The 57671-nt window shown below is 54.6% G+C and carries 45 protein-coding genes and 3 tRNA genes (2 of these 48 cut by a window edge); 13 read left to right on the top strand and 35 right to left on the bottom strand.

Annotation, left to right across the window (positions count from 1 at the left end; translation table 11 throughout):
- A protein-coding gene (locus ACIGCM_RS01905) for an NAD-glutamate dehydrogenase (RefSeq protein WP_397500346.1) crosses the window boundary here: on the bottom strand, positions 1-749 show its beginning. 4102 nt of this gene lie to the left of the window's left edge; only the first 749 of its 4851 coding nucleotides appear in the window; it begins with the start codon at positions 747-749; its stop codon lies beyond the left edge, outside the window.
- Between the two features lie 699 nt (positions 750-1448).
- On the opposite strand from ACIGCM_RS01905, the gene ACIGCM_RS01910 reads away from it, so the two are divergent.
- The 7 genes from ACIGCM_RS01910 to ACIGCM_RS01940 all read left to right on the top strand — a co-directional run bounded on the left by ACIGCM_RS01910 (position 1449) and on the right by ACIGCM_RS01940 (position 8984).
- A complete protein-coding gene (locus ACIGCM_RS01910) occupies positions 1449-2435 on the top strand; it encodes an AAA family ATPase (protein WP_397500347.1) in 987 nt (328 codons plus the stop codon).
- A 5-nt stretch (positions 2436-2440) separates the two neighbouring features.
- Positions 2441-3382 (top strand): DUF58 domain-containing protein, encoded by a 942-nt coding sequence (locus tag ACIGCM_RS01915; RefSeq protein ID WP_397500348.1) that lies wholly within the window; start codon positions 2441-2443, stop codon positions 3380-3382.
- Positions 3379-3873, top strand: a complete 495-nt coding sequence (locus ACIGCM_RS01920; RefSeq protein WP_397500349.1) for a DUF4381 domain-containing protein — start codon at positions 3379-3381, stop codon at positions 3871-3873. Before ACIGCM_RS01915 ends, ACIGCM_RS01920 begins: the two co-directional genes overlap by 4 nt.
- Positions 3866-4897 carry a vWA domain-containing protein gene (locus ACIGCM_RS01925; RefSeq protein WP_397500350.1) on the top strand — a complete coding sequence of 344 codons (1032 nt, stop codon included), beginning with the start codon at positions 3866-3868 and terminating at the stop codon, positions 4895-4897. Before ACIGCM_RS01920 ends, ACIGCM_RS01925 begins: the two co-directional genes overlap by 8 nt.
- Positions 4894-6717: a tetratricopeptide repeat protein gene (locus tag ACIGCM_RS01930; RefSeq protein WP_397500351.1), complete on the top strand. Its 1824-nt coding sequence runs from the start codon at positions 4894-4896 to the stop codon at positions 6715-6717. Before ACIGCM_RS01925 ends, ACIGCM_RS01930 begins: the two co-directional genes overlap by 4 nt.
- Positions 6714-8357: a BatD family protein gene (locus ACIGCM_RS01935; RefSeq protein WP_397500352.1), complete on the top strand. Its 1644-nt coding sequence runs from the start codon at positions 6714-6716 to the stop codon at positions 8355-8357. Before ACIGCM_RS01930 ends, ACIGCM_RS01935 begins: the two co-directional genes overlap by 4 nt.
- Before the next feature lie 93 nt (positions 8358-8450).
- Positions 8451-8984, top strand: a complete 534-nt coding sequence (locus tag ACIGCM_RS01940; protein ID WP_397500353.1) for a DUF2780 domain-containing protein — start codon at positions 8451-8453, stop codon at positions 8982-8984.
- A gap of 105 nt (positions 8985-9089) precedes the next feature.
- On the opposite strand, the gene ACIGCM_RS01945 is transcribed toward ACIGCM_RS01940, so the two are convergent.
- From ACIGCM_RS01945 to ACIGCM_RS01990, 10 genes are all read right to left on the bottom strand, one after another.
- Positions 9090-11462, bottom strand: a complete 2373-nt coding sequence (locus ACIGCM_RS01945; RefSeq protein WP_397500354.1) for an RND family transporter — start codon at positions 11460-11462, stop codon at positions 9090-9092.
- 18 nt (positions 11463-11480) lie between these two features.
- The gene (locus ACIGCM_RS01950) at positions 11481-12569 is read right to left on the bottom strand and encodes a WD40/YVTN/BNR-like repeat-containing protein (protein ID WP_397500355.1); all 1089 of its coding nucleotides are present in this window, start codon (positions 12567-12569) and stop codon (positions 11481-11483) included.
- Between the two features lie 215 nt (positions 12570-12784).
- Positions 12785-14155 (bottom strand): DUF1329 domain-containing protein, encoded by a 1371-nt coding sequence (locus tag ACIGCM_RS01955; protein ID WP_397500356.1) that lies wholly within the window; start codon positions 14153-14155, stop codon positions 12785-12787.
- Positions 14156-14265: 110 nt separating this feature from the next.
- Positions 14266-16227, bottom strand: a complete 1962-nt coding sequence (locus tag ACIGCM_RS01960) for a DUF1302 domain-containing protein (protein ID WP_397500357.1) — start codon at positions 16225-16227, stop codon at positions 14266-14268.
- 520 nt (positions 16228-16747) lie between these two features.
- Complete coding sequence (gene pepN / locus ACIGCM_RS01965) at positions 16748-19408, bottom strand: aminopeptidase N (protein WP_397500358.1); 2661 nt, start codon at positions 19406-19408, stop codon at positions 16748-16750.
- Positions 19409-19503: 95 nt separating this feature from the next.
- Positions 19504-20334 carry a DUF2797 domain-containing protein gene (locus tag ACIGCM_RS01970; RefSeq protein WP_397500359.1) on the bottom strand — a complete coding sequence of 277 codons (831 nt, stop codon included), beginning with the start codon at positions 20332-20334 and terminating at the stop codon, positions 19504-19506.
- A gap of 20 nt (positions 20335-20354) precedes the next feature.
- Positions 20355-20618, bottom strand: coding sequence for a YeaC family protein (locus ACIGCM_RS01975; RefSeq protein ID WP_397500360.1), 264 nt, complete (start codon positions 20616-20618; stop codon positions 20355-20357).
- Positions 20619-20657: 39 nt separating this feature from the next.
- On the bottom strand, positions 20658-21524 hold the full coding sequence (locus tag ACIGCM_RS01980; protein ID WP_397500361.1) for a rhomboid family intramembrane serine protease: 867 nt from the start codon (positions 21522-21524) through the stop codon (positions 20658-20660).
- Positions 21521-22495, bottom strand: coding sequence for a metallophosphoesterase (locus ACIGCM_RS01985; RefSeq protein ID WP_397500362.1), 975 nt, complete (start codon positions 22493-22495; stop codon positions 21521-21523). Before ACIGCM_RS01985 ends, ACIGCM_RS01980 begins: the two co-directional genes overlap by 4 nt.
- Entirely contained in the window at positions 22496-23386 is an 891-nt protein-coding gene (locus tag ACIGCM_RS01990) for an NAD(+) kinase (protein ID WP_010483042.1), read from the bottom strand.
- 207 nt (positions 23387-23593) lie between these two features.
- Here ACIGCM_RS01990 and ACIGCM_RS01995 point away from each other — a divergent pair, with 207 nt between their 5' ends.
- Positions 23594-24553, top strand: coding sequence for a DUF1853 family protein (locus ACIGCM_RS01995; protein WP_397500363.1), 960 nt, complete (start codon positions 23594-23596; stop codon positions 24551-24553).
- A gap of 115 nt (positions 24554-24668) precedes the next feature.
- Here the strand turns inward: ACIGCM_RS01995 and ACIGCM_RS02000 are convergent, their stop codons facing one another.
- The 5 genes from ACIGCM_RS02000 to ACIGCM_RS02020 form a co-directional block, all read right to left on the bottom strand.
- Positions 24669-25865 carry a lytic murein transglycosylase gene (locus ACIGCM_RS02000; RefSeq protein ID WP_397500364.1) on the bottom strand — a complete coding sequence of 399 codons (1197 nt, stop codon included), beginning with the start codon at positions 25863-25865 and terminating at the stop codon, positions 24669-24671.
- A gap of 128 nt (positions 25866-25993) precedes the next feature.
- A complete protein-coding gene (locus ACIGCM_RS02005; RefSeq protein WP_397500365.1) occupies positions 25994-26917 on the bottom strand; it encodes a 1-aminocyclopropane-1-carboxylate deaminase/D-cysteine desulfhydrase in 924 nt (307 codons plus the stop codon).
- 6 nt (positions 26918-26923) lie between these two features.
- Entirely contained in the window at positions 26924-28294 is a 1371-nt protein-coding gene (locus ACIGCM_RS02010) for a chromosome partitioning protein ParA (protein WP_397500366.1), read from the bottom strand.
- 369 nt (positions 28295-28663) lie between these two features.
- Positions 28664-29077 (bottom strand): nuclear transport factor 2 family protein, encoded by a 414-nt coding sequence (locus ACIGCM_RS02015; protein ID WP_397500367.1) that lies wholly within the window; start codon positions 29075-29077, stop codon positions 28664-28666.
- Between the two features lie 27 nt (positions 29078-29104).
- The gene (locus ACIGCM_RS02020; RefSeq protein ID WP_397500368.1) at positions 29105-31138 is read right to left on the bottom strand and encodes an FAD-dependent oxidoreductase; all 2034 of its coding nucleotides are present in this window, start codon (positions 31136-31138) and stop codon (positions 29105-29107) included.
- A gap of 267 nt (positions 31139-31405) precedes the next feature.
- Between ACIGCM_RS02020 and ACIGCM_RS02025 the strand changes: the two genes are divergently transcribed.
- On the top strand, positions 31406-32539 hold the full coding sequence (locus ACIGCM_RS02025) for a carbon-nitrogen hydrolase family protein (RefSeq protein ID WP_397500369.1): 1134 nt from the start codon (positions 31406-31408) through the stop codon (positions 32537-32539).
- Positions 32530-33573, top strand: coding sequence for an AraC family transcriptional regulator (locus ACIGCM_RS02030; RefSeq protein ID WP_397500370.1), 1044 nt, complete (start codon positions 32530-32532; stop codon positions 33571-33573). Before ACIGCM_RS02025 ends, ACIGCM_RS02030 begins: the two co-directional genes overlap by 10 nt.
- Positions 33574-33821: 248 nt before the next feature.
- On the opposite strand, the gene ACIGCM_RS02035 is transcribed toward ACIGCM_RS02030, so the two are convergent.
- The 19 genes from ACIGCM_RS02035 to leuC all read right to left on the bottom strand — a co-directional run bounded on the left by ACIGCM_RS02035 (position 33822) and on the right by leuC (position 52850).
- Positions 33822-33898 (bottom strand) — tRNA-Asp (locus ACIGCM_RS02035).
- Positions 33899-34000: 102 nt separating this feature from the next.
- Positions 34001-34077 (bottom strand) — tRNA-Asp (locus ACIGCM_RS02040).
- Positions 34078-34110: 33 nt separating this feature from the next.
- Positions 34111-34186, bottom strand: a tRNA-Val gene (locus ACIGCM_RS02045).
- A 308-nt stretch (positions 34187-34494) separates the two neighbouring features.
- Positions 34495-35286 (bottom strand): SDR family oxidoreductase, encoded by a 792-nt coding sequence (locus ACIGCM_RS02050; protein ID WP_397500371.1) that lies wholly within the window; start codon positions 35284-35286, stop codon positions 34495-34497.
- Positions 35283-36494 carry an O-succinylhomoserine sulfhydrylase gene (locus ACIGCM_RS02055; protein WP_397500372.1) on the bottom strand — a complete coding sequence of 404 codons (1212 nt, stop codon included), beginning with the start codon at positions 36492-36494 and terminating at the stop codon, positions 35283-35285. Before ACIGCM_RS02055 ends, ACIGCM_RS02050 begins: the two co-directional genes overlap by 4 nt.
- A 69-nt stretch (positions 36495-36563) precedes the next feature.
- On the bottom strand, positions 36564-38069 hold the full coding sequence (gene purF, locus ACIGCM_RS02060) for an amidophosphoribosyltransferase (RefSeq protein ID WP_397500373.1): 1506 nt from the start codon (positions 38067-38069) through the stop codon (positions 36564-36566).
- Positions 38070-38129: 60 nt separating this feature from the next.
- The gene (locus ACIGCM_RS02065; RefSeq protein ID WP_339485765.1) at positions 38130-38675 is read right to left on the bottom strand and encodes a CvpA family protein; all 546 of its coding nucleotides are present in this window, start codon (positions 38673-38675) and stop codon (positions 38130-38132) included.
- A 67-nt stretch (positions 38676-38742) separates the two neighbouring features.
- Positions 38743-39387 carry an SPOR domain-containing protein gene (locus tag ACIGCM_RS02070; protein ID WP_397500374.1) on the bottom strand — a complete coding sequence of 215 codons (645 nt, stop codon included), beginning with the start codon at positions 39385-39387 and terminating at the stop codon, positions 38743-38745.
- Positions 39371-40678 (bottom strand): bifunctional tetrahydrofolate synthase/dihydrofolate synthase, encoded by a 1308-nt coding sequence (gene folC / locus ACIGCM_RS02075; RefSeq protein ID WP_397500375.1) that lies wholly within the window; start codon positions 40676-40678, stop codon positions 39371-39373. The genes ACIGCM_RS02070 and folC overlap by 17 nt, the downstream gene beginning before the upstream one ends.
- Positions 40675-41586: an acetyl-CoA carboxylase, carboxyltransferase subunit beta gene (accD, locus tag ACIGCM_RS02080; RefSeq protein ID WP_397500376.1), complete on the bottom strand. Its 912-nt coding sequence runs from the start codon at positions 41584-41586 to the stop codon at positions 40675-40677. Before accD ends, folC begins: the two co-directional genes overlap by 4 nt.
- Before the next feature lie 154 nt (positions 41587-41740).
- The gene (locus ACIGCM_RS02085; protein WP_397501091.1) at positions 41741-42361 is read right to left on the bottom strand and encodes a phosphoribosylanthranilate isomerase; all 621 of its coding nucleotides are present in this window, start codon (positions 42359-42361) and stop codon (positions 41741-41743) included.
- 141 nt (positions 42362-42502) lie between these two features.
- Complete coding sequence (gene truA, locus ACIGCM_RS02090; RefSeq protein WP_397500377.1) at positions 42503-43369, bottom strand: tRNA pseudouridine(38-40) synthase TruA; 867 nt, start codon at positions 43367-43369, stop codon at positions 42503-42505.
- A 3-nt stretch (positions 43370-43372) separates the two neighbouring features.
- A complete protein-coding gene (locus ACIGCM_RS02095) occupies positions 43373-46258 on the bottom strand; it encodes a FimV/HubP family polar landmark protein (RefSeq protein ID WP_397500378.1) in 2886 nt (961 codons plus the stop codon).
- Between the two features lie 154 nt (positions 46259-46412).
- Entirely contained in the window at positions 46413-47423 is a 1011-nt protein-coding gene (locus tag ACIGCM_RS02100) for an aspartate-semialdehyde dehydrogenase (protein ID WP_397500379.1), read from the bottom strand.
- A 166-nt stretch (positions 47424-47589) separates the two neighbouring features.
- On the bottom strand, positions 47590-48702 hold the full coding sequence (gene asd, locus ACIGCM_RS02105; RefSeq protein ID WP_397500380.1) for an aspartate-semialdehyde dehydrogenase: 1113 nt from the start codon (positions 48700-48702) through the stop codon (positions 47590-47592).
- A 52-nt stretch (positions 48703-48754) separates the two neighbouring features.
- Positions 48755-49837, bottom strand: coding sequence for a 3-isopropylmalate dehydrogenase (leuB, locus tag ACIGCM_RS02110; RefSeq protein ID WP_397500381.1), 1083 nt, complete (start codon positions 49835-49837; stop codon positions 48755-48757).
- Positions 49838-49939: 102 nt separating this feature from the next.
- Positions 49940-50698, bottom strand: a complete 759-nt coding sequence (locus ACIGCM_RS02115; protein WP_397500382.1) for a class I SAM-dependent methyltransferase — start codon at positions 50696-50698, stop codon at positions 49940-49942.
- 66 nt (positions 50699-50764) lie between these two features.
- The gene (gene leuD, locus ACIGCM_RS02120; protein WP_397500383.1) at positions 50765-51412 is read right to left on the bottom strand and encodes a 3-isopropylmalate dehydratase small subunit; all 648 of its coding nucleotides are present in this window, start codon (positions 51410-51412) and stop codon (positions 50765-50767) included.
- A gap of 10 nt (positions 51413-51422) precedes the next feature.
- Positions 51423-52850: a 3-isopropylmalate dehydratase large subunit gene (leuC, locus tag ACIGCM_RS02125; RefSeq protein WP_397500384.1), complete on the bottom strand. Its 1428-nt coding sequence runs from the start codon at positions 52848-52850 to the stop codon at positions 51423-51425.
- 132 nt (positions 52851-52982) lie between these two features.
- Here leuC and ACIGCM_RS02130 point away from each other — a divergent pair, with 132 nt between their 5' ends.
- The 3 genes from ACIGCM_RS02130 to ACIGCM_RS02140 form a co-directional block, all read left to right on the top strand.
- The gene (locus ACIGCM_RS02130) at positions 52983-53873 is read left to right on the top strand and encodes a LysR family transcriptional regulator (protein ID WP_397500385.1); all 891 of its coding nucleotides are present in this window, start codon (positions 52983-52985) and stop codon (positions 53871-53873) included.
- 83 nt (positions 53874-53956) lie between these two features.
- Positions 53957-57628: a PAS domain S-box protein gene (locus ACIGCM_RS02135; protein ID WP_397500386.1), complete on the top strand. Its 3672-nt coding sequence runs from the start codon at positions 53957-53959 to the stop codon at positions 57626-57628.
- Positions 57629-57650: 22 nt separating this feature from the next.
- On the top strand, positions 57651-57671 hold the 5' portion of the coding sequence (locus ACIGCM_RS02140; RefSeq protein ID WP_397500387.1) for an SDR family oxidoreductase. 726 nt of this gene lie beyond the right edge of the window; the window shows 21 of its 747 coding nt (coding positions 1-21); it begins with the start codon at positions 57651-57653; its stop codon lies off the right edge, out of view.

Genomic DNA, 57671 nt, shown 5'->3' on the forward strand with positions numbered 1-57671 from the left:
CCGCCGCCTGGTACATCGGCAACGGTGAATTCCTCATAGCCAAGGAAGGTGAAGTTATTATCGAGCAGCCAGCTCATGAAGACTTTGATTTCTTCCAGCTCAGTTGGCTCAACCTTCAACTTGGTTTTACTCAACCAACCTAGGAGTTCCTGCGCCTTGGCTTTCATCGGCAAGAAGTCATCAACGCTGGCGCGAACTTCGGCAAATACTTCATGCAGTGATTTAGCCAGAGCCTGCATTTCTGCAGTGTTGGCACAACGGTCAATCTCCAGGAACATCAGTGCTTCTTGGGTGATATCAGAGCCGGTCGTGCCTTTGGGTACAATTTCCAGCAGCTCGCCCTTTTTATTGCGACGCACGTTGAACACGCTGTTCTGCAGGGTATGGATGTTATAGCCACGGCGGTTAAATTCCATGCGCACTGAGTCGACCAAAAATGGGATATCAGCGTGCAGAATTTCTACGGCGGTGTGGGTGGATTGCCAGCCGTGCTTTTCGTAGTCAGGGTTAAAGACACGAACCTGCGGCTGGCTGGGGTCAAAACGTTCAAGCAATCGCCAGGACGACAATGTGCAGCCGACCAGGTCAGACAATCGACGCTGGTTCAACTCATCAAGTGCGATAATTCCGAAAAATTGCTCAGCGAACAAGGCCATTTGTGGTAGCCCCTGCTCACCAACGTGCTGAGCCAACGCCGCTTGCAGTTGATGCTGAAAGTCGGCTTTGCTGGCCGCCGTAAAGAACGCCATGGCTTTTATGCTCCGTTTGGCTTGTAAAGTGACTAAGGCAGTATCAATAAAATTAAGTGCCCCAACTTAGTAACGTTAGTCTACGAAGTGCCTGTTGCATTACGGTGGCACCCCTTTATATCTGGCGACTGACGAGACTGGCGGGTCACATTTGCCACACCAGCTTACCGATGGAGCACCGCCAAGCGCTTGCCACGCTGCGACATTTTCTTTCACTAAGCCTGCGTGTTTTCCCATACAACGGTCACAAACAGCCCAACTGCAGGCCTTTTACGTATATTTCACACCACCATTGCTAGGCTGAGTGTGGACGCGCCCGACTTTGTCACTGCATATGTACCGGCAGGTAAGCTGCAATCAGCTTGAAGGGCGCGAATGCGGCGAAATGTCACTACACGCAAACGCAACTAGGGAGTAAAACTTTGACGCCCGCCATGAGCCCACGCGTGCAGCGCTATGGGCACAGTAAATTCACCGCTGAGCCTCGGCTTATCGTCTGGCAATCTCATAGGCGCTCAAATAGGCAAAACTTACTTCCGGTAACCGCTCGAATCACTCAAAATCAGCCGCTGTCGGCGAGCACACTTGTGCGATTATGCAGCCAGGGAGCGACCGTACTTTTAGCGGCCTCTACCAACTCGTTTTACGTGCGGTACGTTGAGCAAGCAGTGACACCTCAATTGGTACAGGATTGGTATTTTGGAAAACTCAGAAACCCCGAAAGGCCCGAATCACAGAGCTGCACTGAATGAACTGCGGCACTTTCTTTCCAGCCAGATCCTCGGCCAGGAAAAACTCGTTGAGCGTCTGCTGATTGCCCTCCTCGCCGATGGACACATGCTGGTTGAGGGCGCGCCTGGCTTGGCCAAGACCAAAGCCATTAAAGAACTCGCCGAAGGCATCGAGGCTGAGTTCCACCGTATTCAGTTCACCCCAGACCTGCTGCCTGCTGACATAACCGGCACCGAAATCTATCGACCGGAAACTGGCAGCTTTGTATTCCAGCAAGGGCCGATCTTCCACAATCTGGTCCTGGCTGACGAAATTAACCGCGCACCAGCCAAGGTCCAGTCGGCATTGCTTGAGGCCATGGCCGAACGCCAAGTCAGTGTGGGTCGCAGTACCTATGACTTATCGCCACTGTTTTTGGTAATGGCCACGCAGAACCCGATTGAGCAAGAAGGCACATACCCGCTGCCCGAGGCCCAGCTTGACCGTTTCCTGATGCACGTAAAAATTGGTTTTCCGGACGCAGCGGTTGAACGCAAGATTCTCCAACAGGCCCGCGGGGAAGCGCTTAACGGCGAGGCCAAACCCGAGCATCGCGTAAGCCAGCAGGCGATTTTCGCCGCACGCACCGAAATTCTCGGCCTGTATATGGCTGAAGCAGTAGAAGAATATCTGGTGCAATTGGTGATGGCGTCACGCACGCCAGGCAAATTTGACGCAGAACTGGCCGAGTGGATCGCTTACGGTGCCAGCCCGCGCGGCACCATTTCCCTTGATCGCTGTGCCCGTGCGCACGCTTGGCTGGCCGGTCGCGATTTCGTCAGCCCAGAGGATGTACAGGCTGTGCTGTTTGATGTGTTGCGCCACCGTATCATTCTGTCGTTTGAGGCAGAGGCGAGCGGTATTGATCAGGATCGCGTAATCCAGCGCATTCTCGATGTAGTGGCAGTCGCCTGACCCCTATGCAGGAGCTCCCGAACCAGCCCGGCATTCGCGTTGACCTTGCTGAATTGATCGAGATGCGCCATCGCGTGCATGAAGTCCGCCTGTTCTCATCGCCTTCCAGGCGCAGCCCTCTAATTGGCTTGCACCATTCCAAGTTGCGTGGGCGTGGGGTCGACTTTGATCAAGTTCGGGTTTATCAGGCTGGCGACGATGTCCGCACCATTGACTGGCGAGTAACGGCGCGTACACAAGAGCCACATACCAAGCTTTTCCATGAAGAGCGTGAACGGCCGATCTACATTCTGGTCGAGCAGAGTCAACGCTTGTTCTTCAGTTCCAAACTTATATTCAAGTCAGTATTGGCCGCACAGGTGGCCAGTTTGATCGGCTGGGCGGCACTGGACCACAACGACCGGGTTGGCGGCTTGGTATTTGGTGGTAACGAGCACCATGAAATCAAACCCCGGCGCAGCAAACAGAGCCTGTTGCAATTGCTCAGTCGCCTGGCTCGCGCCAATCAAGCCCTGCCCGGTAATATACAAAGCAATCGCGACGCCTTTGGGCTGGCCTTGCGCCGCGCACGCGAAGTCTTACGCCCAAGCAGCTTGGTTGTGGTGATTTGTGATGAACGCACATTAAATGACGCCAGCGAGCAACAGCTAACCCTGCTCGCTCGCCATAGCGAGATTTTATTGCTGCCGATCTCAGACCCTCTCGACCACGAACTGCCAGACGCAGGCCGGTTGCGCTTCGCACAATTGGGCGCGCAGTTGGAACTGGACAGCCACAACCGTGAACTGCGCAAGGCCTATAAAGCACAAAGTGAATCACGTGCGGCGCGTTGGCAGCGGCTTTCGCAAAAACTCGGCGTACCGCTGCTGCCGCTCAACACCGAGCGGGAAATGATTGATCAGTTGCGCGACCACCTCAATGGCCAGCGCGGCAGGAAGCAACCATGAATCCGCTCGACCAGCTTGAACCGTTAATCGAACCGCCGGCCATCAGTTGGTGGCCACCCGCACCGGGCTGGTGGCTACTGCTACTGGTTATCTTGGCGGCAGTAATTTGGGCCATACGGGCCTATAAACGCCGCCCGGATAAACCTAAAAAAGCGGGCAAAGATAGCGTATTAGAGCCTGCACGCAGCGCAGCGTTGACAGAGCTCAGTCAACTGCAAAAGCCCTATTACGGCGTGAGTGCCGGGCCTTGGCTGCAGCAGCTTAACGCCCTGCTCAAGCGCCTGTGTCGCCATCGCTACCCCGACAGTAACAGCCATGTGCTTAACGGGCGTGAGTGGCTGGCGTTTCTCGACAATCGCTGCCCGGCTGCCGGACTAACACGCTGGATGGTATTGGTTGAGGGCAACTACAAACCGAACTGCATACTCGACGATAAAGCTATTGAAGGCCTCAATAGCGCCGTAGAGACTTGGATTCGCAAGCATGTTTGAGTTCACCTGGGCCTGGATTTTCCTGCTGGCACCCCTGCCATGGGTGTTACGCGCCCTATTGCCAGCTGCCGACAGTGGCGAAGCCGCATTAAATGTCAGTTACTTGAATGAGCTCGAAGGCTTAAGCGGCCGCAAGGCTCGGGCAAACTTATCCAAATGGCGCCAGCAAGCACCCTTTGCCCTGCTTTGGATTTGTCTGCTCTGCGCAGCGGCTCGCCCGGAATGGGTCGGTGAACCTTTGCCATTGCCTGCAAGTGGTCGCGATCTGCTGGTTGCCGTGGATATTTCCGGTTCGATGGAATACGCCGACATGCAAATGGAGGGTAACGATGTCAGTCGCCTGACCCTAGTCAAACACCTGATGGGTGAGTTCATTGACGGCCGCGTGGGTGATCGCGTGGGGTTGATTCTGTTCGGAACCCAAGCTTATCTGCAAGCGCCATTGACCTTTGACCGGCAGACCGTACACACCTGGCTCGATGAAGCGGTGATAGGCATCGCCGGTAAAAATACGGCCATAGGTGACGCCATTGGCCTGGCGGTAAAGCGTTTGCGCGAACGTCCGGCAGACAGCCGGGTATTGGTATTGGTCACCGACGGAGCCAATACCGGCGGTGCAATCGAGCCTATTCAGGCAGCACGCCTGGCCGCCGAAGAAGGCGTAACTATTTATACGATCGGCATCGGTGCAGACCCGCAGCAAAGTGGGATCATGGGTATGTTTGGTTTAAACCCGGGATTAGATCTGGATGAACCCACCCTACAAAGCATTGCCGACCTCACCGGCGGGGAATACTTCCGTGCCCGCGATGCCGACGAGTTGCAAAGCATCGAAGCCACTCTTGATAAACTCGAGCCGGTGGAGCAAAAACCCACCCTGGCACGCCCTGCCAAAGCGCTTTATGCCTGGCCACTAAGCCTTGCCATGCTCATGAGCCTGATTCTGGTATTTCGCGAAGTCTGGCCGCAAGTTCAGCAAAGTTGCGCTCGACTGCTTAAACGCATGCGCCGGAGTTCGCTATGATCGAACTATTGCAACAGGCTTGGCCACACTGGATACGGCCTTACTGGTTATTACTGGCCCCCCTCCTATTTACCTTGTTGTGGCTGCTTTGGCACCGGGAAAAACGTGCCGGCAGCTGGCAAAAAATTCTGCCTCCAGCCTTCCACGCGGCATTGCTCAGTGGCGGTGACGGTCGCCGCAGTCGATGGCCATGGCTAATGCTCGCGTGCGCGTGGCTGCTGGCGTTGGTCGCATTAATCGGGCCAAGCTGGCAGCAAGTTGAACAGAACACCTTGAAGCCTGCTGATCCGCTTATCGTAATGCTTGAGCTGTCTCCACAAATGCTGGCGGCCGACGTTTCACCTGACAGGCTTGAACACGCCAAACGTAAGATTATCGACCTACTTGAAGCGCGCCGTGACGCACAGACGGCTATTGTGGTGTACGCAGGCAGCGCCCATACCGTAGTCCCCCTGTCGGATGACCTCGCCACCTCGCGCAATCTGCTCGAAGCACTTAAGCCGTCAATCATGCCTGAACCCGGCCATCGCGCCGACCTGGCAGTGGGTAAAGCTCTCGAACTGCTCAAGCAAGGCGGTCAAGGGCACGGCCGACTGCTACTTATTACCAGCGGTTTGAGCAGTCAGGAACAAGATGGAATCAATAGCACCCTGCGCGGCACCAGCAGCCACTTGAGCATCCTCGCCGTTGGCAGCCGACAAGGTGCACCCATCACTCAGGAAGACGGTAGTTTTCTCAAAGATGCCCAAGGCGCTATCCAGATACCACGCGTGGATACTCAAGGCCTCAGCCAATTTGCACATCAGGTTGGCGCAAGTTACCAACTGAGCAGTATCAGCGATAAGGACATTGACCGCCTGGGCTTACTCGATGGCCCAAGTGAGATGCGTGACAACGGCCAGCATACTCGTCTGCAGGCCTGGGCGGATCAAGGTCACTGGTTGCTATTACCTTTGTTACTGCTCGGTGCCTTTGCCGGGCGGCGCGGGTGGTTAATGTGCTTGCCCTTGTTGCTGCTGTGCATACCGCAGCCCAGCTATGCGTTTTCATTCGATGACTTATGGCTACGCCCCGACCAGCAGGGCCAACAACTGCTGCAGCAAAAGCAACCAGAACAAGCCGCTAAACACTTCAGTGACCCGCAATGGCAGGGCCAAGCACTGTATCAGGCAGGCAACTATCCCGGTGCTGCCGAACGCTTTGCAACCAGCGACAGTGCGGCTGCCCATTACAATCGCGGTAACGCCCTGGCCCGCAGTAATGAGTTAGAGGCCGCTCTTGAAGCCTATAACCAAGCACTTGAACTGCAACCGGACTTGGCTCAGGCACAGAAAAACAAAACCCTGATTGAGCAAATGCTCAAACAAAAACAGCAGCAACAAAAACAAAACAATCAGCAGAACCAGCAAAATCAGCAGAACCAAGATCAAGATCAACAGAACCAGAACCAGAACCAGAACCAGAACCAGAACCAACAGTCTGGCCAGCAGAAAGATCCCAGCCAGCAACAAAACAATCCAGCGCAGCAAGACTCCAAACCCAAAGAGGATGGCGCTGACTCAGATGAAGCCAAGCAACAAGCCGCTGACAAAGCAAAGTCTGAACAGGACAAACAGCAAAACGCAGAGGCAAAGGCCGCTGACAAAGCGGCAGACAAACAGGCTCAAGCAAAAGCGGCTGAAGAGTCAACCAGCCCGATGGACGCCGAGCGCCGTCAAGCAATGGAACAGTGGTTGCGGCAAATCCCCGATGACCCGGGTGAATTACTGCGCCGAAAATTTTGGTATGAACAGCAACAGCGTCAGGAAACCAAACGATGAAACGCCTGCTTTGCACTTTTCTCCTCTGCCTGCTGGCATTTACTGCTCATGCTGAGGGTTTTACTGCCAGTGTAGATCGCAGCCAGATTGATAGCGGAGAAATGGTTGAACTGACCTTGGAGTCAGATGACACCACATTGTTTGGCAAGCCCGACCTGAGCCCGCTTGATGATTTATTTGATGTCTATGGCACCCGCCAGGTCAACCGCCTAACCACCATTGACGGTGCATCGCACGCCACCACCAGCTGGATTGTGACAATCTCACCTAAACACAGTGGCTACGTAGTCATCCCGCCAATCACCCTGGATGATAAGACCACCGCCCCTATCACCCTGCACGTGCAAGAAGCCTCTGCCAAAGATCCAAAAGGTAAAATGGCACCGGTGTTTATTGACGCCAGCCTCGATAAGGAAAGCGTCTATGTACAAGCTCAGGCGATACTTACCCTGCGTATCTATCACTCGGTGTCACTGTACGATGACAGTAGCTTAACGGCGCTGGACATACCCGATGCCCGCGTAGAACAACTGGGTAAGCCACGAACCTACGAAAAGCAGATCAACGGTGTTCGCCACGGCGTAATTGAACTGCGCTACGCTATTTTTCCGCAAAAAAGTGGCACCTTAGACATTCCTGCACAAACCTTCAGCGCCACCACTGTTGGCCGCTCCAACCCGAATGATTTCAACCCCTTTGGACCACGTCCGGGCAAGGTTGCACGGGTTAAGTCATCAGTTATTCCATTAACCGTCAAAGCCAAGCCTGCAAGCTACCCAAGTGATGCACCTTGGTTGCCCGCCAGCGCGCTGAGCTTGGCTGAGTCATGGTCGCCTGAACCCGACAACGCCAAGGTCGGTGATTCATTAACGCGCACGGTGCTGCTCAAAGCCGAAGGCTTATCCAGTGCGCAACTGCCTGCTCTACCGCAAACTCAGCCCACAGGCTTTAAGCGCTATCCTGACCAACCACAATTGAGCAATGAAACCAGCGACCATGGCGTTATAGGCAGCCGTGAGGAACGTGAAGCCCTAGTTGCCAAGCAAACAGGCAAGGTTGAACTCCCCCCAGTTGAAGTGGTTTGGTGGAACACCGACAAAGACCAACTTGAACGCACCAGTGTGCCTGCACGTACCTTGAATATTGCAGCCAATAGCGAAATCAGCGCAGACCCCGTACCCGAAGCGGCCCTGCCCGCACCGACTTCAACCGGACAGCTTGTTTGGCCATGGCAACTGGCGTGTTTTATATTGAGCCTGACCACTTTTATTGGCCTGGCCCTTTGGTGGTATGCGCGCCATCAGCCAGCCATTTCACGGGTAGCCCCAACCGGACCCAGCCCGCGTACACTGCTAGATGACATCAAGCGTGCCTGCAGCGCCAACGACACCCAGGCCAGCCGCGCAGCACTCGATGCCTGGGCACGCCAACAGCCGGAAACCCTCGCAGACATGGCTGCACGTTATGAGCCTCTGTCTGCAGAGCTGCACAACCTCAATGGCGCGCTCTACAGCGAAACGGCCCAGCAATGGCAAGGTGATGCCTTATGGCAGGCGGTGCGTTCGTTGCCCGCACTGGCTCCCAGCGAGGCGACGCAAAGTCCTGAAAACAGCGTTTTGCCTGCGCTGTACCCTCGCTAGGCTTGCCCCCGGAACCTGTCCGCGTATTGCGAGTCTACTCCCTGCAATGTCCAAACCATGGATGGCATGTCAATCATTAGAGGAACGATCCCCATGTTTAAACCTTCGAAGTTGTTACTGCTTAGCCTGACCCTTGCGGCCGCCCCAGCGTTCGCCTTCAACTTCGGTGATGCAGTCAACAGTGTTTCTGGCGCAGCCGGGAACTCGCAAGCCACTGGCGAAACCGGTCAACTGCTCAGTGCTTTGTCCAGCCAGCTTGGCGTGACCCAGCCGCAAGCCACTGGCGGTACTGCGGCGTTGCTAGGCCTGGCCAAAAACAACCTTGATCCAAGCCAGTACTCAGAGTTGACCAAGTCCGTTCCAGGTCTGGAACAACTGACTCAGAACAGCGCTATGCTGGACCAAGCCAGCAAGCTCTTGGGCCAAGGTTCTGGCTCAGACTCCACCAGTATCAGCTCATTGCTGAACAACACCAAGGACATGGGTGATGTCACCAATGCCTTCAGCAACTTGGGCATGAACGCAGAAACCCTCAACAAGTTCGCACCTACCCTGCTCGACTACATGGGCAAGCAAGGCCTGAGTCAGCCGTTGATGAGCTCCCTGACCAGCCTTTGGGGCGTCTAACTTCGTTCTGCATAAACCACGGTGGGCAAGCTTCGCCTTGGTCACCCTACACAGCAATAAAAAAACGCGACCCTGAGGTCGCGTTTTTTATGCTTGCAAGACGGCTTATCCAGCCGGTTGCGCGTTTGCCTTGTTACGCAACTTTTCTGGATTGATCAGGAAGCGAGCCAGGGCTGGCAGCAGCCAGATCGCGCCGAACATGTTCCACAAGAACATGAAGGTCAGCATCAGCCCCATGTCCGCCTGGAATTTGATCGCCGAGAAAATCCAGGTCGCCACACCAATGGCCAGGCACACCCCAGTAAACAGCACCGCTTTACCGGTCGACTTGAGCGTCTCGAAGTACGCCTCCTGCAGGGATAAGCCTTGGCGCAGGTAAGTCTCCAATCGACTGTAAATATAGATGCCGTAGTCAACACCGATACCTACACCCAAAGCGATCACCGGCAAGGTGGCAACTTTCACACCGATGCCCATATAGGCCATCAAGGCGTTACCCAAGACCGAGGTCAGCACCAGCGGCAACATCACGCACAGCGTCGCTGCGATCGAACGGAAGGTGATCAGGCACATCAACCCCACTGCAGCATAAACAGCCAGCAGCATAGTGGTTTCGGACTGATCAATGACTTCGTTGGTTGCCGCTTCAATACCGGCGTTACCCGCAGCCAGGATAAACTCGAGGCCTTCTTTGTTGTTGTCCTTGATGAAGCCTTCAGCCACACCGACCACACGGTTGAGCGTTTCGGCCTTGTGATCATTAAGGAAAACCAACAACGGCGCTACTGAGCAATCAGCGTTGTACAGGCCATCTGCACGTGCGATCGAGTTATTCAGAACATCCTGGTTACGCGACAAGGTTTCCCACTTGAGGCTACCTTCGTTCATACCCTTGATGACCTGACGCGAGACAGTGACCATGGAGATAGCCGACTGCACGCCCGGTGTGTTCTCCATCGTCCAGGACAACTGATCCATGGCCGAAAGCGTCTGGTAAGTCGAGCAACCTTCAGGCGCTGTCTTGACCATGATCACCAATACATCGGAGCTGGTGGAGTAGTTGCGGATGACGAAGTCGTTATCCAGGTTGTAGCGTGAGTCAGGTCGCAGTTCAGGTGCGCCCTGGTCAAGGTCGCCGATCTTCAGGTTTTGACCGTACCAAACACCGCCAGCCAGCGCGATTATGGCGACCACCACCGAAATAGGCGCTACCACCGGGTGAGCGAAGTTGGAGATCAAACGCCAGAACGGATGATCACGCACTGCATCTTCACGGCTGATCTGTACCGCTTTTTTGCTGATACCGATATAAGAGATCATCACCGGCAGCAAGATCAGGTTTGTCAGAATGATCACCGCCACACCCATGGATGCACCGATGGCCAACTCGCGGATAACGCCGATATCAATCAGCAGCAAGGTGACAAAACCAACGGCGTCAGACAGCAGCGCCACCAACCCCGGGATAAACAACTGACGGAACGCCATACGCGCAGCGGACAGCGAGTCCGTTGCCTCACCGGATGCGATGGCAATGCCGTTGATCTTCTGTACGCCATGGGAAATACCGATGGCGAACACCAAAAACGGGACCAGCATTGAGTATGGATCGAGTCCAAAACCCAAGGTTTTCAGCAAGCCGAGCTGCCAGATCACCGCGATCAGCGTAGTGCAGACCACAGCCAACGTGCTTTTGAAGCAGCGGGTGAACCACAGCAGTAAAGCAAAAGTGATAGCGATAGCCACGGCGAAGAACAAGGCAACACCCAGCAAGCCATCGATCAAGTCGCCGACTTTCTTGGCGAAACCAATGATGTGAATTTTCACATTAGGGTTTTGCGCCTGGTATTTATCGCGGATCTTTTCTTCAAGCTCATGGGAGAACTTCTGGTAATCCAGCGGCAGCTGTTTACCTTGGTCCTTCGGATCAGGGTAAGACTCCAGCAGAGGAACATCGATGATGCTCGACTTGAAGTTATTACCTACCAAGCGACCAATCTGCCCGGACTTGAGCACGTTATCGCGCAGATCCTCAAGACTTGCAGGCGAGCCATCGTAGGTTTGCGGAATCACTTCACCGCCGCTAAAGCCCTGCTCCGTCACCTCGGTCCAGCGAACGCTTGGACTCCACAGCGACTTGAGACCGGAACGATCAACCCCTGAGATGTAGAACACCTCGTCGTTAATCTGGCGCAGCGTCTCCATATACTCTTTGCTGAAGATGTCCCCATCAACAGCTTCAACCGAGATACGCACCGTGTTGCCGAGGTTAGCGAGGTCGTTGCGATGCTCAAGCATCTTCTGGATATAAGGATGGCCCAGTGGAATCATTTTCTCAAAGCTGGTTTGCGGGCGAACCTGCGCAGCCTGGTAAAACAAAAAAGCACTGATCAAAACGCACAGCACGATCACGGCTGGACGATTATTAAAAATTAACCGCTCGAGAAAAGACGCAGGTTTTTGTTGATGCTTACTCATGCAAACGCTCCCGGCTTATTATTGTTGGCCCAGATCGGCGCCTGTTGGCGAAGCGACGTGTACGCCACCTTGCCCGACCAGAACCAGCTTGCCGTTATCAGTAGTTGCAGCACCGCTCAGAGAGACCCGATCAGCGCGATTTACAAGACTAAAGCTGCGGCCATCGTCGGTGCTTTTCAGCACAGTGCCGCCATGCCCAACCACCACAATGGAGCCGTCGGCAAGTAGCTCGCCATCAGCCAGACCGAACTCCAAAGGGCCGTTATTGGGGGTATTGATCTCGATTTGTTGCCATGTGGTACCAAAATCGGTGGTACGGAACAAATGACCGCGCAAACCATAAACCAGCAAGGTTGCCGGTTCTTTAGTGGCCACAGCGCCGAACAACGATCCGTCGTAAGGGCTTTGCAGCGTCTCCCAGGTCTGGCCCCAGTCGAGCGAACGGAACATAGCGCCCTGCTCACCTACAACGAACAAGCCAGAGTCTTTGACAGCGATGATCGCGTTGAGGTGGTACCCATCCTCATTGTCCATCCGGTCGCTAATGTCTTCCCAGTTAGCACCACCATCGGTTGTGGCTAATAAAGCACCATAGGCGCCTACCGCGAAACCGGTTTGGCTGTCTTTAAACCAAACATCCAGCAATGGCGCTTCACGTGACAGGTCTTCAAACTGCTTAGTCCATGTCTGACCGCCGTCGGTGGTCGCCAGGATTTGCGCATCGTGGCCAACCGCCCAGCCGTGCTTGTCATCGACAAAATACACAGCGGTTAGCAATTGGCGTGTAGGCACCTTGGCCTGAAGCCAGGAGGCACCATCGTCATCGGAATAAAGGATATGGCCACGGTCACCGACAGCGACCAAGCGCTTACCGGCTACGGTGATATCGAGCAACAGTGAGCTTTTTGCCCGAGGTGATTCAATTGAAGAGAGGCTGGCGGGCTCAACGGCGTGAACAGTCAGTGGCGCAATAGCCAAAGCTAAAACTGACAATAGACTGCACAGCGAGAGCGCTTTACCCAGCGGCGAATTGATGCGCGACACCGGTGTGCGACTAGACCTCGCAGAACCACCGGACAAGGTGCGCCGCATGACGGGCTCACTCATAAACCTTCCCCCTTTTATTTTTATAGTTCCTGCATTTAGCAGTAAGCCTATGCTACTTAGCTTTAGCAGGCCGTGACAATCGGCATGACGTTATGTTTTGTTAAAGCAAACCCGCGTGATTGACACTCTATTCGTTTCACCTATAGACAAAAGCCGCTAACAAGATAGCGGCTTTTGTGGAACCCTCAGGTTTTCTGAGACACCTTTGGGATTAATTAACGTGTACCACGACGACGCAAGGCTGCTGGTTTGAAATAACCATCGTCCGGAATCGGCTGGCTGAAGTCGATAGTGCTCGACTCTTCGTTATCCAGGTTCTGTACGTAGTAGCGACGCGCCTGCAGGTCGTGGAATACGTCCAATGCAGACCAGGTTGTCGGCAGCTCGTAAAAGTTCTTCAGGTAGGCGATTGATACGCGCCATAGCTCACCACGGCCGTCGTATTGATCAACCACCGCGGCCTGCCAGCTGTCTTCGTCGAGGTACAGGGTACGCTTGGAGTAAATGTGCCGTGCACTGCTCTTCAGTGTGCCTTCAACAACCCATACACGGTGCAACTCGTTGCGGGTGTAGGCCGGGTTGAGATGCCCCTCTTTGAGCAACTGGTCGTATTTCACCTCTGGGCTGGTGATTTTGTAGTTGTTGTAAGGAATGTAGATTTCCTTTTTACCCAACAACTTCCAATCGTAGCGATCAGGTGCGCCGTTAAACATATCGGTGTCATCAGCGGTGCGCAGACCATCAGCCGCCGCGATCGGGGTGTCATACGCAAGGTTTGGCGCGCGACGAACACGACGCTGGCCGGCGTTGTAACCCCAGGCTTGGCGCTGCTCTTTAACCTGATCCAGGGTTTCGTGTACCAATACCGCACCACCGGCTAAACGAGCAGGGCTTTTGGTGAACGACAGGTAGTAAAACATGATGTTGTTGAGGTCAGCGAACGAGCCTTTCGGGTCGTAGTACTTGAATAGAGCCTCTTGCTGCGAAGTCACCAGCGAGTAGCTGCCATTGCGCTGCACTGCCACTTCCGAGGCACGACGCACGATATAAGTGCCGCGGTAGCGGGCGATGTGGTTCCACAGTGCTTCAACCCCATTCTGCGGGATTGGAAACGGAATACCGCCGAAGGCGTCAGAGAAACCATTGCCACCATCGAGCAGCTTGGCGGTCGTCGCATTCTTGCGGGTATTGTCATATACCCACTGCGGTGCAGAACCCGAGCGACGCGTCTGGTAAACCGGCATCTGATAGGTGTCTGGATAGGTATTGAACAAGGCAATCTGACCCGGCGTCAGGTTGGCCTTGTACTGATCCAGATTGGCCTTGGTAATGGTGAACAACGGTTTGTCAGCTGCATATGGGTCTGGGTGGTGCTGACCTGGCGTCTTGTAATCTGCCGGTGCCTTAGTGATGCCACCCGTCCAAGCCGGGATCGTGCCTGCAGCGTTGCCCGCTTTTTCAGCGCCAAACGGGGTCAGTGTAGTGCCCAGCTTTGCGGCTTCTTCAGCGGAAACGGCTGCCAATGTGCTACCGGTAAACAACACCATTGCAATGGCTGCACCGATCAATGTGTGCTTGTTCAGCATCCTATCTCTCCATGGTAAGTCTTGACCGAGCGTTCTTGAGCGCTCGGTTCGGTTATCTGGGAGCCTGTTGACGCACGCTCGACAAGCGCTTGACGCAACAGGCTCAGGCATCAGAACGAATACTTAACGTTGAGGCCAATGTTGTCGCGGTCACGGGAAGAGTTGTTACCGCCAGCACCGTAGAACTCGGTGTAGGCAAGCTCCGCCTCAAGACTATTCAGGTAGTTAGCTTTGAGGCCCAAGGTGTATGCCTTGCGACCTTCGATGAAGTTTCCGGTCTGGTAAGAGTTACCTTCGAAGTCGTCACGGTATACCGCGTAAGGCGATAGGTTGACCCCGGCATAAACATCGTTCCAGGTACCGGAAAGGACCAGGGTATAACCGTAGGCGTTCTTGTTTACCTGATCATTACGGTCGTTTTCATCGATGTAAGCGCTGTTACCGCGGCCCGAGTAATAACGGTTCGAACCATCACGCGCGGTGTATTGCAGATCACTGCCACGCAGATGCTCAGAGGCCAGTTCAGCAACACCGAACAGCGAGTCGAAACCCAGCGATGGGCCGAAGTTATAAATGGTACCAAGGGAGGTATTGAAGGCTTCAACACGCTCGTAGTTGTGGATCTGATCTTCCAGACCGACTTGCTGACCCGCGATGTTGATTTTGCCCCCACTGGCCAATGGCGCGGCCTGCGTCAACAGATCACCGAGCAGGTCGTTAGTGGTAGAGATACCGATTGGCAGGTTGGGACGGTAAGACAACTCACCGAATACCGAAGCCAAACCCACAGTGGTGTTAAAGCTCATGCCGTACATGCGGATGTCTTCAACGTATTCGCGGCGGGCATTGACCTGATTGGCCACGTCAACCGCAGAGGCGCCATTGACCAAACCCAGAACTTGCCCAGCGGCAGCATTACCGCTGCCAGCAGCTGACAACAGGTCGTTGTAACTGGCGAAGCCACCCACATTGGCCAGGTCATCCAAGTCCAGACCAGCGTAGGTGCTGTTCACGTAAGCGTTAATCAGCGGCTCTTTGGAGTGATAATTAACAAAGTAGAAACCGAATTCGGTGCTGTTCAGATCTTCGGCAATGTAACGCAGCGCCGCACCGAACTGGCCGTCATCTTTTGCGTTGATGTCGGAGCCAATATTGGCCACTTTGATCACACCGTTCTGATCGAAGTAATCATTGCCCTGCAAACCGCCAACATTACCGGCGCTTAAGGCTTGATAAAGACCCCGTACCGGCGCCAAAGCTGATTGAGTGCTGTATGCGGTATTGCCGCCATCGGCGAACAAATCTGTCTCTGAGTAGAAGGTGCCTGCCGGATCAATGGCCGTTTCTTTCCAGTTGAACTGGTAGAAGGACTCCAGCGACAGGTTGTCAGTCAGGCCAACGCTGAAGTTCAGCGCCTCAACCGGCACCAGCACTTCTTTCAACTCAGCGCCAGGTAGACGGAATTTAGCCGCATCGACCGGGTTGGTGGTGTTGATACCGCCGCGGTAGAACAGGCCTTCACCCCAGTTGAACACCTGCTTACCCAGGCGCGCAGTTACTGGCATATCAGCTACATCCCAATCGCCATAGACGTACGCATCGAGAATTTGCGCGTCACGACCGGCCTTGTGCCGTGTCTCATAGGTAAAGCTATCGTCACGGGGGAAATTCTGGCTAGGTTGCGCAGGACCGCTGGCGTCGTAAAAATCGTTGCGCTTATCCATGATCTGGGTGTCATAGAACGCACTACCGCGGACAAATAAACCGTAATTCTTGTAGGTCGCACCCAAGTCAGAGGTGACTTTGTAAACCTCAGAAACCAGGCCAGTATCGAAGTTACGGTTGCCATCGTTACCGTTGATGTCGTCGTTGCTCTTGTCTTGGCCTTGTACACGCCACAACTGACCGTATGACACGGTAGTGTCGATGGAGCCATTGATTTCATTATCGGCAAAGCTGAATTCAACGGCCTGCGCTTGTGCAGCCACGAGCAGCGGTAAAATTCCAGCAAAAGCAAAACCAGCCTTCACCGGCGCAAAGCACACCCGTGGATGACGCGACTTGATATCCATCGAAACTACTCCTGGCAGATCATTATTTTTATTGCGCCCTGTACCGAGCGCGATTTAACCGTACGGGTGACGGTCTTTTTGAAAACTGGAAAAACGCAACGCCCCAACTTTTTCACGCCCACCAGTGAGAAAAAGTTCCGTTGCAGGCTAAATATTTACGAGCAGTGCAACCATGATGCCAATTCAAACGGTTGTATTATTTAAATGTACTTTTGGCTGTGTTTCGATTTGTGACTCTATAGCCACTTAATGAATCGTCAGATTTCAGTCGCCAAATTTAAGCCCTGTCCTACAATATGGCTCGACAAGTCATACAAGCACCGATCTAGACGCATATATTCAAAAACTCATGGACATTTTATAAAACTCAAGATCAAGGCTTTCCTTAGCTTAAGATCTAAAGGCGGGCACTTTCATTCCTTTGAGTAACAAAAAAGTGTTACCAGCTTGCGCCGGTAACACTTTTAAATGGGCTGATGCCATCCCGTTAGAATTGCTCTAACACGGGCTTTTGCCGCTTTTAAGCAAGGCTCTTGCTAACCACCTCATACACATCACTGGATAGCTCGCCGGAGGCAACAATACGCTCCAGCTCAGCCTTCATCAGTGCCTGCCGTGCTGGCGCATATTTGCGCCAGCGAGTCAGGGGCGCCAACAAGCGCGATGCGATCTGAGGATTAAGCGCATTGAGCGTAATGACTTGGTCAGCCAGGAAGCGATAACCGCTGCCATCGGCGTTGTGGAAATTGATCAGATTCTGGCCGGCAAATGCACCGATCAATGCACGGACCTTGTTCGGGTTTTTCAGGGTAAACGCTGGATGCTCCATCAGCGCTTTCACCCGCTCCAAGCCACCCGGCAACCCGCTGGCTGCCTGAACACTGAACCACTGATCCATGACCAACGCATTGTCTTTGAAGTGCTCAGCAAAGCTTGCCAATACCTGGCTACGCTCATTGCTGAATGGCGAGTTGACCAAGACCGCCAACGCGGTCAACTGCTCAGTCATATTGTCACTGTTTTCAAACTGATCCATACAGGCTGCCACAACTTCTGGCGTGGCATCGAGCATCAGGTAAGACAAGGCAATATTCTGCAAGCTACGACGAGCAAAATGCTCGGCTTCGGCAACATATTCACTGTTACGGGAAATATCCCGATTGGTTTGGTAACGCGCCCAAAGCGCATCATGAAGGGCTTCGGCTAGCTGGATGCGAGCAAACTCACGGGCTTGGTGAATCGCTTCTACATCGGCGACCTCGCTGATTTCAGTCAGATAGGCTTCACCCGGTAGCGAGAGCATTTCCGCAACCATGGCCTGATCCAACTGGTTATCGTCAAGAACCGTACGCAGGGCACTGACCAAACGCTGATCCATTACCAGTGCTTCGCCATTTTGCTGCTGACCTATCAGCTCTTGCAGCACTTGCACAGATAATTGCTGGCCGGCTTCCCAGCGATTGAAACCATCGCTGTCGTGCTGCATCAAGAACATCAGTTGATCGCGGCTATACGGGAAGCTCAATTTCACTGGCGCGGAGAAACCGCGCAACAGCGAGGGCAAAGGCTGCTCAGCGACATTGATAAACGTCAGGGTCTGCTCGGCCTGATCAATCGAGAACACACGGCTGAGGGAATCAGTTGCGCCCTGCTCACCTTCAAGCTGCAATGCCAATGGCTGGCCTTGCGCACCCAGCAGTCCCAACTCCACAGGGATGACAAAGGGTAGTTTTTCGGTTTGCCCAGGTGTAGCCGGGCAGCTTTGTTTAAAGCTCAGGCTGTAACGCTGGCTGGCAGCATCATAGGACTCGCTGACCGCCAAACGTGGTGTGCCTGCCTGGCTGTACCAGCGTTTGAACTGAGTCAGATCGATGCCACTGGCATCTTCCATCGCCTTGATAAAGTCGTCACAAGTCACCGCTTGCCCATCATGACGCTCAAAGTACAGATCGCTGCCTTTGCGGAAGCTCTCAGTCCCCAGCAGTGTGCGGATCATGCGCACCACTTCCGAACCTTTCTCGTAAACCGTCAGTGTGTAGAAGTTGGAAATTTCAATAAAGGCGTCCGGGCGCACCGAATGGGCCAGCGGACCCGCATCTTCGGCGAACTGGTGGGTACGCAGGTAAGCGACATCTTCAATGCGCTTGACCGTGGCTGAGTTCATATCGGCACTGAACTGCGAATCACGGAATACCGTAAAGCCTTCTTTCAATGACAGTTGGAACCAGTCACGACAGGTCACGCGGTTGCCTGACCAATTGTGGAAATATTCATGGGCAACAATCGCCTCAACCCGCTGGTGTGCAGCATCGGTTGCGGTTTCAGCGCGAGCCAAAACGGCGCTGGAGTTGAAGATATTCAGGCCCTTGTTTTCCATGGCACCCATATTGAAATCGTTGACCGCAACAATCATGAAGATGTCCAGATCGTATTCACGGCCGTAGGCTTCTTCATCCCAGCGCATGGACTTCTTCAGGCTGTTCATGGCGTGCTGACATTTGTCGACGTTTTCCGGCTCGACATAGATGCGCAGCGCCACTTCGCGCTGGCTCATGGTGGTAAAGGTATCTTCGATACACCAGAGGTCACCGGCCACCAAGGCAAACAGATAGGCAGGCTTCATAAACGGATCCTCCCAGGTTGCCCAGTGGCGGCCGTCTTCTTCGCTGCCACTGGCAATTGGGTTGCCGTTGGAGAGCAGCACTGGATAATCGTGCTGCTGAGCGCTCAGGGTAGTGGTGAATTTGCTCATCACGTCCGGGCGATCAAGGTAATAGGTGATCTTGCGAAAGCCTTCGGCTTCACATTGGGTGCAAAACATGCCGCTGGACTTATATAAGCCTTCAAGTGCGGTGTTGCTTTCTGGGTGAATTTTCACCGTGGTGTCGATGACAAAGTTAGGGCTATCGGGCTGCAGCGTCAGCGTCACGTCTGTCAGCTGATAATCGGCTGCCGTTAGCTGGCGGTCATTGAGCGCAATCGAGATCAACTCAAGCTCTTGCCCGTCCAGTTCAAGTGCAGGTAGATCGGCACTCAAGGCAGGATTACGCCGCATCACCAGTTGGGCATGAACCAAGCTGTGGTCATCAAACAGCTCGAAGGTCAGGTGCGTTTCATCGATTAAATAATCCGGCGCCTTATAGTCTTTCAGGTAGATCATCTTCGGTTGTTCGGTACGCATGGTCGCCTCTCTTGATTGAGCCGCTTGCAAAAATTAATTGTGCCCAGACCGGCGAGAATACAGCCAGCCCGGCACCACTTGAATCGACTTCGGTCTCAGTTACTGCTCACGGCCAACTGATACGCCGTGTACTTACGGATATTGATCACACCGGTATCAAACAACAGATACTGGCCCTTGACCCCAGTCAGGGTCCCTTCGGCAATTGGGTTTTTATCCAGATTAAAACTGCTGATCTTCGGCGGATAAGCGTCAATTGGGTAGGCGATTTCCAGCGCCTGCGCGTCAGTCACCGGCTGAATGGCTTGAATACCAAAGCGTTGTTGCAATTGCTGCATACCCGCGGCGCAGGCGCTGAGAATTTCATCACGCACGGCCTTGAGGTCAACCGGCACGGCATCGCCTTTGAGCAGTGCGCGCCAGTTAGTTTTATCCGCTACCTGACTGCGCAATAAGTCTTCAACGAAGCCCGACTGCTGGCGTGTTGCAACCCGCATGATCGGCAGCGCTTGTATGGCACCCTGATCGATCCAGCGGGTCGGTACCTGGGTGGCTCGGGTAATCCCGACTTTAACCCCGGACGAATTGGCCAGATAAACCACATGATCGGTCATACAGAACTGTTCGCCCCAGTTCGGCTCACGGCAAGTGCCTGCATCGTAATGGCAACGCTCTGGGCTCATGATGCAGATATCGCACTGGGCGAGTTTCTGCATGCAGGGATAACAATAGCCTTGGCTAAAACTGGTTTTGGTTTTACGACCGCAATGGCTGCAATGGATCGCACCCAAAAACTCCAAGCGCACCGTCTTGCCGATCAGCGGGTTGACCGCAATCTGCTGATCATCCAGACGAAAAGAATACTGCACCGGGCTTTCCAACCGCGCCGACATTTTGCTCAGCGCACCGCGCCCCAACTCATTCATTAACAACCGCCACTCTCAGATCAGTGCACTGTATCGGAAGATTTAAACAACAGGTTTGGCACCGGCTCGGACTTAGAGCTGCACTCTTGCGGCCCCATGTAACCGATACGTTCCTCTTCCGGTAGGTTTTTAATTTCCCAGGCTATCAGCGCCTGCAAGCTCAACTCTTTTTGCTCTTGAGTCAGCTTGCGACCATCTGGCCATTTACCAATCTCTACCGCCAGTTTCAGGCTTTGATAGATTTCGGGGGTTATGTTTTCGATCGTTTCCAAAAAAGACGACATATACCGCCTCCACAAATAGTTCGATATGTTAACAGGCAGTTAGCTGCGGGCGCGCTGCCACAACCCACCACACAGCCCAGTCAGGCAACCCGCAACCAAACCGCCAACATGCGCGGCGTTAGCGATGGAGCCAAATTGCAATAACTCAAATACACCTGTCATGCACACCAACAGCCAGACCAGCATCATTACCAGCACGCCGGGCGGCAGTCGGTATGACGGGTTGGGCGCGAGGCGCTGATAGATCCAACAATGGCCAAGCAAACCGTAAAGCACACCCGACAAGCCACCAAAGAGCGAAGGCCCTGCGAAACTGTATTGGGCCACGTTTGAAGCCAGACTGAAGACTAGCGTCAACCCCAGCAAGACAAGCGCACCCTGATAGGACTCGATGCGCCTGCCCAGCTCCCAATACCACAGGCTATTCATCGCCAGGTGCAAGAAGCCAAAGTGAATCAGCATGGGCGTAATTAACCGCCACCATTGCCCCCCCTGCAGGGTTTGTTCAGCCGAGCTGAAATAGATGTAATCGCCCTGAATTTTGAAGTCGACAAAGCTCAGCCAGCGAATCGCCGAAAAATTATCACCGAGCAAGGTGATCGCCGCGACCACAAAGGTCAGCAGCAATAACGCGCTGGTCAGTGGGTTATTTTTAATCTGCTGGACGAACCCAGGTCGCGTGGCGGTTGGCACGGCGGAGGTTTCTATCTGGGCTTCATTATTGCCTTCCGGGTACCGGCTATAAAGCTCGCGTACCTGCTCTGCCAATGATTCACCGGGCACCCACAACACTTGCTCACCGCCCTCTTCACTGACACGGTGTGGCACCTTCAAGCGCTGCAACAAAGCAACAAAACCAGTCAAATTGGTGTGCGTGGGTAAGCGTAAAACAGCGACGGGGCTCATTTTGGGGCCTCCGGTTTCTCCACTTCAACCCAGACAAATTTACTCGAATCCAAACGATGCTCCTGATCAAGACGGTATGCGACTAAACGGCCGTACATGACGGCGCTGTAGTCCAGGCACGCCAAGTTGGCGCGGATAGGTGCCGGTTTACCGCTGCGCCAGTAATGACCGACAAACAATAGAGGTTGGTCGGCGCCATACCTGAGCAGTTCGTTTTTTTGCATTTCTGACAAGGGCGTTTGCGCGGCTAACTCAGGCAAAGCGTCGGGCTGGAATACTATATCGCCGTATGTTTGTGGGTTTTCTTCCCAAAATTTAGTGCGGAAAAAAGAGCGAGTGAAACCGTCATCACTGGTCAGCGTCATGCCATGGGGCAAGCGCATGTCCGTACCACGCAGCAAACGGTTGAATGCGGTATTGGCGAAACTACCATGCTCGGCTGCCGCCTTCACGAACGCTTGATTAATGCGACCGTCAGGGAACTGCGCACGTAATGGAGTAATGAGTTCATCGTCCCAGCAGGCGTGCACAGCGCGAAACCGCCCCGCATCAATAAACAGCGGCAACTGATAGAACCACTCAAGACTTTCACGCCACTCGGCAGGATACGCAGCGTATTGCTGCAGGGTTTCCTCGATCATGCGGCCGTGCCGGGCGTTGTGCTCACGGACAAACTGACGAGCACTGCCTGGATGGGCAGGCGTGGTCCATGCCAATGCATTAAATTCATGGTTGCCCATGATGCACACCGCCGACCCAGCATCGACCATGGCGCGCACCAGGTTCACGGCTTCGCGTATCCGTGGGCCACGATCAACGATGTCGCCAAGGAAAATCGCCATACGCGTAGGGTGACGCCAAACGCCGCCCTCTAGCCGATAATCCAGCTTATCCAGCAAGCGTGCCAGTGTTCGGGCACAACCGTGGATATCACCGATCAGGTCGTAACTTCGCTCAGGGTCCAGGCGCATTTACTCGCCTCCACCACCAAGACGGCTGCCCCAACCTAACTTGGTGCGGCAGACTTCGTAATAGTTGTGATCGAGTGGATGAATCAAACACAACTTTTGCGGCTTCTTGCGAATGGTCACAGTATCGCCTGGGGCGCAGGTGAAGTGGTTTTGCCCGTCACATGAGACCTGCGGATAAATTTGCAGGTCTTTGGAAACGACAATTTTCAACTCACTATTGCCATCCACTACAATCGGCCGGCTCGACAAGGTGTGCGGATACATCGGCACGATCACAATTGCATCCAGCTTGGGATGCATAATCGGGCCACCGGCAGACAGCGCATAAGCCGTCGAGCCGGTTGGGGTTGAGACAATCAAACCGTCAGCTTTCTGGCTGCAAACAAACTGGCCGTCGATAAACAGTTCAAACTCGATCATCCGCGTCGACTTGCCCGGGTGCAGCACAACATCGTTGAGCGCATCACCCTGGCCGATGGCCTCAGCGTTGCGCCGTACTTCTGTTTCGAGCAAAAAGCGATTTTCAGTTAAATAGTTGCCGTCCAGCACTTCAGCGACTTTGACTTCAAGCTCATCAGGACGGATGTCCGTCAGAAACCCCAGGCTGCCACGGTTAACCCCAAGCACGGGGATCTTATGCCGGGCCAAGGCACGGGCAGCGCCGAGCAGACTGCCATCACCGCCGACGACGATCACCAAGTCACAGATTTCACCGAGATTCTTCCGCGAAGAGGTCTGCAGGCCGTGGCCGGGCAGGACTTCAGCAATCGAGTCCTCAAGAATCACATGGGTGTGCCGGTCGAGCAGGAACTTCTTCAGTCGACGAATAGTGTCGAGCACCTGCGTGCTGCCAAGGCGACCAATGATGCCGATATTCCGAAATTGCTCCATGGTGCTCCCGCAGGCTGAATCTTTAGAGAGTTAGATTATGGTCGAAAGCCTGCAAGCGCAGCAAACTTGAGCCTCTAAACCCGTCAAGCGGGTAGCCGCCAAATCAAGCATCCAGACTCCATAGATGGGTGCATTTGCGCCAATTACAAGCGCTTAAGAAGTCACAACCCTTACTTACTGACAGGTAAATAACGCTATGCTGGTGTAATGAATTTGTTTCGCTCACTCAACGATCTTCCGGCCCGCCTCCTGCAACCAGCTGTGCGCGACTTGGCGTGGGTAATACTTGCCCCACCGCTTTTAAGCGAGACACCCACCCGCCAACGTCACCCGTTAACAGCCAGCCGCTGGGCCCGTGAGCCGCAATTGCTGGCAGATTGGCTGCTAACCCTGGATAACGATTGCTCGAGCCTGACCCATTGGTTGGCCAAGCGCTCGGTGCGCCGCCTGGGCCTCTATTACGAGCGTCTGTGGCAGTTCGCCCTGAATGCAGCACCGGATGTAGAGATTCTCGCGGCAAACCTGCCGATTCGCCGCGAAGGGCACACCCTGGGTGAGCTGGACCTGATCCTGCAGGACGCGGAAGGCCTTCATCATCTTGAGTTGGCCATCAAACTTTACCTAGGCGAACAATTTTCCAGCGGCACTGCCAACCATCACTGGCTCGGCCCTGGCAGCCGTGACCGACTGGACTTGAAGCTGAGCCACATCACGGCGCATCAACTCCCGCTGTCGAAAACCGAGCAAGCCCTGTCCACGCTGGCCCGGGAAGGGATAAACAGCCAGTCGGTTCAAGCCTCGATGTGGGTTGCCGGCTATTTGTTTTACCCATGGCCAAAGGGTTGCCTACCCCCGACCGGGGCTCACCCTGAGCATTTACGCGGCAATTGGGTTCATCAGTGCGATTGGCCGAGGCTGCTGGCCGAACACCCAGGGGCGAGCTGGCAAATTCTGCCACGCCATGACTGGCTTGCTCCGGCACGAATCAGCCAAGCCAATCACTGGTCCAATGACCAGCTGCCCATATGGTTTGCCACCCTCGAAGCCAACACCAATGCGCAATTACTGGTTCGACTGGAACAAGGTCCGGAGGGCTATTGGCTGGAGCAGCAACGCGTGTTTCTAGTCAGTGACAGCTGGCCAGAAACACTTAAACCCTATCGATAAACCGTCCGGGTGTGGCTACGCGCAGCTTGCCCTCCGTGGCTCAGCCAAGTAGCCCGAATGTTTGCGACTGCAAATAATGGATAAAAAAGCATTATCCACCCCACCAAACAGATGCTTATTGTGCCTGCATCGCTTTAAGGATTTTCTTGCCAGCACGACCGTCATAGGGCTGCAAGCCTAGGCGCTTCTGCTCTTCAACGATGGCTTTACGGGTATTGGTGCCGATCAAACCATCAGCCTCGCCAATGTCATAGCCACGGGCAAGCAATAACTGCTGAAGTTGCTTGCGCTCGGCACGACTAAGCCCTGGATCATCTGTGGGCCACGGCGTCACGAGTTCACCGCCGCCGCGCAGGCGATCAGACAGATGAGCAATGGCCAACGCATAGCTTTCAGCCGCGTTATAGGAGTAAATCGCATCGAAGTTGCGCATGACAATAAATGCCGGCCCCTTAGCGCCTGCGGGCAGTAAAATACCAGCCGGCGTATCGCTTGGTGTGATGGCCGACCCATCGACCTTGACCACCCCGCGGGCGACCCAGTCTTTCAGCGGACGCTTGTTTTTACGCCCTGTTCCTGAGGTGTTGAATCCCGCTGGCAGCTTAACTTCGTACCCCCAAGGCTGGCCGGTACGCCAGCCAGAACGCTTGAGGTAGTTCGCGGTTGATGCCAACGCATCCGGGATGCTCGCCACCAGATCACGGCGACCATCACCGTCACCATCAACCGCAATACGCTGATAGGTAGAAGGCATGAACTGGGTGTGACCAAAAGCCCCCGCCCAGGAACCGTTCAATTCTTGAGCCTGGATATCCCCGGATTGCAGCAACTTCAAGGTGGCGAAAAACTCGCCCTGGAAGAACGCCTGGCGCCGCCCATAACACGACAATGTACTAAGCGAGGTCAGCAAAGGACGCTTGCCGAAGGTTTTACCGTAATCGCTTTCAACGCCCCAGACCGCAACCACAGTGGCTGCATCGACACCGTAGGTGCGCGATACTTTAGCCAGGGTATCGGCGTGCTCCTTGAGCATCTGCCTGCCTTCATCGACACGCTGCTGATCGACCAAAGCCGCGAGATAATCCCAGATTGGGGTGCTGAATTCTGGCTGGGAATCCAGCAGTTCGAGCACACTCATGTCAGGCTCAAGGGTTTGGGTGTAACGGTCGAAGGTCGCGCCAGAGACGCCCTTGGCCATAGCTTGACCACGCAAGCCACCCAGGCACTGCTGAAAAGAGGCGGCCTGGGCCTGGGTTGCAAAAGCGCCTGCACTGAGCAATATCGCGCCTATACCGGTGATAACGTTGTTCATCGCATAATCCCTGATACTTAAACCGGTCCATCAGGCCGAGCGAAAACGACTGCGCCAGTACGTTTCAGCAGGCCTGCCATAAAGCGGACAGTGTAGTGTTCAGAGAGGCGTTAGTCGCGCCAGTTCCGTTACCGGCTTTTTGCCAAGGCTGCTGCGCGCCCCTGCAAGCCCCCGGTATGGACAAAGATCAGTCTTGTTCCAGGTGGAAATGCACCCTGCTCGATCTGTTCGCGCAAGGCCAATAGAGCCTTGGCCGTGTACAGCGGCTCAAATTGCATATCGGCCTCGTTTTCACAGGCCTGCATAAAATCCAGCAGCTCTGGGTCAACCTTGGCAAAGCCACCGCGCGCCGCATCCAACAGCCGGTATCCCTGATCAGCCAGCAGTGCCTGACTCAGCAGGTCGGAAATCTGCTGCTCTGCACCATGCCTTGCCGGAACAGCTAAAGCGCCATAAACCGGGTGCGCGTTAGCCTCGGCCATGACCAGACCTGCCAAGGTGGTACCCGTTCCAACTGCCAGCCACCAGGCGTGATAATCCGGCCAGTTGATCTGCTTAAGTTGGCTGCGCACCAATGCCACCAAAGGCTGACAACCTTGTGCGCCCAGTAAGCCGCCACCGCCTTCAGGCACAGGCTGCAAATGAGGATAACGCAGTCGCCAAGGCTGCCAGAACCCAGGCAAATTGCGCGCGCGATAGCCACCGTAACCCAGCCAGTGCAGCTGCATGCCTAACTGTTCAAGCTCAAGGCTGGTAGGCGTCAGCTGTTGATTTCCGCGTAACAGACCGACAGTTTGAAAGCCAAAGCGCTGACCCGCAGCAGCCAATGCGTGCAAATGGTTTGAGTGGGCACCCCCTAAGCTGATAAGCCCCTGAGCACCTTGTTCGGCGGCAGCATTAAGGTGCGGTGCCAGCTTGAACCATTTGTTGCCGCTGACCTGCCGGTCAATCATGTCGAGACGCAGGACAGCCACCTCAACACCGGAATTTGCCAGCCAATGCAGGTTTAACAGTTGCAAAGGTGCTGTTGGCGTCCAGTCGATGAAGTTCAAGGCAAATCAACCCACGGTGCGCATGCGCGCGTCATCCTTGTGCCGGGCGCAACAGTTGGAGTCACCGGGTTTGAAACGACTAGGGGCATCGACTCGGTCAATCCGAATCGCACAACGCTGACCATTGGCCAGCAGTGCTTCGCAAGCGGGCTGCTGATAGTGCGCCAACCACTGAGTGTACTGCTCCTCAGAGACAAAGCATTTGGATGCAGCATAGGCAAAGGGATTTTCCTGATAACGGGCGATATCTTGCAGGGCGATGGTTAAGTGTCCGGCCCCAGGATGATAAACCACAAATACCATGCCCAAGTTGGACAAACGCTCAAGAATCTGACCATCACTTTGCCCAGCCAACTGCTCACGCTCGGCGCTCAGGCGCTCAACCTCCTGCTGCAGCTTGCCGTCCTGCTCCTGACGATACGCCAACTCGACATCACGAATGGCTATCTGCTCTTTAAACTCAACCACAGCCGAGGCAATTTTTGCCTGCATTTCACTGTCGAACTGCGTGCGCATCAGATCGATCTCGCTGCGCCCGTTGGTTTGTAACGTGCGCAGTTGTTCGGTCATTTTTTCGCGCGATGACTGAAAGCTTGCCGCTTGTTCTGCAAGCTGCTTTTTCAAGTCCGCATTCAGTGCTTGCTGCTGAAGCAAGGACTTCTGGATAAGGGCAATTTTTGCTTCGAGTAACTGGCTCTGTTGCGCGCTGGCCAATTTAAGCTTTGCCAGCTCTTCTTCGTGCTGAAGACTCAGGCTGCCGATACGCAAACGCTGCTGTTTGATCAACTGCGCAGCTTTTAGGCGTTGTTCCTGATTGAGTTTTTCCGCAACCTTTTCCGCTTCTTCAGTGGCAGGGTCAGCTGAGTACCACTTGTCATCTGAAACCATTTGCAAGCGTTCAGGCGCAACTGATTGCGTACTGTCATTTTCAACCAGCAGCCCCAGATGATTGGCCTTAACGATATCGCGCAAAATAACCAGGTCGTTCTGGCCCGGTGCCAGATTGGGGTCCCACAGGTGCATTTGGTGCCAAGACACAGGGCACTGGCTACGACACGCCAATCGAATCGGCCCCGCCCCCATGTCAGGCCCGCGCCCAGACTTTTCGGCCAGATGCTGCAGCGGGATATTCCAGCCGTTATCCGGTATGCCCTTCTCATCAAAGTCGAGGTAGAAGAACACCACTGAACGGATCATCAACCGTGGGTTGATCATCACATAGGCCGCCCGCACTTGTTGATCGGCGAACTCAGGCATATTGACCATGCCATCAAGCAGGGCCTCAAACTCAGTGAAGAACATTTGCTTGCAGACACCACCGTGTTCACTGAAGAACATTACGGCATCAACCATCTGCGGCTTGTTCTGCATGCTCATCCAATTCCCTCAAAACTAGATTGGCGGTGCCCGCTGAGCATCGCACATGGCTATGAGCCTGTAACCAAAGGATCCAAGCACTGTTGAGCGATGATAACGCCTAGAAGTACACATCATTAATTGACGCGCACCAGCAGTCAGGCGCAAGACGACCGTTTGAGCAAGTCTAGGGGAAAAGCCAATCCCAGCAATGTGACTGGGTTGGCAGTCGCCTCCCCACAATAGCGAGACGACCTAACTGCACAGCAAAAGTGTGATGGGATTGGTACAAACTGTCAGCATTCGACATTTTATGTCAGCTGCAGCGACATTAGCTGCAGCAATCAAGAGAGGGTCACAGTGCCCGATCAACTCAGGCACTGCTCAGAGCTAGACAGCGCCGCGCAGACGCTTACCCATTTCATCGCCCAAAGCCTGCAGGCCACTCATCGGCCGAATCATGACCTCAAAATCAACGATTTGGCCCTGCTCGTTAAAGCGCACCATATCGATGCCCTTTAGCTCACGATCCGCCACTTTGGCGCTGAACTCCAGCACCACATTTAACCCGTCTGCCGAGACCAGTTCGCGGTGGTAGGTGAAGTCTTCAAATACCTGAATAACGGTATTCAAGATCATCGCGACCATGCCCGCGCCCGCATAGGGCTTGAACGCCATCGGCGAGCGAAAGACGGCATCGGGATGGAGCAGTCCAGGCAGGCCGCTCAGGTCCTTGCTGGCAATCATTGCATGCCATTGCTCCATGGCTGGAGCAATGTTCGGCTTAACGGCTAACAGGGTCATCACTGCACCTCACTGTGGGTTTATTGATTAAATCTCAGCCGCCAATCGAGACCCTTGATTGATTGCCCGCTTGGCATCCAGTTCGGCAGCCACATCCGCGCCCCCAATCAGGTGCACGCTTTGGCCTGCGGCCTGCAAGCCGTCCTGCAGTTCACGCAGCGGATCCTGACCGGCGCAGACAATAATGGTGTCGACCGGCAACACCTGAGCTTCGGCATCGGCAATGCTGATATGCAAGCCGGCATCGTCAACCTTCAGGTACTGCACATTGTTGAGCATCTGCACCTGCTTATTCTTCAACCCGGCACGGTGAATCCAGCCAGTGGTCTTACCCAAGCCATCGCCCACCTTGGTCTTTTTGCGCTGCAACAGAAATACCTGCCGCGCAGGTGCATGAGGCTCAGCTGCGATACCGGCAACACCGCCTCGCGCTTCAAGCTGACCATCAATACCCCACTCTTTCCAAAACGCCTCGCGGTCAAGGCTGGTAGCCGTACCCGCATGGGTTATGAACTCAGAAACGTCAAAGCCGATACCACCTGCACCGATGACCGCAACCTTCTCACCGACAGGTTTACGCTGCAAAATTGCATCGAGATAGTTGATGACCTTAGCGTTATCGATACCCGGAATTTCCGGGGTACGCGGCGCAATACCGGTTGCCAAAATCACTTCATCAAAACCGCCAGCCACCAGCTCCTCGACATTAACCCGAGTATTCAGCCGCAGGTTGACCCCGGTGGTTTCCAGCTTGCGCTTGAAGTAACGCAGGGTTTCAAAGAATTCTTCTTTGCCCGGAACACGCTTGGCAACGTTGAACTGCCCGCCGATCTCGGCTGCGCTATCAAACAAGGTCACCTGATGGCCGCGCTCGGCGGCCACTGTCGCGGCGGCGAGGCCGGCAGGACCTGCGCCAACCACGGCGATGTTTTTAACCTGAGTGGCGGCGATGTAATTCAACTCGGTTTCATGGCAGGCACGGGGGTTAACCAGGCAACTGGTTAACTTACCGCCAAAGGTATGATCCAGACAGGCCTGGTTACAGCCGATGCAGGTGTTGATCTCGTCAGCACGGCCTTGCGCAGCTTTATTAACAAAGTCAGGGTCAGCCAAGAATGGACGCGCCATTGAAACCATATCAGCATCACCTTCAGCCAATACTTGCTCGGCAATTTCTGGTGTGTTGATGCGATTGGTGGTGATCAGCGGAATCGACACCGACCCGCGCAACTTTGCCGTCACCTTGGTAAAGGCTGCACGCGGGACTTTAGTGGCGATGGTTGGAATACGTGCTTCATGCCAGCCAATACCGGTGTTGATCAGCGTCGCACCGGCTTTCTCGATGGCCTGAGCCAACTGCACAATTTCTTCCCAGGTGCTGCCGCCTTCAACCAGGTCAAGCATCGACAGGCGATAAATAATAATGAAATTGGGACCCACGGCTTCGCGCACGCGGCTAACGATTTCAACTGGCAAACGCATACGGTTTTCGTAGCTTCCACCCCAACGGTCGGTGCGCTGGTTGGTGTGCGCAGCGAGAAACTGGTTAATGAAGTAACCTTCGGAACCCATGATTTCGACGCCATCGTACTCAGCCTGTTGCGCCAGCTCCGAGCACGTCACGAAATCCTGAATCTGTTTCTCAATGCCCTCTTCATCTAATTCAGTGGGCTTGAACGGGTTGATCGGCGCTTGAATCGCACTGGGGGCGACTGACTTAGGGCTGTAGGCATAACGACCTGCGTGAAGAATCTGCATGCAGATTTTGCCATCAGCCTCATGCACTGCGCGGGTGACGATCTTGTGCTGTTCGGCTTCTTCAACAGTGGTCAACTTAGCCGCGCCAGAATACACGCCACCTTCAACGTTGGGGCCAATGCCGCCTGTAACCATCAGGCCAACACCACCACGGGCACGCTCGGCGAAATAAGCGGCCATACGCTCAAAGCCACCTGCCTTCTCCTCCAGCCCGGTGTGCATTGAGCCCATCAGCGTGCGGTTTTTCAGGGTGGTAAAGCCAAGGTCCAACGGAGCTAGCAGATTCGGGTACAGAGCGCTCATGGAAGTCTCCACATCAAGCATTAACATTCACGGTATGCCGCAATTTCATTGGATACAGACGCCTCATCAGTGCACTGAAAAAAGCCAGTACGATGGGTTGGGTGCCTGCATGCGAATCACGATCGGTATGTAAACCAAGATAAATAGCCCAAGCGCACAGCTCAATGACCCTAACTAACAACTTATTGATCCAAATGCGCAGCAAGCGCTTGGCAACAGCTTCGCGCTCCCCTACCCTGAGAATCGAATTCTCAACGCTAAACGACCATGCGCCTATTTATTACTCTCAGCATTCTTATCCTCGTGCTCGGCAGCGCCGGTGGCTATGTCTATTGGGCGCAGCAACGCCCTGATGTCGGCATCATCCTCACCGACCTCAGCAGCGAAATCAGCGTTAACCAAGGTAGGCCCGGTGATCGCGGTAATCTGCTTGGTGTTCAGCCGCTACTGTTTGCCAGTGACTACCAGAGCCGCGAGACCTTGCACCTGAAGCTTGCTGCCTACCTTGAAAAGGCCCGCAGTGAGGGCCTGATAAGTGCCAAAACCATTGCCATTCTGCCCGAGCACATTGGCACTTGGTTGGTCGCCGCGGGCGAGAAGCCCGAGTTTTATAAAAGTGACAGCTTGCAAGAAGCGGTCAAATGGCTAGCCGCCAGTCATCCACTTGGCGTGCCGCAAGCCCTGCTCGGCACGCCAAGTAATAAAGATTTCAGCGATGCACTATTCCGCCTCAAAGCCGAACAAATGGCAGCTGATTACCAAACACTGTTCAGCGGTCTGGCCAAAGACTTTGGCATCACCTTGGTTGCCGGCTCGATCGTATTGCCTGAGCCCCGCAATGAAGACGGTACGCTGCGCATTGGCGATGGTCCGCTGTACAACATCAGCGTGGTTTATGGCGCAGACGGCAAAATCATCGGCCAGCCACAGCGCAAGATTTACCCATCAAGCCGCGAGCGCAGCATTATCGCCGCCGCGCCTATTGAGCAACTGCAAACATTCAACACCCCGGCCGGGCGTCTGGCGGTACTTATCGGCACCGACAGCTGGTATCCAGCCAGTTACGCCGCACTGGCCAAGCAGCATATTGAGCTTTTAGCAGTACCCGGCTTTGTTAAGGGCAAGACCCAGTGGAACAAGCCCTGGAAAGGCTACAAGCACGCCGCCAAGCCACAGACGCCAACCTTGGCTGATGACAGCGTCAGTGAAGGTGAAGCCTGGCAACAACTGGCGATACCCAATCACCTAAAAGACAGTGGCGCACGGGCCGGTGCCATGGTGTTTATGCGCGGGCAATTGTGGCGCATGGGGATTGATGGGCGCAGCGTTGTAAGCGACGGCCAGAACCATGCAATTGCTGGCGATAAGCGCGGCGCCCACCTCGTCAATCTATGGCTGTAAAAGGCCCGCGTATACGCCTTGGGGATCTGTCTGTAGGCTTTGTGGACAGCTTGACCGAGGCAATGCGCAGCTACGGTCAAAATCCATCCGCACTGCTTGAAGGGTACGGTCTTGACCCGGCACGCCTGGCAAGCCCACGTGCACGCATGTCCATACCGCGTTATATGCGCCTGGGCCACGCAGCGATTGAACAAACCCAGCAGCCCGGGCTTGGCCTGACCATGGGTAAACTCAGCCGCCTTAGCCAACTGGGGCTCGCCGGAGTAACCGCAGCCCAGGCACCAACAGTGCGAGAGGCGGCGCGCAGCCTGATTCGCTTCGAACCGCTGTACGCCTCAAACTATCGCGGCCACGCCAACTTTGTTGAAGACAACCAAGGTGCCTGGCTGCGCTTTTATTCGATCAGCCCGTACAACGCCTATAACCGCTTTGTAATTGACTCTGTGCTTGCCGGCTGGGCTCAGCAATTAGGACAGGTTGCTCAGCAACCAATCATTCCTGAACGCGCGCACATTGAGTTTCCGGCCCCCAGCTACAGCGGCGAATACGAAGCCGCACTGGGGTGCACCGTTGACTTTGCTGCGCAGCACAACCAACTGCGCCTGAGCCAGGCCATGCTCACCCTGCGCAACCCACAACACTGCCCCAGCACATGGCTGCACTTACTTGAGTTGTGCGAGCGAGAACTGGAGCAATTGACCCGCACGCGCAGCTTGCGCGAGCGCATTATTCAATTATTGGGGCCGCTACTACACGGTCGCGAACCCGACTTGCAGGAAGTGGCCACACGCCTACAAATGCCGACGTGGACATTGCGTCGCAAGCTGGCGGAGGAAGGGACTCAGTTTCGCGCAATCCTCAATGAGACACGCCATGATCTGGCAGTGGCTTACATACGCGATACCGAATTGGCATTTGGTGAGATTGCCTACTTGCTAGGCTTTGCCTCTGCCGAGGCCTTTCAGCGTGCATTTAAACGGTGGAACCAGCAAACCCCAGGCGAATTTCGCCGAGCACAGCGCCTTACGCTTTAGCCAGGCAGAATGGCTTGAGAGGCTGGATTAAAGCTCAGTGGCATCTTCCGTCAGCTCCGGTACATCCAACTCAACGGCGTGCGCTTCCAGCAACTCTTCTTGATAGTCTTCCATAGCATCACCTTTCTCTTGATTGATCGACGCGAGACCGCGCAGGTGCAGTTTAGAAAGCCAAGATGACGCTTGAATGACAGCAAATTGCAGGCAATAAAAAACCCTCAGATATTGCTATCTGAGGGTTTCGTATTTGGCGCAGCGGACGGGACTCGAACCCGCGACCCCCGGCGTGACAGGCCGGTATTCTAACCAACTGAACTACCGCTGCATGTTCGTTGGGCTTACACCCTAAAACACGTTACTTCATCTGGCAGTACAACCAAGTTGGCTTGTGCTTACCTCATGCCGAGTAAACTCGTCATGGAAAATATGGCGCAGCGGACGGGACTCGAACCCGCGACCCCCGGCGTGACAGGCCGGTATTCTAACCAACTGAACTACCGCTGCGCATTTTCTTGGACTTTCATCCAAATCACAAAGTGGTGGGTGATGACGGGATCGAACCGCCGACCCTCTGCTTGTAAGGCAGATGCTCTCCCAGCTGAGCTAATCACCCTTGCCTTTGCGAGGACGCGAAATTTACGCGTGGGCCGCACCTAAGTCAATACCCTGCTTAAAGTTTTTCTTAAAACAGGGTAAATAAATTGAATTAATGAGGTGGCCAATATGCGAGTGATCATTTGCTGATCAAGCCGATACAGAATAGCCCTGCGCAGTCGAATAAAAACCGGTTAGACGCAGAATGCGAGAATGTGAAGCTTGCCCAGCGAAGAGTCGATTAACAACTCCAATAGCTGCGCTGCAAATGGCGGAAGAAAAAATCGTCACCCGCCTACCGGGCACAGATACAGGTTGGCGAGTGATCTACTGGTAAATCATCTTCTTGGTCATGCCACCGTCAACCACAAACTCTTGCCCAGTGACAAAGCCGGCGCGACTCGACAGCAACCACGCCACCATCGCCGCTACATCCTGCACATTGCCCACACGCCCCGCTGGGTGCTGGGCATGATCCGAGGCCGTTAGAGGCTCAGCACGCTGCTCACTGAGGTCTCGCGTATCAATCCAGCCCGGACTTACGGCATTAACCCGGACATCTGGCCCCAGACTGATCGCCAGCGAGTGAGTCAGGGCCAGCAAACCACCCTTGCTCGCAGCATAGGCCTCAGTGCAGGCCTCGGATTGATGGGCGCGGGTTGAAGTCAGGTTGACGATAGCACCCCGGTGCGCGCGCAAATACGGCACGCAGTGCTTGGCCAGTAGCATCGGTCCGGTCAAGTTAATTGCCAGGGTCTTGTTCCAGCGCGCCAGATTGAGGCTTTCAAGATCAAGACTGTGCGGCTCAGACACCGCTGCATTGCAGACCAACGCATCAAGCCGACCAAATTGCCCGAGAACCTGCGCCACACCCGTTGCGACCTGCTCTTCATCAGCGACATCCATGGCCACGAACCAGGCGTTTTCACCCAGCGCTTTAGCAACCTTAGCGCCGCGAGCGCGATCCAAGTCGGCCAACACCACATGCCAACCCTCAGCAATCAACCACGCACTGATGCCCATACCGATGCCGCGCGCAGCACCGGTAACCAGCGCGACCTTGCCGGTGGCTGCAGGGCCGACATCGAGGGCCCAGTCGGCGTCAGCTTGATCGCTCAAAGCGCTGCCAGACCACGCGCCAGATCCGCCTGCAGATCCAACACATCTTCAAGACCGACAGCCACGCGAATCAGATTATCGCCAATCCCAGCGTTTGCGCGCTCTTGCGGTGACAGGCGACCGTGGGAAGTGGTTGCCGGATGGGCGATGGTGGTTTTGGTATCACCCAGGTTAGTGGTGATCGATATCACCCGCGTGGCATCGATAAAACGCCATGCTGCTTCTTTACCACCCGCAACCTCAAAGCTGAGCACCGCACCAAAGCCACTTTGCTGACGCTTGGCCAGCTCATGCTGTGGATGGCTTGGCAACCCGGCGTAATACACATGTTCAACCCCTGGCTGCTGCTCCAACCACTGCGCCAACTGCTGAGCGCGAGCGCAATGCGCCTGCATGCGCACACTGAGGGTTTCCAAGCCCTTGAGGAAGATCCATGCATTGAATGGACTCAGGGTGGGCCCAGCCGTGCGCAGGAAGCCAACGACTTCCTTCATCAACTCGCTACGACCCGCAACCACACCGCCCATACTGCGACCTTGACCATCGATGTACTTGGTCGCTGAGTGCATAACCACATCGGCACCCAGCGTCAGAGGACGCTGCAGTGCCGGGGTGCAGAAACAGTTATCGACGGCGAGCAATGCACCGTTACTGTGGGCGATCTCAGCCAAAGCCGCGATATCAACCAACTCGGCCAGAGGATTTGAGGGCGACTCAACAAACAACAGCTTGGTGTTTGGTTTGAATGCCGCAGACCAGGCGTTTAGATCAGACAGCGGCACATAATCGACTTCAACCCCAAAGCGCTTGAGATATTTTTCAAACAAGCTGATGGTCGAACCAAATACACTGCGCGAGACCAGCACATGGTCACCGCCAGAGCACAGACTCATGACAATCGACAGAATCGCAGACATCCCAGTGGAGGTCGCTACTGCCTGCTCAGCACCCTCCATCGCCGCAATACGCTCTTCGAAAGCACGCACGGTTGGGTTGGTGTAGCGCGAATAGACGTTACCGGGCACTTCACCGGCAAAGCGCGCAGCAGCATCAGCTGCGGTGCGAAATACATAGCTGGAGGTTGGGTACAGCGCTTCGCTGTGCTCCCCTTCGGGCGAGCGATGCTGACCGGCTCGAACCGCCAGGGTTTCAAAGCCAACACCTTCCAGGTCACTGTCCAGACGTCCGGCATCCCAGTCTTGAGACATCTTGCTTTCCTCTCTAACTAAAGCTCTGGCTAACTAAAGCAATGGGGCCGCATAAGCGGCCCCAAGGTATCAATTGTTGTACAAATCAATAATCGCACTGACAGCTTGCGATTTGATTTTGGTCGAGTCATTCCGCGCTTGCTCGATTTTGTTCAGATAGAACTCATCGACATCGCCGGTGATGTACTCACCGTTAAACACCGCGCAATCAAATTTATCGATTTTGATCTTGCCGCCACCAACGGCATCTATCAAGTCCTCAAGGTCTTGATAGACCAACCAATCAGCGCCGATCAACTCGGCAACTTGTTCAGTGGTGCGGTTGTGCGCGATCAGCTCATGGGCACTTGGCATGTCGATACCGTAAACATTCGGATAACGTACAGCCGGTGCTGCAGAACAGAAGTAAACATTCTTAGCCCCAGCTTCACGGGCCATCTGGATAATCTGCTTGCAGGTGGTGCCCCGCACGATCGAGTCATCGACCAGCATGACGTTCTTGCCGCGGAACTCAAGCTCAATGGCATTGAGTTTCTGGCGTACAGACTTCTTACGCGCTGCCTGGCCCGGCATGATGAAGGTACGGCCGATATAGCGGTTCTTAACAAAACCTTCGCGAAACTTCACACCCAGGTGGTTGGCCAACTCCAACGCCGCAGTGCGGCTGGTGTCTGGAATAGGAATAACCACATCGATATCGTGATCAGGACGCTCGCGGGCAATTTTCTCTGCCAGCTTCTCACCCATGCGCAGACGCCCTTTGTACACCGAAACGCCGTCCATGATTGAATCAGGACGCGCCAGGTAAACGTGCTCAAAGATGCACGGGGCATATTGCGGGTTAGTCGCACACTGGCGGGTAAACAACTTGCCATCTTCAGTGATATAGACCGCTTCGCCGGGGGCCAGATCACGGATCAGGGTAAAGCCGAGCACGTCCAGAGAAACGCTTTCCGAAGCGATCATGTATTCAACGCCTTCATCGGTGTGGCGCTGACCAAAGACGATTGGGCGAATACCGTGGGGATCGCGGAAACCGACAATACCGTAGCCCGTGATCATGGCAACTACGGCGTAACCGCCTACACAGCGCTCGTGAACCTCACTGACGGCGGCGAATACATCTTCTTCAGTCGGCTGCAACTTACCGCGCTGGGCCAACTCGTGGGCGAACACATTGAGCAGCACTTCGGAGTCCGAGTTGGTGTTGACGTGGCGCAGGTCAGATTCGTAAATCTCCTTGGCCAGCTGTTCAACGTTGGTCAGGTTACCGTTGTGCGCCAAGGTAATGCCGTATGGCGAGTTTACGTAAAAGGGTTGTGCTTCAGCCGAACTGGAACTGCCAGCCGTTGGGTAGCGCACATGGCCAATACCCATATGCCCGACCAGACGCTGCATATGGCGCTGCTGGAAGACATCACGCACCAGACCATTGTCTTTGCGCAAGAACAGGCGACCATCGTGACTGGTCACAATACCGGCAGCGTCCTGGCCGCGGTGCTGTAGAACGGTTAAACCGTCATACAGCGCCTGATTGACGTTCGATTTACCGACGATACCGACAATGCCGCACATGTGGCGCAACCCCTACGTAGAGAAACAGACTAAATCGCAATGCACTCATTGCAGCCCCAATTAAGGCTGCGTGAGAACCTGTTTAAACGGCAGCTCAGCCGGAGCACTGATGCCACTCGCAAGCCACTCACTGGACATTCCTAAAATAAGGTTCTTTGACCAGTCAGCAACCAATAAAAAATGCGGCACCAGCGTTGATTGCTGCCACCACGGATCCTCTTGTACCGGGGCCAGGCTCACCAGCCCGACCAGTAACACAACCAACAAACCACCCCGCGCAGCCCCAAAGACCATGCCGAGAAAACGATCGGTGCCCGATAAACCCGTCACCCGAATCAACTCGCCAAGCAGGTAATTGACCAGCGCACCGACCATCAGGGTGGCAATAAATAGCAAGGCACAGGCGGCGATGACTCGAGCCGACGGCGTTTGAATAAAGCCTTCTAAATGGTGCGACAGTGCGCCGCCAAACATCCAGGCAACAGCGCCCGCAATGATCCAAGTCAGCAACGATAAGGCTTCTTTGACGAAGCCACGGCTTAGACTGATCAAACTTGATACGCCAATGACGGCGATAATGGCCCAATCGACCCAGGTAAATACCACGGTTCAGGCTACCAACAGAAATGGCGCTGTATTTTAACAGAGCGAAGCGCTCCGAGTAAGCGGTCGATCAACTGCTTTCTGGTTTAAAACGAACAACAAATCCGTTTAGTTTCTGCTTTCGGTTCAACTGATCGCGCAGACGATCAGCCTCGGCACGCTCAACCAGAGGGCCAACAAAGACCCGATTCATGCCTTCAAAGGTGCGGATATAGGCATTGTAGCCTTGCGCACGCAGGGTCTTTTGCAGGTTTTCCGCACCACTGCGACTGGACAAACTGGCCAGTTGCACCGACCAGCTAACAGGCAAACTGTTAGCATCCAGGCGACTCACGGGCTTTTCTGCTTCAGCCACCGGCTGCTCAGCGCGGGCAGCAGCATCCACCTTGGCCTGCTCACGCGCTTCTGGCGGTGGCGTGGCCGGCACTGGATTAACCGGCTCATCACTGTTTTGCTCAATGATATCGGCAATAGGATCAGGGCCTTGATCTGCTTGCCCAGGCGCTTCCTCAATGATTTCGGGCTTAGGCACGGTGACCGGCTGCATTTCGATTTCAGGCATCACCGGTGCCTCCGGCATGCTAGGCGCATCGACCACAACACGCTGGGTTTCATCCTGCCGAGACAACAGCATGGGGATAAAAATAATTGCCAAGGCCAACAACACCAAAGCGCCAACAATACGTTGCAGCAAGTTTTTATCCAGCAAAGCCATCCTGACCTACTCCATTGGTATGGCCCGCCAGCCATTCCAAGGCCTCGGCCACACAATAAAACGACCCGAACAAAAGAATTTCATCTTCTGCCGAGGCTTTAGCGCATTGTGCGTCCAATGCACAACGCACATCATTAAAAACCGCAACCTGCGCCGCACAATCAGTTAAATACTCAGCAAGCTCCGCAGCCGGTCGCGTACGACTTGTCGGCAATGGTGCCACAGCCCAGTCAGCAATATGCGGCAATAATGGCGATACAACACCAGCAAGGTCTTTATCGGCCAGTAAAGCAAATACTGCCAAACGCTTCCCCACGACAGGCTTGAGTGCCAAGCGTCCAGCTAAATACTCGGCAGCATGGGGATTATGCCCAACATCGAGCAATAACGTCAGGGGCTTTCCATGCCAATCGAACTGACGACGATCAAGCCGACCCGTAACACGGGTGCTCAGCAATGCACGCTCAATCTGCCCGGATTGCCATGCAAGCCCAGTCAACGCATAAGCCTGCAATGCCAGCGCGGCATTTTCCATGGGTAAATCGAGTAATGGCAGGTTAATAAGTTCCAACGCACCACCTTGCACATCGACACCGCGCCATGTCCAGCCACTCTCGTTAACCTGCAGGTCGTAATTGCGACCACGCAGATAAAAAGGAGCTTGCAGCTCAGCCACACAATCAAGCAGCGGCTGCGGAGGATCTAAATCACCACACAATGCAGGCTTGCCCGCGCGGTAGATACCTGCCTTCTCAACGGATACGGACTCACGGCTGTCGCCTAGCCAGTCGACATGATCAACACCAATACTGGTCACCAGCGCGATATCTGCATCAATCAGGTTAACGGCATCAAGGCGACCGCCAAGGCCAACTTCAAGCACCACAGCATCAAGCTGCTGACGCTTAAACAGCCAGAACGCGGCTAGTGTGCCCATCTCGAAATAGGTCAGGGAAATATCGCCACGGGCCGCTTCAACTGCTGCGAATGCCTCGCAGAGCAGTTCATCACTGGCCTCTTTGCCAGCGATTTGCACCCGTTCGTTGTAGCGCAGCAAATGCGGTGAGCTATAGACCCCAACAGCCAAGCCTTGCTCTTCAAGCAGCGACGCAATAAAGGCGCAGGTTGAGCCTTTGCCGTTGGTGCCGGTAACGGTAATAGTCAATGGAGCCAGCTTGTCCAGCCCCATGCGCTGCGCAACCTGACGGGAACGCTCTAAGCCCATGTCTATGGCACTGGGATGCAGCTGCTCCAGATACGCCAACCAATCAGCTAAAGAGCGTTGGCTCATGCAGAAGCCGTCTCAACCGGAGCAGTGGCAGCGGCAGTGGTACGCGATGGTGTCGGCAGATGCTGCATTTGTGCAAGCAAACGCGCCAGACGTGGACGCAACTCGCTGCGCGAAATAATCATGTCGATAGCGCCGTGCTCAATCAGGAACTCACTGCGCTGGAAACCTTCAGGCAGCTTCTCGCGTACGGTTTGCTCGATCACTCGCGGCCCGGCAAAACCGATCAGCGCTTTAGGCTCAGCAACAATCACATCCCCGAGCATCGCCAGACTGGCTGAAACACCACCGTAGACCGGATCGGTAAGCACCGAGATGAATGGCAGACCTTCTTCACGCATACGCGCAAGCACGGCCGAGGTTTTAGCCATTTGCATCAACGAGATCAGCGCTTCCTGCATACGCGCACCGCCGGAGGCAGAGAAACACACCAACGGGCAGCGTTTTTCCAAGGCCACATTGGCCGCACGAACAAAGCGCTCACCTACCACGGCACCCATTGAGCCACCCATAAAAGAGAACTCAAAGGCACAGGTCGCAATCGGCATGCCTTCGAGCGTGCCGCTAATGGCGACCAATGCATCTTTTTCACCGGTTTGCTTCTGTGCACCGACGATACGGTCTTTGTATTTTTTGCTGTCGCGGAATTTCAGGCGATCAACAGGCTCAAGGTCAGCCCCGATTTCTTCACGGCCTTCTTTATCCAGAAAGATATCCAGGCGCGTGCGCGCATCGATACGCATGTGGTGGTTGCACTTGATGCACACATCCAGCGTCTTCTCGAGTTCTGGCTTATACAGAACCGCATCGCAAGACGGGCATTTGTGCCACAGGCCTTCTGGCACTGAGCTCTTCGCGGCCTCAGAACGCATGATCGACGGAATCAGCTTATCTACCAACCAGTTACTCATGCTCTTCTCTCCCAAGCTGTGGTTCTGAATATGTCAGCAGCGCTGCATATTCAAACAAATTCTTCAGTATGGCGCTTGCCTGGCCGAAGCCACCGGCATGCACTGCAGTACAGGCAATAGGTTTATGGACGGCCAAGCTCAACAAACCGTCACATCAGGCGCCACGAACTGCTTTGACAAAGGCTTGCACCTTGCTCGAATCCTTAAGGCCTTTACTCGCCTCGACCCCACCACTGACATCAACGGCGTAGGGTTTAACCTGCGAAATCGCAGCCATCACATTATCAGGCGTAAGCCCGCCCGCTAGAATAATCGGCATTTCCAGCCCTTGCGGCACTAATGTCCAGTCAAAGGCCTCCCCAGTTCCACCCGGCACACCGGCAACAAAGGTATCGAGCAATATGCCACTTGCCGACGCGTAAGGGGCAATCAGCTCGGCTACATCATCACCCGGTTTGACCCTCAAGGCTTTTATATAGGGCCGGCCAAAGCCTTCACATTGTTCAGGTGTTTCGTCGCCATGAAACTGCAATAGGTCCAGCGGCACTTGTTTAAGCAGCTGCTGCAATTGTTCACGAGGCATATCGACGAACAGGCCAACAGTCGTCACCAAAGGTGGCAACTCAGCAATAATCGCCCGAGCCTGCTCAATGGTCACGGCCCGCGGGCTTTTTGGATAAAACACAAAACCAATCGCATCGGCACCCGCTGCTATCGCAACGCGCGCATCTTCAAGCCGGGTAATTCCGCAAATTTTGCTTCGAACGACTGACAACGACTGATTTCCTTTATTCAACATGCTCAAGGGTCACCTTAATGGACAGCTTAACGCGCCATCTGCTGCATGCGCATCATAAACAGCCTCAAACCAACCCGACAAAAGTGCTGAGATACTGAGCCCTACTTTAATCCAACACTAGCTGTCGGCCATGACATCTGGCAAACCCGATAGAAAGTGCGGCCCCAAATAGCGCTTAGGTAGATCAAACTCCGCCGGGTAATCAACCTGAACCAAGTACAAGCCATAAGGATGCGCAGTGACTCCACCGGTGCGCCGCACGCATGTATCAAGGACTTCCTTGGCCCATTCCACCGGGCGCTCACCTGCACCGATGGTCATCAGAACACCCGCGATATTGCGCACCATATGATGCAAGAATGCGTTGGCACGAATATCCAGCACAATAAAACGCCCATGCTCAAGCAACTGCAGATGATGAACGGTCTTGATCGGTGACTTGGCCTGACACTGGCGCGCACGGAATGCACTGAAGTCGTGGGTACCGACGAAATACTCAGCCGCCGCCCGCATACGCTCAACATCCAATGGACGGTGGTTCCAGGTCACCTCCTCAGCCATGTGGGCCGGGCGAATCTGGTCGTTATAGATCACGTAGCGATAACGCCGGGCCTGCGCACAAAAGCGCGCATCAAAATGTTCAGGCATGCTTTTGGCCCAAGCCACACTGATGTCGCCGGGCAAGTTCATATTGGTGCCCATGATCCAGGCATGCATGCTGCGTTCAACAGTGGTGGTGAAATGCACCACCTGAGCGCTGGCATGAACCAGTGCATCGGTACGCCCCGCACAACTGAGGGTGATTGGCGCACCACCGGCTACTTTCGAAATGGCTCTTTCAAGCGATTCCTGAACGGAGGGCACACCGGCCTTCTGGCGCTGGAAGCCACGATAGCGGGAGCCTTTGTATTCAACGCCAAGGGCTATTTTGAAAACGCCAACGGCGGCCCTTTCGGCCGCCGTTGCAGGTAGAGCATCAGACATTTATCAAACCAGTTTATCGATCAACTCTTTGGCTTCTTTCTGTTGATCGTCATTACCTTCAGCAACCACTTCATCAAGGATGTCTCGTGCACCCTCGGAGTCGCCCATATCAATGTAGGCCCGAGCCAGATCCAGCTTGGTCGCCGTTTCATCAGTGCCAGACAGGAAGTCGAAATCATCTTCGTCTTCAAATGCCGCAACCGATGAAGCTTCCGTGAACTCAGGCATATCAAGTTCATCAGCCGCCTTCTGCTGCTCAAGGCTATCACTCAGTTGATCAAGCTCAGCCGTAACTTCGTCCAACTGGGCGGCAAAGTTATCAGGTTTTGCAGAGGGTGCAACATCCAGCTCATCACTTAACGACAGATCAAAATCGTCGGGCAAACCAAAATCGTCTACCAGTTCGTCTTTGGCCGCAGTTTCAGGCACAGGTTCAACAGCAGGTGGCAGATCATCATCCAGGCTCAGCAGGAAGTCATCGTCAGCCGATACAGTGCCAGGCTGTTCGGTAACCGGAGTGCTGTCCAGGTCAAAATTGAAGTCAGCCAGCTCGTCTTCTTTGCCGGCCTCTTCATCAAGGCTCAGCTCAAAACCCAGGTCATCATCTTGATCTGCAACTGGAGTGGTAACCGACTGCTCAAGCTCAGTATCAAGATCAAAGCTGCCCATGTCGTTGCTTGCAGTCGACTGCAGTTGGCTGTCCAACTCGGACTCAAGATCATCCAGGCTCAGGTCAAAGGAGTCATCACTATCAACAACATCAGCCCGCGGGTCAACCGGCTCAGCAGTTGAGTCGATATCATCCATGGTCAAGTCATCAAGACTAAAACTGTCGAGCTCGTTCTCGGCTGCTGCAGTTAAGGCAACACCACCCACCAGACCCGCCATCGCTGGATATTTAGCATTGAGCAGAGCAACTTCCTCAGTTGCACCGCCCATCGCACGTAACTCTTCTTGCTGACGCGCGTAACCATCACGGTCACCCATCTCGGCGTAGACTTCCATCAACTTGAGCTGCAGATCACTACGTTCTGGCTCGTCATTGATCGCGCCTTGCAACAACTCGGCCGCTTGATTAAAGCGCCCATAAGCGATGTAAATGTCGGCTTCGCCCAGCACATCAGTCGTTTGCGGGGTTGTCCGCGCCTCGCTTGCGAGATCAGCTTGATCACCGCCCAGATCCAAATCATCGTCCAGACCCGCAAAACTATCGTCTGGCAACTCGGCCTCAGCAGCGAAACCATTGTCTGGCTCAAGGCTGTCATCGACCTGTTCAGATTCTTTCTGCGCTTTACGGCGCGAGATGATCATCAGCAGTACCAGCAAAGCCAGCAAACCACCGGCCGCAACGATTCCAAGCAGCATTGGATTGGCTAACAGGTCGTCAACCATTGACGCTGGAGCAGGCTGAACGGCTGGAGCAACAGGCTTGGCTGGCTCTGGCTCTGGCGCAGGTGCAGGTGCAGGCGTTGGCTCAGGCGCAACTGCTTCAGCCGGAGCCGAGGCTTGCGGTGTTGCCGCTGGCTCTTCACTGTAATTGAAATCAGGTTCTTCAGTTTCGCCAGGCGCTGCTGTTTCAGGAACAGCTGCGGCTGACTCTGGCGCATCTGCCGGTGCATCTGTTCCAGCCGTCGGGGCTGGCGATGTATCGGCAGCCGGAGCAACAGGTTCAGACGTTGTCTCTGGTGCAGACTCTGGGCTGGCTTGGGCAGCGGCAGCCGTTGCTGCTGCACCACCCTGCTTGGCCAGATCGGCTTGCAACTTGGCCAACTGATCATCTTTAAGCTTGATCAAGCGCTGCAGCTTGTCGACCTGGCCTTGCAAGTCGCTCATGCGCCCTGAAAGTTCTTCGTTGGCACGACGTGTCGAATCAAGGCTTTCTTGAGTCACGGCCAGCTTGTTGCTGATCGCTTCACTGTCTGCTTGCCCCTTGTCGCTGCCCGCTGTCGCCTTGCCTGTCTCAGCAGAAACAAGCTTGAGCTTATCTTCTGACTTGGCTTGCGCAGGCGCAGAACCTGCAACTTCGCGCTTGGTGGCATCCAACTGACGCGCACCAGCGGCAACGCTGCGGCCTTCACGCCATGCCGCGTTCTGTTCATTAACCTGGGCCACGGCCTCAGCTTGTGAGCGCTTGCTGATGTCTGCCTGATCCGGCAGGCGCAGGACCTGGCCACGCTTCATGCGATTGATGTTGCCATCAATAAAGGCATCCGGATTGAGGTCCTGAATAGCCAACATCGCCTGCTGAACACTGCCGTTCTGACGAGAACGCTGAGCGATTTCCCACAAGTTGTCATTATTCTGCGTGCGGTACTGGTTGCTTCCCGGTGCGCTAGGCGCGCTGGTTTGAGCTGCAGCAGTATTAGCCGGGCGCGACGCTGAAGCAGAAGCAGCTGGACGCGGAGCAGGACGAGGAGCCGGGGCCACAGTCGTACGCGCAATCGGGGCAGTTACAGCGGCACGAGGCGCAGCAGCGGCTTGCGGCGAATAGAGAGGCGGGTCTAGCAATACCGTGTATTCGCGCAATAAACGGCCATTTGGCCAGAGCACTTCAACCAAAAAGTTTAGGTAAGGCTCGCGCACAGTCTTGGATGAGGTGATGCGAATAACGCTTTTACCATTCGGCTTGATCACCGGGGTAAATTTAAGATCAGTCAAAAAGAACTGGCGCTCTACCCCAGCCTTATTGAATTCTTCCGGGGTCGCCAGGCTCGGCAATACTTCGTTGGGAGCCAGATCTCTGGCTTCAACCAACTCAATTTCTGCCTCCAGCGGTTGATTCAGCGAGGATTTCAGAGTGATTTCACCCAGACCCAGCGCGTGCGCCATACCGGAGGACAGCGCCGAAGCAGCTGCCATTGCCAGCACCAGTTTGCGAACCCGAAGCATATTTTAATCCCTTGTTTTTTTCTTTTATCTCGGCGTACAAAACGGCCCAAAATGTGTCTGCCTGCATTCGCTAAACGCGATTCCCCAATCAGATACACTTTGAACCCGTAGTACCAAGCTCGAAAAATTCTTTAAATCACCAGCTAAGTATCTTTTACAGATAGTGTTTTATCAATAACTCAGCTAACTGCACAGCATTTATGGCAGCGCCTTTCCTCACATTATCAGACGCAATCCACAAATTAAGTTCTGCAGGGTCATCAAGACCCGCACGAACACGGCCGACGTAAACCACATCTTGGCCAACCGCATCACCGACAACCGTCGGATAATCTTCGAACTCTACACATTCCAGCGCCGGCGCACGCTGTAAAACATCACATACCTTAGCGATATCAACTGCTTTAGCGGTTTGCAGGGAAACGCTGAGGCTGTCGCCAAAAAACACCGGTGCCTGAATGCAATTTACCGATGCCTTTAATTTCGGCTCACCCAGCAATTCCTTTAGCTCAGCGGCAACGCGCTTCTCCAGCAGACCGTGCCCCTGCTCATCAGGCTGATCAACCTGAGCCAACATATTAAAAGCCATCTGTCGGCCAAACACCTGCGGTTCAAATGCCCGCCCATTGAGCAACTCAGCCGTCTGCCTGGCCAATTCATTGATGCCTTCACGGCCTCGACTTGACACCGCTAAGCAGGCAGTCAGATTAATCCTTTGGACACTCACCTCTTGGGCCAGCGCTGCGAGCACGCAACCCACAGCCACACTGATCGACGCTGGACTGGTCACCACATAAGGTGCTTTAAGATTTTCCAGCACCTGCGGATTGACCTCTGGAACGACCCGCGGCGCTTGCTCAGAAGGCAAGCCACCGGCCAGATCAATCACGGCACACCCTGCAGCCCGGGCCTTATCAATGTACTGCGCGGTCACACCCTGTCCCGCAGCAAAGAACACCAGTTGCACTGCGCTGAAATCAAACGCCTGCGTTTCACGCACACGTAGGTTTCGACCTTTATAGCTAACGGTTTGCCCGAGCGACTCTGCGCCAGCCAAGGCGTGCAAGGTAGCGACAGGGAACTTGCGCTCCTCCAGCACTTGCACCAGGGCTTCACCTACGCTGCCGGTGGCACCAATTACTGCAACATCATAGCTATCGGTCATGCTCTGCTCGAACTCTTGGCAATGAAAACCGACACTGTATAACGCAAATACGCTGGATCCGTGATGCAAATGTAAAAAAAGCGAGCCAGACAGCCATCGCTTGCGCGACAACTGTCTAAACTCGCTTTTTACTTCGCTATCAGCCCTGCGCCAAACGCGCAGACGATTAGCGTTCCAGCAGGATCCGCAACATACGACGCAACGGTTCAGCCGCACCCCACAACAGTTGGTCGCCGACGGTGAACGCGCCGAGATACTGCGACCCCATGTTGAGTTTACGCAAGCGCCCTACCGGCACGCTCAAGGTACCCGTTACCGCAGTCGGACTGAGGTCAGTGATGCTTTGCTCACGGTGATTGGGCACCAGCTTAACCCACGGATTGTGTTGACTGATCAGCCCTTCGATGTCCGAAATCGGCACATCCTTGTTCAGTTTGATCGTCAGCGCTTGGCTGTGGCAACGCATAGCGCCAATCCGCACACAGATACCGTCGACCGGAATTGCGCTCTTGAAGCGACCAAGAATCTTGTTGGTTTCAGCCTGCGCCTTCCACTCTTCACGGCTCTGGCCGTTTGGCAGCTCCTTGTCGATATAAGGAATCAGGCTGCCGGCCAACGGCACGCCAAAGTTATCCACTGGGAAGCCTTCACCGCGCATGCTTTCTGCCACGCGACGGTCGATATCCAAAATGGCACTTGCCGGGTCAGCCAATTGCTCAGCGACTGAACTGTTGATGGTGCCCATCTGCTTGATCAGCTCACGCATGTTCTGCGCACCAGCACCGCTCGCCGCCTGGTAGGTCATGGCACTCGCCCACTCAACCAAGCCAGCCTCGAACAAACCACCCAAGCCCATCAGCATCAAGCTGACGGTGCAGTTGCCGCCGATGTAGTTCTTGGTGCCTGCATCGAGTTGCTGATCGATCACCTTGCGGTTAACCGGATCAAGCACAATGACCGAGTCATCATTCATGCGCAGCGAAGACGCCGCGTCAATCCAGTAACCCTGCCAACCTGCTTCGCGCAGTTTTGGGAACACGTCATTGGTGTAGTCGCCACCCTGGCAGGTCAGAATTACATCCAGACCTTTCAGTTCATCAATGTTGTAGGCGTCTTTCAGTGGAGCAATATCTTTGCCCACTGCCGGGCCTTGGCCACCAACATTGGATGTGGTGAAGAATACCGGCTCGATCAAATCGAAATCCTGTTCTTCAAGCATGCGCTGCATCAGCACGGAACCAACCATGCCACGCCAGCCGATAAGACCTACACGTTTCATAACAACTACACCTATATAAATCGCGACTGAAGCGCTTCAGCCGCGCGAAAGATTACAGACTACGCAATGCTGCGACGACCGCATCACCCATGGCAGCAGTCCCAACTTTAGTGGTGCCCGCTGAGTGGATGTCACCCGTGCGCAAACCTTGGTCAAGCACATTACTCACAGCCTGCTCGATGGCGGCAGCGGCTTCAGCCTGGTTAAAGCTGTAGCGCAGCATCATAGACACCGACAAAATGGTCGCCAATGGGTTTGCAATGCCTTGGCCAGCGATATCCGGCGCAGAACCGTGGCATGGCTCATACATACCCTTGTTATTGGCATCCAGCGAAGCCGACGGCAGCATACCGATAGAACCGGTGAGCATCGAAGCTTCATCCGACAAAATGTCGCCAAACATATTGTCGGTGACCATCACGTCAAACTGCTTGGGCGCACGCACCAGCTGCATCGCTGCGTTATCGACATACATGTGCGACAACTCAATGTCCGGGTAGTCCTTAGCGACATCCTCAACCACTTCGCGCCACAACTGGCTGGAGGCCAGCACGTTGGCCTTGTCTACCGAGCAGAGTTTTTTGTCACGTACACGGGCCATATCAAACCCAACGCGGGCAATACGGCGGATTTCACTCTCGCTGTATGGCAGGGTGTCGTAGGCCTGACGCTCACCGTTTTCTAACTCACGGGTGCCGCGTGGCGCGCCAAAGTAAATACCGCCTGTGAGTTCACGAACGATAAGAATATCCAGGCCCGCAACCACTTCTGGCTTGAGCGATGAAGCATCAGCCAATTGCGGATACAAAATAGCCGGACGCAGGTTGGCGAACAGCCCCAACTGCGCACGGATTTTCAGCAGGCCACGCTCAGGGCGAATATCACGCTCAATCTTGTCCCACTTAGGGCCGCCAACTGCGCCCAGCAAAACAGCATCGGCGTTACGCGCACGCTCCAAGGTTTCATCGGCCAGCGGTACGCCATGCTTGTCGATGGCCGCGCCGCCGATAACGTCATGGTTTAGCTCAAAGCCCAGCTGAAATTTTTCATTCGCCAGTTCCAGCACCTTAATAGCTTCAGCCATGATTTCTGGGCCAATGCCATCACCAGGAAGAACCAGAATCTGTTTGCTCATGCTTTCCTCTCAAAACGGCGCCAAGCGCGCCAGCAAATTTTTAATGCGTATCTGTTTAAGGAGTATCTGAAAAAGGCCGTGCAGTCGATTTCCAGAAGTTCCTTAGCGTTCAGCCCAAAGCACCACAACATCTGTGCTAAACGAGCCATCATCGGCAATCTCAAAATACTCGCGAACTTCTTCGCCTACAGCCAGCTGCAAGGCTCGAATCGCCTGGCGAAACACCTCAGGGGTGCGCATGCGCTCGACCCAACTGGTGAACTCCAAACGCAAGCGTTGGCGGCTGCAACGGGTTTGCACCAATCCGGCTTCACCGACCAAGCGTGACCACTGCGACGGCGAATAGTCACGCACGTGGCTGGTATCACGCAGCAGCTCTACCGCCTGCAAATGACTGTCCAGCAATGGCAGCTCTGGCGCAGCGACATCAATGAATGCAGCCACCCCACCTGGCTTTAACACCCGGCGAACCTCACGCAATGCCTGGCCCACATCACGCCAGTGGTGCGCTGAATAGCGGCTGAAAACACAATCAAACTGCTCATCGGCAAAGGGCAGGCTTTCGGCCTTGCCACATTCAGTGCGCACATTATCCAAACCACGCTCAGCGGCGGCCGAAGCTACCACATCAAGCATTTGTTGGGATAGATCGTAAGCGATCACCTCAGCCGCATGGGGCGCGACCTGAAAGCTGACATGCCCCGCACCACAACCGACGTCGAGTACCCGCGCCTCTGGTCGCGCCGCCACACACTCACGCAGCAGAGCAAATTCTGCCCCCTGGGCATGAACGGCACTGCTCAGATAAGCATTGGCCTGCTCGCCAAACTGGCGTTCAACCACTTGATTGTGCTTACTCATCTCGCCCTCTGCATCTTCGGCTAAAGCTGCTGAAGGCCGAATCAAGCGCACTTCAGCAGCGTTACATCACTTAATAGCGCCAAACAACCAAGGTTGCTGCTGGCGATAACCACTTTCAAAAGCGCTGATGGCGTCGCTGTCCTGCAAGGTCAAACCGATGTCATCCAGACCATTGAGCAAACAATGTTTACGGAAAGCATCGACTTCAAAGCTGTACTGCTTACCATCGGGACGGGTCACTTTCTGCGCTTCAAGGTCAACGGTCAGTTGGTAGCCTTCAGTTGCTTCTGCCTGTTCAAACAGCTCATCCATCTCGCTTTCAGCCAAAATGATCGGCAGCAAGCCATTCTTAAAGCTGTTGTTGTAGAAGATGTCGGCAAAGCTTGAAGCCAAGATGGTGCGAAAACCATACTCTTCCAGCGCCCAGGGCGCGTGCTCACGGCTTGAACCGCAACCAAAGTTCTCACGCGCCAGCAAGACGCTGGTGCCTTGGTAGCGAGGGAAATTGAGCACGAAATCTTTGTTCACTGGACGTTTGGAGCTGTCTTGATTCGGCTGACCGACATCCAGATAGCGCCACTCATCGAACAAGTTAGGGCCAAAACCCGTGCGTTTGATCGACTTCAAGAACTGCTTGGGGATGATCTGGTCAGTGTCGACATTGGCACGATCCAACGGCGCAACAAGACCGGTGTGTTGGGTAAACGCTTTCATGGCGGTCTCCTCAGGCCTGAATCAATTCACGAACGTCAATAAAAGTCCCCGTCACAGCTGCAGCAGCAGCCATCGCCGGGCTCACCAAGTGAGTACGACCACCGGCACCCTGGCGACCTTCGAAGTTGCGGTTTGACGTCGATGCGCAATGCTCGCCACTGCCGAGTTTGTCTGGGTTCATCGCCAGACACATCGAGCAGCCAGGCTCGCGCCATTCAAAACCGGCTTCGATAAAAATCTTGTCCAAGCCTTCTTTTTCAGCCTGCTGCTTCACCAAACCTGAGCCCGGCACAACCATAGCCTGCTTGATGGTTGCAGCAACTTTGCGGCCCTTGGCCACTTCGGCTGCAGCACGTAAGTCTTCGATACGCGAGTTGGTGCATGAACCAATGAATACGCGATCAAGCTGGATATCGGTGATCGCCTGATTGGCGGTCAAACCCATGTATTTCAACGCACGGGTAATAGAGTCACGCTTAACCAAGTCGGTTTCTGCTGCCGGGTCCGGGACCTTTTGATCAACTGCCAAGACCATTTCCGGCGAAGTACCCCAGCTCACCTGCGGTTTGATATCTTCAGCGCGCAGCTCAACCACAGTATCAAAATGCGCATCGGCATCAGATACCAGGCCACGCCACTGAGCCACAGCTTGATCCCACTGCTCGCCCTTAGGGGAGAAAGGACGATTGGCGACGTACTCGATGGTTTTCTCATCGACAGCAACCATACCCACGCGAGCACCTGCCTCGATCGACATGTTGCAGATGGTCATGCGCCCTTCAAGCGACAGATCACGAATGGCGCTACCGGCAAACTCCAACGCGTGACCATTACCGCCAGCGGTGCCGATTTTGCCGATCACCGCCAGAACGATGTCCTTGGCCGTAACACCAAAAGGCAGCTTGCCCTCAACGCGAACTTGCATGTTCTTCATTTTCTTGGCGACCAAGCACTGTGTGGCGAGCACATGCTCAACCTCGGAAGTACCGATGCCGTGCGCCAAGGCTCCAAAAGCGCCATGGGTTGAAGTGTGCGAGTCGCCACATACCACAGTCATGCCCGGCAAGGTTGCACCCTGCTCCGGCCCCACCACATGGACGATACCCTGACGCACATCGTTCATCTTAAATTCAAGAATGCCGAAAGCGTCGCAGTTCTCGTCCAAGGTTTGCACCTGAATACGTGAGACTTCGTCACTGATCGCTTCCAAACCACCTTGGCGCTCGGCCTTGGTGGTCGGCACGTTATGATCCGGAGTTGCGATGTTCGCATCAATGCGCCATGGCTTACGCTGGGCCAGACGCAAACCCTCGAAAGCCTGCGGAGAGGTCACTTCGTGGAGGATATGCCGGTCGATGTAGATCAGCGACGAACCATCGTCACGGCGCTTAACCTCGTGCATTTCCCAGAGTTTGTCGTAAAGCGTCTTGCCGGCCATCAGCGTTTTCCTCATCAACATTTTTCTGTGCTTCAGGAGTATCCCTTTAGCTTATGTGGCAATTTTATGGGTTTGCTTTAAATTACTCAAATTCATATTTTTCATCTATTGGATAACCTTCAGGAATACATCATGGACCTGGCAACCCTTAATGCATTTATCGCAATCGCTGAGCTCGGCAGCTTCTCTGACGCAGCCGAACGCCTGTTCTTAACTCAACCTGCTGTGAGCAAACGGATCGCCAGCCTCGAGCAACAACTCAACGTACGCCTGTTTGATCGATTGGGCCGTGAAGTCAGCCTGACTGAAGCTGGCCGAGCCCTGCTGCCCAGGGCTTACCAGATTCTCAATGTACTGGATGACACACGTCGTGCCCTGACCAATTTAAGTGGCGAGATCAGCGGTAGGCTGACGCTGGCGACCAGCCACCATATTGGCCTGCATCGCTTGCCTCCCCTATTACGCGCCTTCACCCGCGCGCATCCACAAGTGGCGCTGGACATACAATTTCTTGACTCCGAGGTTGCCTACGAAGAAGTGCTGCATGGCCGCGCTGAACTTGCTGTCATCACCCTCGCACCCGAAACCCGCGAGCCTGTGAGCGCAGTAGCGGTTTGGGATGACCCGCTGGATTTTGTAGTTGCACCGGAACATCCACTGGCCCATTACCCCGATGTCAGCCTCGCCGACATTGCGGGCCAGTCCGCCGTATTTCCAGGCGGCAACACCTTCACCCACCACATTGTGCAGCGCTTGTTCGAGGCTCAGGGCTTAACCCCTAATATAGCCATGAGCACCAACTACCTTGAGACGATCAAGATGATGGTTTCGATTGGCTTGGCCTGGAGCGTACTGCCGCGCACCATGCTCGATGAGCAAGTCTCTCGCCTGGCCTTGCCGGGCATCCAACTCAGCCGTCAGCTAGGCTATATCTCACACAGTGAACGAACACTTTCAAATGCGGCGCGGGCCTTTATGCAATTACTCGATGCTCAGCGCGACGACCTTGCACGTGCCACGTGAATGCAGCTAACGTGAAGCTATAATAATTAATGTCGGCACTCGCCATTGGCCGCTGGCAACCTGAATCAACCATAGAGCCACCAATGGCGAAAAATCATGACCGCACGGTAGCCTTGCCCCATATCCCTGCCCTTGATCCAGCCGCATTCGAACAGGCATGGGATGACACACCGCGCCTACTGGCGGCGCTCAACGGGGCTAAACTGGGCGCTTGGCTCTGGGACATAGAAAGCGGGCAAATCAGTTGGTCAAGGGGCGCTCAAGCACTTTATGGTCTTGATGCGAGCCGACCATTGAGCCAGCGCGTTGACTATCTGGATCTGGTTCCACCTGAAGACCATGAACACGTATTGGCTTTGTTCCGCAAGATTATTGATGGCACTCCAGAAATGCGCCCTATGCGCCATCGAATTGTCTGGCCAGATGGCAGCCTGCATTGGATTGAAGTCAATGGCAGCCTAAACGCTGACAGCCAAAACCGACCGCGCATGTACGGTGTAGTCCGCGATTACACCGTACAGAAGCAACGCTCTGAAGCCCTGGTTAACTCCGAACAGCGTTTTGCCAGCCTGTTCCAGCTCAACCCCGATATTGTCATGTTGGTTCGCCTGGCGGATGACTGCATGGTTGAAGTCAATCAGCATTTTGAACATAGCTTTGGCTGGACCGCAGCAGAAGCGATCGGCAAAAGCTGTGATGAACTGAATATCTGGATTCATGAAGCTGAACAGCAATACCTTAAGCGCGCCCTGGTCGATATTCGTGAGCCAATTGTCCAGCAAGTTCAGTTACGCACCCGCACCGGGGTCATTCTTGATGGCGTGCTTTCCAGCCAATACCTAGAGCTGGAGAACCAGCCATTTATGCTCAGTTCATTCACCGATACCAGCCAACAGAAGCGCGCTGAAGAAGCATTGCGCAGCAGCGAAGAGAAATTCTCCCAAGCCTTTCAATACAGCCCAGATGCGGTGGTCATTACCGACCTGAGCTCAGGCCGCTTTATCGAGGTAAACCCCAGCTTTGAGCGTCAATTTGGCTGGAGTAAAGCCGAGGCTGTGGGGCGCACATCTGTCGCCCTCGGAATCTGGGCGGATTTAGATGATCGCCTGCGGATGCTCAATGCAGTAAAACGCAATCAACTCAACGAGCTTGAGGTTCGGCTGCACAGCCGCGACGGCAGCATCAGCACTAATTTACTCTTTGGTGGCGAGATCACCCTCGAAGGACGTGCCTGCCTGATCATCAGCGTGCGTGATGTTTCAAAGCAGCGTGCCCAGGCACTGATACTCAATGAGAGCCAGGAGCGGCTGAACCTGGCTCTCGACTCCGCTGACCTGGGCACCTGGGACTGGCATGTCCCCAGCAACCTGCTGCATGGCTCAGCGCGTACCTCGCTGCTGCATGGCTTGCCAGCAACGCCATACCACGGTGACCTTGAAACACTTCTCAGCACTGTGCCGCAGGAAGATCAGCGCATGCTGCTCAAAGCCTATAAGGAATTGCTGGCGGGAACGCGCAAGACGTTTCAGGTGATCTACCGCTCACACCGTACCCATGGTGTTACGCACTACATAGAGAGCACCGCAAAGCTTTATCTTGACGCTGACGGCGCACCCCTACGCATGACCGGCATACTGGTCAACATCACCGAGCGCGTACATAGAGAGCAGCGCCTGGCCGCCTCAGAAGAAAAATTCGCCACATTATTTCAGGCCAACCCCGATCCTATCTGTGTCACACGCGTCAGTGACGGGGTATTTCTTAATGTAAACCCAAAATTCACCAAGACCTTTGGCTGGGAAGATGCCGACATTGTCAATCGCAGCAGCCTGGATATCTGCTTTTGGAAAGACCAGAGTGATCGTGAACGGCTCTATCAAAAGCTCAACCGCGAGCAATTTCTGGATGAAGAAGTTGCCAGCTTTTACCACCGTTCAGGGGCGCTGCTGACCTGCGTAATTTCGACCCGATTTATCCGCGTTGACCGCCGTTTGTGCATCACCACCACCTTCCGCGACATTACCGAGCGCGAACTGTCGGAAGCTGCGCTACGTGCCAGCCAAGAGAAATTTGCCAAAGCGTTCCACTCAAGCCCTGACGCCATCACTATTACTGAGCGCGACAGTGGGCGATACATCGAAGTCAACGAAGGCTTTTGCAAACTCACAGGCTATAGCGCTGAAGAAGTTATCGGCAAAACGGCTTACGAGATCAACATCTGGGCCAATGCCGAAGAGCGCCAGCACATGCTCGAAACGCTTGCGCACAAGGGCCACGTGCATCACTTGGAAATGCGCGGCAAGCATCGCGACGGCACGCCAAAAATTGTCGAAGTCTCTGTTGAAAACATTGAGCTTAATGAAACCCCCTGCTTACTGTTAACGGCACGCGACGTCAGTGAGCTAAAAAATGCTCAAGCTCAAGTTCAGCACATGGCCTATCACGACCCACTGACCAACCTGCCCAACCGCAGCCTGTTGATGGACCGCCTCACCCAGCAGATAGCCCTGCTCAAACGCCACGACTTACGTGGCGCACTGCTGTTTATCGACCTGGATCACTTCAAGCATATTAACGACTCACTCGGCCACCCAGTTGGCGACAACGTGCTGCGGTTGATTACTGCACGCCTTGAAGCCAGCGTACGCCAGGAGGACACCGTAGCCCGTTTGGGCGGCGATGAATTTGTCATCTTGATTTCAGGCTTAGAGGGCAGCACGGAGGATGTCACCTTACAAGTCAGTGAAATTTCCAACCAACTGCGCAAATTACTGGCAGAACCCATGCTGCTTGACGGCCAGCGCCTGCAAGTAACCCCGAGCATTGGGATTGCCCTGATCCCGGATCACGGCGACACCCCCGCAGACCTGCTCAAACGCGCCGACATAGCCCTGTACCGTGCAAAAGATTCGGGGCGCAATACCATCCAGCTGTTCCGCAACTCCATGCAGGAGGCCGCCAGCGAGCGCCTGCGCTTGGAAAATGACTTGCGCCTGGCCTATGCCCGGGGCGAGTTCGAACTGTATTTCCAGCCCCAAGTCGATGCACGGAGCAACCAAATAGTCGGCGCTGAGGCGCTTTTACGCTGGGAACATCCGACCCTCGGGGCGCAATCGCCCGGACTGTTCATTCACGTTCTCGAAGAAAGCGCGTTAATCCTGGAAGTGGGTGGCTGGGTACTTGCAGAAGCGTGCCGGGTCTACTCGCAACTCTTGAGCGAGGGGCTATTGGTAAATGATGATTTCAGCCTTTGTGTAAACATCAGCCCACGCCAGTTCCGCCAGGAGGATTTTGTTGATCTGGTAAAAAACTGCATGCACGCAAAAAACCTGCCGCGCCTGAAGCTGGAAGTAACCGAGAGCATCATCATCCAGAACATTGATGACACCATCAAGAAAATGAACCAATTGCGGGACATGGGTGTGAGCTTCGCCATGGATGACTTCGGCACGGGCTACAGCTCCCTGACCTACCTCAAGCGCCTACCGGTTGATGTGCTGAAAATCGACCAATCCTTTATCCACGACGCAACAACTGATCCCAACGATGCTGAAATCATCCGCGCTATCGTGGCCATGGCCAACAGCCTCGCCTTGACCGTGATTGCCGAAGGCGTTGAACAACAAGAACAACTCGACTTCTTGGCTAGCCAAGGCTGCTTCCTCTACCAAGGCTACCTATTCAGCAAGCCCGTTCCGCTCAATGAGTTCAAGGCGCTGCTGCTATCCTCGCCAGAACAGCAACGACGCAGCTAAACCGACAAACACAGGAGATTTTATGCGCAAAGTCATGCTTATC

Source organism: Pseudomonas sp. NPDC078700 (assembly GCF_044542375.1).
In the GTDB taxonomy this organism is placed as follows: Bacteria; Pseudomonadota; Gammaproteobacteria; order Pseudomonadales; family Pseudomonadaceae; genus Aquipseudomonas.

Coding starts and splice junctions, on each gene's coding strand:
- ACIGCM_RS02000 (WP_397500364.1), bottom strand. CDS start 25,865: ATGAACAACGTTATCACCGGTATAGGCGCGATATTGCTCAGTGCAGGC.
- ACIGCM_RS02010 (WP_397500366.1), bottom strand. CDS start 28,294: ATGAGCATGCAGAACAAGCCGCAGATGGTTGATGCCGTAATGTTCTTC.
- ACIGCM_RS01980 (WP_397500361.1), bottom strand. CDS start 21,524: ATGAGCCCCGTCGCTGTTTTACGCTTACCCACGCACACCAATTTGACT.
- accD (WP_397500376.1), bottom strand. CDS start 41,586: ATGAGTAACTGGTTGGTAGATAAGCTGATTCCGTCGATCATGCGTTCT.
- ACIGCM_RS02030 (WP_397500370.1), top strand. CDS start 32,530: ATGGCTGTAAAAGGCCCGCGTATACGCCTTGGGGATCTGTCTGTAGGC.
- ACIGCM_RS02100 (WP_397500379.1), bottom strand. CDS start 47,423: ATGACCGATAGCTATGATGTTGCAGTAATTGGTGCCACCGGCAGCGTA.
- ACIGCM_RS01920 (WP_397500349.1), top strand. CDS start 3,379: ATGAATCCGCTCGACCAGCTTGAACCGTTAATCGAACCGCCGGCCATC.
- leuD (WP_397500383.1), bottom strand. CDS start 51,412: ATGAAAGCGTTTACCCAACACACCGGTCTTGTTGCGCCGTTGGATCGT.
- truA (WP_397500377.1), bottom strand. CDS start 43,369: ATGTCTGATGCTCTACCTGCAACGGCGGCCGAAAGGGCCGCCGTTGGC.
- ACIGCM_RS01990 (WP_010483042.1), bottom strand. CDS start 23,386: ATGGAGCAATTTCGGAATATCGGCATCATTGGTCGCCTTGGCAGCACG.
- ACIGCM_RS01930 (WP_397500351.1), top strand. CDS start 4,894: ATGATCGAACTATTGCAACAGGCTTGGCCACACTGGATACGGCCTTAC.
- asd (WP_397500380.1), bottom strand. CDS start 48,702: ATGAAACGTGTAGGTCTTATCGGCTGGCGTGGCATGGTTGGTTCCGTG.
- pepN (WP_397500358.1), bottom strand. CDS start 19,408: ATGCGTACCGAACAACCGAAGATGATCTACCTGAAAGACTATAAGGCG.
- leuC (WP_397500384.1), bottom strand. CDS start 52,850: ATGGCCGGCAAGACGCTTTACGACAAACTCTGGGAAATGCACGAGGTT.
- purF (WP_397500373.1), bottom strand. CDS start 38,069: ATGTGCGGCATTGTCGGTATCGTCGGTAAATCGAACGTCAATCAGGCG.
- ACIGCM_RS02070 (WP_397500374.1), bottom strand. CDS start 39,387: ATGGCTTTGCTGGATAAAAACTTGCTGCAACGTATTGTTGGCGCTTTG.
- ACIGCM_RS02015 (WP_397500367.1), bottom strand. CDS start 29,077: ATGACCCTGTTAGCCGTTAAGCCGAACATTGCTCCAGCCATGGAGCAA.
- ACIGCM_RS01975 (WP_397500360.1), bottom strand. CDS start 20,618: ATGTCGTCTTTTTTGGAAACGATCGAAAACATAACCCCCGAAATCTAT.
- ACIGCM_RS02055 (WP_397500372.1), bottom strand. CDS start 36,494: ATGTCTCAAGACTGGGATGCCGGACGTCTGGACAGTGACCTGGAAGGT.
- ACIGCM_RS01940 (WP_397500353.1), top strand. CDS start 8,451: ATGTTTAAACCTTCGAAGTTGTTACTGCTTAGCCTGACCCTTGCGGCC.
- ACIGCM_RS01985 (WP_397500362.1), bottom strand. CDS start 22,495: ATGCGCCTGGACCCTGAGCGAAGTTACGACCTGATCGGTGATATCCAC.
- ACIGCM_RS02115 (WP_397500382.1), bottom strand. CDS start 50,698: ATGAGTAAGCACAATCAAGTGGTTGAACGCCAGTTTGGCGAGCAGGCC.
- ACIGCM_RS01960 (WP_397500357.1), bottom strand. CDS start 16,227: ATGGATATCAAGTCGCGTCATCCACGGGTGTGCTTTGCGCCGGTGAAG.
- ACIGCM_RS02020 (WP_397500368.1), bottom strand. CDS start 31,138: ATGAGCGCTCTGTACCCGAATCTGCTAGCTCCGTTGGACCTTGGCTTT.
- ACIGCM_RS01925 (WP_397500350.1), top strand. CDS start 3,866: ATGTTTGAGTTCACCTGGGCCTGGATTTTCCTGCTGGCACCCCTGCCA.
- ACIGCM_RS01945 (WP_397500354.1), bottom strand. CDS start 11,462: ATGAGTAAGCATCAACAAAAACCTGCGTCTTTTCTCGAGCGGTTAATT.
- ACIGCM_RS02130 (WP_397500385.1), top strand. CDS start 52,983: ATGGACCTGGCAACCCTTAATGCATTTATCGCAATCGCTGAGCTCGGC.
- ACIGCM_RS02095 (WP_397500378.1), bottom strand. CDS start 46,258: ATGCTTCGGGTTCGCAAACTGGTGCTGGCAATGGCAGCTGCTTCGGCG.
- leuB (WP_397500381.1), bottom strand. CDS start 49,837: ATGAGCAAACAGATTCTGGTTCTTCCTGGTGATGGCATTGGCCCAGAA.
- ACIGCM_RS01950 (WP_397500355.1), bottom strand. CDS start 12,569: ATGAGTGAGCCCGTCATGCGGCGCACCTTGTCCGGTGGTTCTGCGAGG.
- ACIGCM_RS01995 (WP_397500363.1), top strand. CDS start 23,594: ATGAATTTGTTTCGCTCACTCAACGATCTTCCGGCCCGCCTCCTGCAA.
- ACIGCM_RS01970 (WP_397500359.1), bottom strand. CDS start 20,334: ATGAATGAGTTGGGGCGCGGTGCGCTGAGCAAAATGTCGGCGCGGTTG.
- ACIGCM_RS01915 (WP_397500348.1), top strand. CDS start 2,441: ATGCAGGAGCTCCCGAACCAGCCCGGCATTCGCGTTGACCTTGCTGAA.
- ACIGCM_RS02025 (WP_397500369.1), top strand. CDS start 31,406: ATGCGCCTATTTATTACTCTCAGCATTCTTATCCTCGTGCTCGGCAGC.
- folC (WP_397500375.1), bottom strand. CDS start 40,678: ATGAGCCAACGCTCTTTAGCTGATTGGTTGGCGTATCTGGAGCAGCTG.
- ACIGCM_RS01935 (WP_397500352.1), top strand. CDS start 6,714: ATGAAACGCCTGCTTTGCACTTTTCTCCTCTGCCTGCTGGCATTTACT.
- ACIGCM_RS02135 (WP_397500386.1), top strand. CDS start 53,957: ATGGCGAAAAATCATGACCGCACGGTAGCCTTGCCCCATATCCCTGCC.
- ACIGCM_RS01955 (WP_397500356.1), bottom strand. CDS start 14,155: ATGCTGAACAAGCACACATTGATCGGTGCAGCCATTGCAATGGTGTTG.